This is a genomic window from Paraburkholderia sp. EG304 (assembly GCF_046543485.1).
Classification (GTDB): domain Bacteria; phylum Pseudomonadota; class Gammaproteobacteria; order Burkholderiales; family Burkholderiaceae; genus Paraburkholderia; species Paraburkholderia youngii.
Map to the genome: position 1 here is coordinate 1 of NZ_JBKGUA010000053.1, position 43882 is coordinate 43882.

General features: G+C 61.6%; 43 protein-coding genes and 5 pseudogenes. 27 read left to right on the forward strand and 21 right to left on the reverse strand.

Annotated elements, in window-relative coordinates; all coding sequences use genetic code 11:
- Positions 1-604: 604 nt before the first annotated feature.
- The 8 genes and pseudogenes from ACLFKU_RS35525 to ACLFKU_RS35560 all read left to right on the forward strand — a co-directional run.
- A pseudogene (locus tag ACLFKU_RS35525) lies at positions 605-899 on the forward strand (LemA family protein); the annotation flags it as partial.
- 204 nt (positions 900-1103) lie between these two features.
- Positions 1104-1460 (forward strand): hypothetical protein, encoded by a 357-nt coding sequence (locus ACLFKU_RS35530; RefSeq protein WP_410852267.1) that lies wholly within the window; start codon positions 1104-1106, stop codon positions 1458-1460.
- Between the two features lie 92 nt (positions 1461-1552).
- A complete protein-coding gene (locus ACLFKU_RS35535) occupies positions 1553-2848 on the forward strand; it encodes a TolC family protein (RefSeq protein WP_410852268.1) in 1296 nt (431 codons plus the stop codon).
- A gap of 11 nt (positions 2849-2859) precedes the next feature.
- Positions 2860-4416 carry an efflux RND transporter periplasmic adaptor subunit gene (locus ACLFKU_RS35540; protein ID WP_410852269.1) on the forward strand — a complete coding sequence of 519 codons (1557 nt, stop codon included), beginning with the start codon at positions 2860-2862 and terminating at the stop codon, positions 4414-4416.
- A complete protein-coding gene (locus tag ACLFKU_RS35545; RefSeq protein ID WP_410852270.1) occupies positions 4413-7619 on the forward strand; it encodes an efflux RND transporter permease subunit in 3207 nt (1068 codons plus the stop codon). The genes ACLFKU_RS35540 and ACLFKU_RS35545 overlap by 4 nt, the downstream gene beginning before the upstream one ends.
- On the forward strand, positions 7619-7963 hold the full coding sequence (locus ACLFKU_RS35550) for a copper-binding protein (RefSeq protein ID WP_410852271.1): 345 nt from the start codon (positions 7619-7621) through the stop codon (positions 7961-7963). The genes ACLFKU_RS35545 and ACLFKU_RS35550 overlap by 1 nt, the downstream gene beginning before the upstream one ends.
- Before the next feature lie 83 nt (positions 7964-8046).
- Positions 8047-8463 (forward strand): protein-disulfide reductase DsbD domain-containing protein, encoded by a 417-nt coding sequence (locus ACLFKU_RS35555; protein ID WP_410852272.1) that lies wholly within the window; start codon positions 8047-8049, stop codon positions 8461-8463.
- Positions 8463-8648: pseudogene (locus ACLFKU_RS35560) on the forward strand (DUF6691 family protein); the annotation flags it as partial. The gene ACLFKU_RS35555 and the pseudogene ACLFKU_RS35560, both read left to right, overlap by 1 nt.
- A 20-nt stretch (positions 8649-8668) precedes the next feature.
- Here ACLFKU_RS35560 and ACLFKU_RS35565 read toward each other — a convergent pair.
- The 5 genes from ACLFKU_RS35565 to ACLFKU_RS35585 all read right to left on the reverse strand — a co-directional run bounded on the left by ACLFKU_RS35565 (position 8669) and on the right by ACLFKU_RS35585 (position 13269).
- Positions 8669-9610 carry a copper resistance D family protein gene (locus ACLFKU_RS35565; RefSeq protein WP_410852273.1) on the reverse strand — a complete coding sequence of 314 codons (942 nt, stop codon included), beginning with the start codon at positions 9608-9610 and terminating at the stop codon, positions 8669-8671.
- Positions 9610-9984: a copper homeostasis periplasmic binding protein CopC gene (gene copC / locus ACLFKU_RS35570; protein ID WP_410842389.1), complete on the reverse strand. Its 375-nt coding sequence runs from the start codon at positions 9982-9984 to the stop codon at positions 9610-9612. Before copC ends, ACLFKU_RS35565 begins: the two co-directional genes overlap by 1 nt.
- Positions 9985-10052: 68 nt before the next feature.
- Positions 10053-10400, reverse strand: a complete 348-nt coding sequence (locus ACLFKU_RS35575; RefSeq protein ID WP_368587520.1) for a copper-binding protein — start codon at positions 10398-10400, stop codon at positions 10053-10055.
- 64 nt (positions 10401-10464) lie between these two features.
- A complete protein-coding gene (locus tag ACLFKU_RS35580) occupies positions 10465-11760 on the reverse strand; it encodes a multicopper oxidase domain-containing protein (protein ID WP_410852274.1) in 1296 nt (431 codons plus the stop codon).
- A 6-nt stretch (positions 11761-11766) separates the two neighbouring features.
- The gene (locus tag ACLFKU_RS35585) at positions 11767-13269 is read right to left on the reverse strand and encodes a TolC family protein (RefSeq protein ID WP_410852275.1); all 1503 of its coding nucleotides are present in this window, start codon (positions 13267-13269) and stop codon (positions 11767-11769) included.
- A gap of 958 nt (positions 13270-14227) precedes the next feature.
- Between ACLFKU_RS35585 and ACLFKU_RS35590 the strand changes: the two genes are divergently transcribed.
- The 3 genes and pseudogenes from ACLFKU_RS35590 (at position 14228) to ACLFKU_RS35600 (ending at position 16347) form a co-directional block, all read left to right on the forward strand.
- A complete protein-coding gene (locus tag ACLFKU_RS35590; protein WP_410852276.1) occupies positions 14228-14428 on the forward strand; it encodes a heavy-metal-associated domain-containing protein in 201 nt (66 codons plus the stop codon).
- 30 nt (positions 14429-14458) lie between these two features.
- Positions 14459-15103: pseudogene (locus ACLFKU_RS35595) on the forward strand (YncE family protein).
- 23 nt (positions 15104-15126) lie between these two features.
- The gene (locus ACLFKU_RS35600; RefSeq protein WP_410852277.1) at positions 15127-16347 is read left to right on the forward strand and encodes a permease; all 1221 of its coding nucleotides are present in this window, start codon (positions 15127-15129) and stop codon (positions 16345-16347) included.
- 154 nt (positions 16348-16501) lie between these two features.
- Here the strand turns inward: ACLFKU_RS35600 and ACLFKU_RS35605 are convergent, their stop codons facing one another.
- From ACLFKU_RS35605 to ACLFKU_RS35630, 6 genes are all read right to left on the reverse strand, one after another.
- On the reverse strand, positions 16502-16876 hold the full coding sequence (locus ACLFKU_RS35605) for a phosphatase PAP2 family protein (RefSeq protein ID WP_368587515.1): 375 nt from the start codon (positions 16874-16876) through the stop codon (positions 16502-16504).
- Positions 16877-16880: 4 nt separating this feature from the next.
- Positions 16881-18095 (reverse strand): HAD-IC family P-type ATPase, encoded by a 1215-nt coding sequence (locus tag ACLFKU_RS35610; RefSeq protein WP_410852278.1) that lies wholly within the window; start codon positions 18093-18095, stop codon positions 16881-16883.
- Positions 18096-18314: 219 nt separating this feature from the next.
- Positions 18315-18962 (reverse strand): response regulator, encoded by a 648-nt coding sequence (locus ACLFKU_RS35615; protein WP_410852279.1) that lies wholly within the window; start codon positions 18960-18962, stop codon positions 18315-18317.
- Between the two features lie 326 nt (positions 18963-19288).
- Complete coding sequence (locus ACLFKU_RS35620; protein ID WP_410852280.1) at positions 19289-20116, reverse strand: universal stress protein; 828 nt, start codon at positions 20114-20116, stop codon at positions 19289-19291.
- Positions 20113-20616: a universal stress protein gene (locus tag ACLFKU_RS35625; RefSeq protein ID WP_410852281.1), complete on the reverse strand. Its 504-nt coding sequence runs from the start codon at positions 20614-20616 to the stop codon at positions 20113-20115. The genes ACLFKU_RS35620 and ACLFKU_RS35625 overlap by 4 nt, the downstream gene beginning before the upstream one ends.
- Positions 20617-20639: 23 nt before the next feature.
- Complete coding sequence (locus ACLFKU_RS35630; protein WP_410852282.1) at positions 20640-21479, reverse strand: universal stress protein; 840 nt, start codon at positions 21477-21479, stop codon at positions 20640-20642.
- A gap of 282 nt (positions 21480-21761) precedes the next feature.
- Between ACLFKU_RS35630 and ACLFKU_RS35635 the strand changes: the two genes are divergently transcribed.
- A complete protein-coding gene (locus ACLFKU_RS35635) occupies positions 21762-22289 on the forward strand; it encodes a flavodoxin family protein (protein WP_410852283.1) in 528 nt (175 codons plus the stop codon).
- 8 nt (positions 22290-22297) lie between these two features.
- Here the strand turns inward: ACLFKU_RS35635 and ACLFKU_RS35640 are convergent, their stop codons facing one another.
- The gene (locus tag ACLFKU_RS35640; protein WP_368587508.1) at positions 22298-22516 is read right to left on the reverse strand and encodes a hypothetical protein; all 219 of its coding nucleotides are present in this window, start codon (positions 22514-22516) and stop codon (positions 22298-22300) included.
- Positions 22517-22862: 346 nt separating this feature from the next.
- Here ACLFKU_RS35640 and ACLFKU_RS35645 point away from each other — a divergent pair, with 346 nt between their 5' ends.
- Positions 22863-23354, forward strand: a complete 492-nt coding sequence (locus tag ACLFKU_RS35645) for a hypothetical protein (RefSeq protein WP_410852284.1) — start codon at positions 22863-22865, stop codon at positions 23352-23354.
- 436 nt (positions 23355-23790) lie between these two features.
- Here the strand turns inward: ACLFKU_RS35645 and ACLFKU_RS35650 are convergent, their stop codons facing one another.
- The 3 genes from ACLFKU_RS35650 to acs form a co-directional block, all read right to left on the reverse strand.
- Positions 23791-24126: a c-type cytochrome gene (locus ACLFKU_RS35650; RefSeq protein ID WP_368587506.1), complete on the reverse strand. Its 336-nt coding sequence runs from the start codon at positions 24124-24126 to the stop codon at positions 23791-23793.
- 247 nt (positions 24127-24373) lie between these two features.
- The gene (locus ACLFKU_RS35655) at positions 24374-24985 is read right to left on the reverse strand and encodes an acetate uptake transporter (protein WP_368587505.1); all 612 of its coding nucleotides are present in this window, start codon (positions 24983-24985) and stop codon (positions 24374-24376) included.
- Positions 24986-25015: 30 nt separating this feature from the next.
- Positions 25016-26992, reverse strand: coding sequence for an acetate--CoA ligase (gene acs, locus ACLFKU_RS35660; protein ID WP_410852285.1), 1977 nt, complete (start codon positions 26990-26992; stop codon positions 25016-25018).
- Between the two features lie 375 nt (positions 26993-27367).
- Here acs and ACLFKU_RS35665 point away from each other — a divergent pair, with 375 nt between their 5' ends.
- From ACLFKU_RS35665 to ACLFKU_RS35675, 3 genes are all read left to right on the forward strand, one after another.
- Positions 27368-27610 carry a hypothetical protein gene (locus ACLFKU_RS35665; protein ID WP_410852286.1) on the forward strand — a complete coding sequence of 81 codons (243 nt, stop codon included), beginning with the start codon at positions 27368-27370 and terminating at the stop codon, positions 27608-27610.
- A 227-nt stretch (positions 27611-27837) separates the two neighbouring features.
- Positions 27838-28152 (forward strand): hypothetical protein, encoded by a 315-nt coding sequence (locus tag ACLFKU_RS35670; protein ID WP_410852287.1) that lies wholly within the window; start codon positions 27838-27840, stop codon positions 28150-28152.
- Positions 28153-28326: 174 nt separating this feature from the next.
- Positions 28327-28761, forward strand: a complete 435-nt coding sequence (locus tag ACLFKU_RS35675; RefSeq protein ID WP_410852288.1) for an Hsp20/alpha crystallin family protein — start codon at positions 28327-28329, stop codon at positions 28759-28761.
- Between the two features lie 77 nt (positions 28762-28838).
- Here ACLFKU_RS35675 and ACLFKU_RS35680 read toward each other — a convergent pair.
- Positions 28839-29236: pseudogene (locus ACLFKU_RS35680) on the reverse strand (nitroreductase family protein); the annotation flags it as partial.
- 327 nt (positions 29237-29563) lie between these two features.
- Between ACLFKU_RS35680 and ACLFKU_RS35685 the strand changes: the two are divergent.
- The gene (locus ACLFKU_RS35685; RefSeq protein WP_410852289.1) at positions 29564-30598 is read left to right on the forward strand and encodes a chemotaxis protein CheB; all 1035 of its coding nucleotides are present in this window, start codon (positions 29564-29566) and stop codon (positions 30596-30598) included.
- 123 nt (positions 30599-30721) lie between these two features.
- Positions 30722-31411 carry a CBS domain-containing protein gene (locus tag ACLFKU_RS35690; protein WP_410852290.1) on the forward strand — a complete coding sequence of 230 codons (690 nt, stop codon included), beginning with the start codon at positions 30722-30724 and terminating at the stop codon, positions 31409-31411.
- Between the two features lie 210 nt (positions 31412-31621).
- Here ACLFKU_RS35690 and ACLFKU_RS35695 read toward each other — a convergent pair whose 3' ends face one another.
- Positions 31622-31975 carry a hypothetical protein gene (locus tag ACLFKU_RS35695; protein ID WP_410852291.1) on the reverse strand — a complete coding sequence of 118 codons (354 nt, stop codon included), beginning with the start codon at positions 31973-31975 and terminating at the stop codon, positions 31622-31624.
- A gap of 377 nt (positions 31976-32352) precedes the next feature.
- Here ACLFKU_RS35695 and ACLFKU_RS35700 point away from each other — a divergent pair, with 377 nt between their 5' ends.
- The 4 genes from ACLFKU_RS35700 (at position 32353) to ACLFKU_RS35715 (ending at position 33734) form a co-directional block, all read left to right on the forward strand.
- The gene (locus ACLFKU_RS35700; RefSeq protein ID WP_410852292.1) at positions 32353-33003 is read left to right on the forward strand and encodes a BON domain-containing protein; all 651 of its coding nucleotides are present in this window, start codon (positions 32353-32355) and stop codon (positions 33001-33003) included.
- A 65-nt stretch (positions 33004-33068) separates the two neighbouring features.
- The gene (locus ACLFKU_RS35705; RefSeq protein ID WP_410852293.1) at positions 33069-33308 is read left to right on the forward strand and encodes a hypothetical protein; all 240 of its coding nucleotides are present in this window, start codon (positions 33069-33071) and stop codon (positions 33306-33308) included.
- Positions 33309-33358: 50 nt separating this feature from the next.
- Positions 33359-33541, forward strand: a complete 183-nt coding sequence (locus ACLFKU_RS35710) for a hypothetical protein (protein ID WP_410852302.1) — start codon at positions 33359-33361, stop codon at positions 33539-33541.
- Positions 33489-33734 carry a chaperone modulator CbpM gene (locus ACLFKU_RS35715; RefSeq protein WP_410852294.1) on the forward strand — a complete coding sequence of 82 codons (246 nt, stop codon included), beginning with the start codon at positions 33489-33491 and terminating at the stop codon, positions 33732-33734. Before ACLFKU_RS35710 ends, ACLFKU_RS35715 begins: the two co-directional genes overlap by 53 nt.
- Before the next feature lie 203 nt (positions 33735-33937).
- Here ACLFKU_RS35715 and ACLFKU_RS35720 read toward each other — a convergent pair whose 3' ends face one another.
- From ACLFKU_RS35720 to ACLFKU_RS35730, 3 genes and pseudogenes are all read right to left on the reverse strand, one after another.
- Complete coding sequence (locus ACLFKU_RS35720) at positions 33938-35413, reverse strand: PAS domain-containing protein (RefSeq protein ID WP_410852295.1); 1476 nt, start codon at positions 35411-35413, stop codon at positions 33938-33940.
- Positions 35410-35862 carry a response regulator gene (locus ACLFKU_RS35725; protein ID WP_410852296.1) on the reverse strand — a complete coding sequence of 151 codons (453 nt, stop codon included), beginning with the start codon at positions 35860-35862 and terminating at the stop codon, positions 35410-35412. Before ACLFKU_RS35725 ends, ACLFKU_RS35720 begins: the two co-directional genes overlap by 4 nt.
- Before the next feature lie 21 nt (positions 35863-35883).
- Positions 35884-36978: pseudogene (locus ACLFKU_RS35730) on the reverse strand (sensor histidine kinase); the annotation flags it as partial.
- A 366-nt stretch (positions 36979-37344) separates the two neighbouring features.
- On the opposite strand from ACLFKU_RS35730, the gene ACLFKU_RS35735 reads away from it, so the two are divergent.
- The 4 genes from ACLFKU_RS35735 to ACLFKU_RS35750 all read left to right on the forward strand — a co-directional run bounded on the left by ACLFKU_RS35735 (position 37345) and on the right by ACLFKU_RS35750 (position 41980).
- Positions 37345-37707 carry a hypothetical protein gene (locus ACLFKU_RS35735; protein ID WP_368581655.1) on the forward strand — a complete coding sequence of 121 codons (363 nt, stop codon included), beginning with the start codon at positions 37345-37347 and terminating at the stop codon, positions 37705-37707.
- A 312-nt stretch (positions 37708-38019) separates the two neighbouring features.
- Positions 38020-38493 (forward strand): hypothetical protein, encoded by a 474-nt coding sequence (locus tag ACLFKU_RS35740; protein WP_410852297.1) that lies wholly within the window; start codon positions 38020-38022, stop codon positions 38491-38493.
- A gap of 83 nt (positions 38494-38576) precedes the next feature.
- A complete protein-coding gene (gene ppsA / locus ACLFKU_RS35745) occupies positions 38577-40985 on the forward strand; it encodes a phosphoenolpyruvate synthase (RefSeq protein WP_410852298.1) in 2409 nt (802 codons plus the stop codon).
- Between the two features lie 38 nt (positions 40986-41023).
- Entirely contained in the window at positions 41024-41980 is a 957-nt protein-coding gene (locus ACLFKU_RS35750) for a 1-phosphofructokinase family hexose kinase (protein ID WP_410852299.1), read from the forward strand.
- Positions 41981-42120: 140 nt separating this feature from the next.
- Here ACLFKU_RS35750 and ACLFKU_RS35755 read toward each other — a convergent pair whose 3' ends face one another.
- A complete protein-coding gene (locus ACLFKU_RS35755) occupies positions 42121-43365 on the reverse strand; it encodes a hypothetical protein (protein ID WP_410852300.1) in 1245 nt (414 codons plus the stop codon).
- Positions 43366-43602: 237 nt separating this feature from the next.
- On the opposite strand from ACLFKU_RS35755, the gene ACLFKU_RS35760 reads away from it, so the two are divergent.
- The coding region (locus tag ACLFKU_RS35760) for a hypothetical protein (RefSeq protein ID WP_410852301.1) at positions 43603-43882 on the forward strand (280 nt) is incomplete at its 3' end.

Below are 43882 nucleotides of genomic sequence, written 5' to 3' on the forward strand. Positions count from 1 at the left end.
GGAGATGGCATTGGTTCCACCTGAATAAAAGGCATTGAGCATCAAATCGACATCACAAACCGGCGCAGCGACTCATTGAAATGAAGTGCTGCTCGCCGGCGAGGGGTATTTCAACAGCCTGTTAGAGACGGGCTTCGTGGCCGCTGGGTGGTGGGCCTGGTGTTCCACGTCGCTCGCATTGCTTTCTGCAGCGACGGCGTTGCTCACACCGCAGGCGACAGCAATCGCGGTGAGAAGGGCGAGTCTTTTAAAGAAACGCATGTTGGTCTCCGTAAGCGCGATTTGGCAGGGTCTGTTCCACAGTCTCACTTAACTGTACCTCTTGCAATGAAGCCTTCTTTGACATAGCTCAACCGTGCGATTGAAGGGACCATTGCTTTTCAATTGGCGCAGAGTTCCGCTCGCCGCAGCGTTCACCCTTTTGGCATTCCGGGCTGACTCGCTTGACCTGCGTCGATCGACTAGCTATGGCGCTCTGTAGGCTGGAATAGGTGACTTGTGTCGTCCGGCATCGCCGAACGCCGACGAGCACATACAAGGGCGAGATGATTCCGCATGCGCTAAGTACTGATACCCGCCGTCGGGGCACGGGGGGCCGGTGACAATGCTTGGAAATGTCATCCTTGTTGTGATGGCGCTGCTGCTGGCCGGGTGCGGGTACAACGCCATCCAGACCCAGGACGAGGAGGTCAAGGTTGGTCCAAAGTACTGAATCAGTATCAACACCGTGCCGACCTCGTGCCGAACCTCGTCAATACAGTTAAGGGGTACGCGAACCAGGAAAAGAGGTGCTCACGCGTGTGACCGAAGTCGCGCGCGGGTGGGTTCGATTCAGGCGACCTTGAGACTTCTGACCCCAAGCCTTCGCCAGGTTCAAGGCGGCCCAGGGGCGGCTAAGCGACCGCTAGATTTTCCTCGGGCAGAGCAGCGCCATCGACACGGCAACGGATATCAGCCTTGGGTCGATCCAGAACATCGCCTCTTTCCGATTGCTGTCGAAAAGCCTGCGTCATATTCCAAGCGCCTGTCGACGTTCAACATGAAGGGTTGCACGGACAAAATTCCGGAAAGATGGCTAAAATAACCTCGCTATAAATCTCGCTATGCAAATTTTTCGGACCCTCTTCATCCTCCTGCTTTGCGCGGTGCTGCCCATCAGTGGGCTGGCAGCCAGCGGCATGGCCGGGGAATGTCCGATGCAGCAGACAATGGCGATGGACGACGGCATGTCTGCCGCCATGCCCGGTTGTAACTCAATGAAATCGACCTCGCCGGACAAGGCAAAGGGCGGTTTCTGCAAGGTGACGGCCCAGTGCCAGTTCGGCAGTTTGTACTATCCCGTTGCAACCGCGACGATTAGCCATCCCACGTGGCTGGAAAGTCGCGTTGTCTTCCACTATGCGCAGTCGCTCACCGTTCGGGAACCGGGCGGGCTGTGGCGACCTCCTCGAGCAATCTAATCCCTTGCTGACTGGTTCACCGCGTCTGCGGTGAGGTCGTCCTGCGTCCAGGACGTGGAATCCCTTTGGGTTTCCGCCGTTGGGGTTAGAACATGCAACCAAAAACTATCGGCACGCCGCGCGGGCGTGCATCATTGCGCGCGCGCTTTTCCGTCACCGCGCTGATACTCGCGAGTGCCGCCGTGCACGCCCAGAACGCGTCCTTCACGCTTGAAGCCGCTTTGCAGTCCGCGACCGACCGCTCGGCTGCGATGCAGGCGGCGCAGGCATCGGAACGCGCCAGTTCGGAAGCCGCTGTCAAGGCAGGCCAGTTACCCGACCCGACGCTCAAAGCTGGTATCGACAATCTGCCGGTCACCGGGCCACAGAAATTCACCATCGGCCAGGACTTCATGACGATGCGCCGAATTGGTATCGAGCAGGAATGGGTCTCGGGTGAGAAGCGACAGCTGCGCTCGACATTGGCCAATCAGATGGTCGGTCGTGAACACGATGGCTATCTGCTGCAACTCGCCAACGTGCGTCAGCAGACGGCCGGTGCATGGCTGAACGCTGTCTACGCAAAAAAGGCCGTGTCGCTGCAGCAGGAACTGCAGGGCCACATGAGCCACGAACTCGCCGCGACGAAAGCCTCGTACAGGGGCGCTAAAGCGACGGCCGCCGATGTCGTGCAGGCTCAAGTGATGCTTTCGCAGACGCAGGACCAGGTGCTCAAGGCCGAGCAGACATACAAGACTTCCCTCATTGCGCTTTCGCGCTGGACCGCGACACCCGTCTCCGATGTCACGGGTGAGCCGCCAGCGCCAGAGTCGTTCGTCTCGTCACTGCCCCCAGAGGAACTGAAGCAGGTCCAACCCGCCCTGGTAGCCGCAGCGGACGATATTGCTGTCGCCGATGCCGACACGGCGGTCGCGAATAGCGAGCGCAGTCCCAACTGGACGTGGGAGGTGGCGTATCAGCAACGCGGTGGTGCGTACTCGAACATGGTGTCGGTTGGCGTCAGCATCCCGCTGCCCATTAACCGCAAGAACCGCCAGAATCGCGACGCCGCAGAGAAGGCGGAACTCGCCACCAAGGCACGTCTGCTGTACGAGGAGACACAGCGACAGGTTCAAGCGGACATCGATGCCCAGTCAGCCAGTCTCGCCAGCGGCCGCGAACGCATCGCCAATCTCAGCCAGTCGCTGCTGCCTGCGGCCGACCAGCGCGTGCAGCTTGCGAACGCTGCCTATCGGTCAGGGACAGGCTCGCTTGCCGATACGTTCGCGGCGCGTCGCGCGCAGCTTGATGTGCAGCTTCAGGTGCTCGACCTCAAGCGCGACGTTTCCCAGACCTGGGCCCAGCTCGAGTACCAGGTCGTGCCATCGACGATGGCTGCTGGCCAGTGAAGGAGTGAACGATGATGAATAGACCGCTGGCACGTGCGGCTCTACTGGTATTCGCGGGCGCGGCCCTGCTTGGCGCAGGCTACTTCGTGGGCGCACGTCACGCTGCACCTAATGGATTGACCGTATCCGTGAATGGTGCTGCTACAACGTCAGGCGACAAGGTCGACCCGAAGACAGGCCGGAAGGTGCTCTACTGGCACGACCCGATGGTGCCTGCGCAGCATTTCGACAAGCCCGGCAAGTCGCCCTTCATGGATATGCAACTGGAGCCTGTCTACGCGGACGAAGGCGGCGGTGTGGCCGGCATCAGGATTGACCCGGGGCTGCAGCAAAACCTCGGCATCCGCTATGCGACCGTGCGCCGACAGGACACCTCGGAAGGCTTCGACGCGGTTGGCACCACGCAGTTCGATGAATCCCGCGCTGATGTCGTGCAGTCACGCGTCACCGGCTACATCGACCATCTGTACGCCAGCGCCCCAATGCAGCGGATAAGCAAGGGAGCGCCGATAGTGTCCCTGTTCGTCCCCGACTGGCTTGCACCACAGGAAGAGTATCTGGCGCTCAAGCGCGGCGGTATGGACATGGGTCTGCTGGAGGCGTCGCGCGCACGGATGCGTGCGCTCTCGATTCCGGACGGGCTCATCTCGAGCCTTGAGCAGTCCGGGAAGGTTCAGACGCACGTCGTTCTCCCGTCACCCGAATCGGGTGTCGTGAGCGAACTGAATGTGCGGGACGGGGCCCAGGTGACGCCCGGTCAGACGCTCGCCAAGGTCGCGGGTCTCTCGAAGCTCTGGCTCATCGTCGAGATTCCCGAGGCCCTCGCTTTGGGCGTGCAGCCCGGCATGACGGTGGATGCCACGTTCTCCGGCGACCCGACGCAGCACTTCAGCGGGAAGATTCGTGAAATCCTGCCGGGTATCAGCACAACCAGCCGTACGCTTCAGGCAAGGCTCGAAATCGACAACGCTGCGCTGAAGCTGACGCCCGGCATGTTGATGCGTGTGCGTGTCAGCGGCGAGAAGACGGTTTCGCGGCTGCTCGTGCCATCGGAGGCGGTCATCACAACGGGCAAGCGCTCGGTGGTCATCGTTAAGAACGCAGACGGTCGCCTGCAACCCGTGGCAGTGACGGTCGGCAACGATGTTCGCAACGAGACCGAAGTGCTCAGCGGTCTGAACGATGGCGATACGGTCGTTGAATCTGGCCAGTTTCTCATCGATTCGGAAGCCAGCCTGAAATCGGTGCTGCCACGGCTCGAAGGCAGTACAGGCGCTGGGGCAAGTCCCGAGGCAGCGGCGTCCTCGCCCGCAGCAACTGCGACTGCGAGTGCGGCAGCAACCTACGAGACAACCGGCAAGGTCGAACAGGTTACGGGTAAGGACATTACTTTCTCGCATCAGCCCGTACCAGCGCTCGGTTGGCCCGCGATGACGATGACGTTCAGCAAGCCTGCGTCCGATGCATTTCCGGACGTGAAATCTGGGCAGACCGTCCACTTCGCTTTCAAACAATCGGATGACGGTTACCAGGTAACGAAGGTTGAACCGGCAGGAGGTCCGAAATGATTGCGCGCCTCATTCGCTGGTCCATCCATAACCGCTTTCTGGTGTTGCTTGCGACCTTGCTCGTCGCCGCGTGGGGCGTGTACTCGGTAACGCATACGCCTCTTGATGCGCTGCCCGACCTCTCCGATACGCAAGTCATCATCAAGGCGTCGTATCCGGGCAAAGCACCGCAGGTCATCGAGGACCAGGTGACCTATCCGCTGACAACGACCCTCCTGGGTGTACCCGGCGCGAAGACCATCCGTGCGTATTCATCGTTCGGCGATGCGTTCGTCTACGTGCTGTTCGATGACAAGACCGACCCGTACTGGGCGCGCTCACGCGTGCTCGAATACCTGAACCAGGTGCAAAGCCGTCTTCCTCAAGATGCGACAGTTTCGCTCGGACCTGACGCGACAGGTGTGGGCTGGGTGTACGAATACGCGCTCGTCGACAGGACCGGGAAACATGACCTCGGGCAACTCAGGGCGCTCAATGACTGGTTCCTGAAGTTCGAGCTCAAGGCGGTTCCGGACGTGTCGGAGGTGGCGGGCATTGGCGGGATGATGCGTCAGTATCAGGTGGTGCTCGACCCGGACAAGCTGCGCGCGTATGGCATCACCCAGGCGACGGTGGCCGACGCGCTCGGCAAGTCGAACCAGGCGTCCGGCGGCTCGGTCGTCGAACTGGCCGAATCCGAATACATGGTCCGCTCATCTGGCTATCTGCACTCGCTCGATGATTTCCGCCATGTCGTTCTTCGGACCAACGATGCGGGTACGCCAGTGCTGCTCGGTGACGTAGCGCGTATCCAGATTGGGCCCGAACCGCGTCGGGGCATCGCAGAACTCAACGGCGAAGGAGAAGTGGCCGGCGGTGTCGTCGTAATGCGCTCCGGCAAGAATGCACTGACCACCATCGAAGGTGTGAAAGCCAAACTCGCTGACCTGAAGCGTTCGCTGCCCTCAGGCGTGGAAGTCGTGACGACCTACGACCGCTCACAGCTCATCGAGAACGCGGTGGATAACCTGAAGGACAAGCTCATCGAGGAGTTCATCGTCGTCGGGATTGTCTGTGCCGTGTTCCTGTTCCACCTGCGTAGCGCCTTCGTGGCTGTCCTGTCTCTTCCGCTTGGCGTGTTGGCAGCGTTTATCGTGATGCGCTATCAGGGCGTCAATGCAAACATCATGTCGCTGGGCGGGATTGCGATAGCCATCGGCGCGATGATTGACGCAGCCATCGTCATGATTGAAAACGCCCACAAGCATCTGGAGGCGTTCGAGCACCAAAATCCGGCCACACCGATAACGGCCACGCAACGCTGGGAGCTCATCGCCTCGGCAGCCGCAGAGGTTGGGCCGGCGCTCTTCTTCTCGCTGCTCATCATCACGCTCTCGTTCATTCCGGTGTTCTCGCTGGAGGGGCAGGAAGGCAGGCTCTTCTCCCCGCTTGCGTTCACGAAGACGTACACGATTGCCGCTGCTGCTGGTCTGTCGGTAACGCTTGTGCCCGTGCTGATGGGGTATCTGATTCGCGGACGCATCCCGCATGAGACGTCCAATCCCATCAATCGAGTGTTGGTGCGCCTGTACCGGCCGCTGCTAGAAGCCACGCTGCGGCGACCCTGGTACACCATCGGACTGGCAGTCGTCGCGCTCGTGCTCACCGCGATTCCGCTGACGCGCCTAGGGGGAGAGTTCCTGCCGCCACTCGACGAGGGTGACCTGCTGTACATGCCGACGGCGCTCCCCAGCATTTCGACTGGGAAAGCGGCCGAGCTGTTGCAGCAGACCGACCGGCTCATCAAGACGGTACCCGAAGTTGCCACGGTATTCGGCAAGTCGGGGCGGGCCGAGACTGCCACGGACCCGGCACCGGGCCTCGAGATGTTCGAAACCACGATTCAGTTCAAGCCCCGCAGCCAGTGGCGTCCCGGCATGACCCCAGAGAAGCTCATGGACGAACTCGACCGGACAGTGAAGGTGCCTGGGCTGTCAAACCTCTGGGTCCCACCAATCCGGAACCGGCTGGACATGCTGTCTACAGGTATCAAATCGCCGGTCGGCGTGAAGATTTCCGGGCCCGACCTCACTCAAATCGACAAGGTGGCGGCGCAGGTCGAGGCCACAGTCAGGAACGTGCCCGGTGTCACGTCAGCCCTTGCCGAGCGGTTGAATGGCGGCAGATACATCGACGTGGACATCGACCGCCAGGCAGCCGCACGTTACGGCCTTTCGGTCAGCGATATTCAGTCCGTCGTATCGTCGGCTGTGGGGGGCGAAAACGTTGGCGAAGTGATTGCGGGGCGGGAGCGCTTTCCCATCAACATCCGCTATCCGCGCGAGGTACGCGACTCGCTCGAGAAGCTGCGCCAGTTGCCAGTGGTCACGGACCGGGGTGCACAAATCCGGCTCGGCGATGTGGCCGACATCAGGATTGCCGATGGGCCACCGTCGATTCGCAGTGAAAATGCACGCCTCTCAGGCTACGTCTACGTCGATATCCGGAATGTAGACCTCCAGTCAGCGGTGAAAGCGATGCAGCGGGCCGTGGCAGAAAGGGTCGCACTTCCGCCCGGGTACTCGATGAGCTGGTCGGGCCAGTTCGAGTACCTCGAGCGCGCCGAGGCAAAGTTGCGGACCGTCATTCCCGTGACGCTTGTGGTCATCTTCGTCCTGCTGTTTCTGACGTTCAACTCGGCTGCCGACGCACTCCTCCTGATGTCGACGGTGCCATTCGCGTTGGTCGGCGGATTCTGGTTCATCTGGATACTGGGTCATGCGGTATCGGTCGCGACGTCCGTGGGTTTCATCGCGCTCGCCGGTGTTGCGGCCGAGTTCGGCGTCGTCATGCTGCTCTATCTGAAGGGCGCGCTCAACCGGCGACTCGAACTCGGTGAACCTCTTGACGAGGCCACGTTGCTCGGCGCAATCCGCGAAGGCGCGGCGCTGCGCGTGCGGCCGAAAGCGATGACGGTTGCCGTCGTACTAGCCGGCCTTATTCCCATCATGGTCGGCCACGGAGCTGGCTCCGAAGTGATGCAGCGCATTGCCGCACCCATGGTTGGCGGAATGGTGACTGCACCTGTCCTATCGATGTTTGTCATTCCTGCAGCCTGGTTCCTGTTACAGCGCCGTCGCGTTGAGCGAAGCCAGAACAGGCGTGTTTCCCATGCAGTGCCTTCCGGCACGAGAGTGCCATCAACTGAAACAGGAGAAATTTAATGAAGAAGATGGTTTTGACGTGTTCGGCCGTCGCGGCTGTGGTCGCGGCACCGGCATTCGCAGATGATGGAATGGCCGGAATGAGCATGTCAGGAAGGCCTTCGGCAATGAAAGCACCGTCCGGCGCGGCGATGACCGATGCCGAGGTGAGGAAGGTCGATGCCGCCACGGGTATGGTCACCTTGAAACACGGCGCGCTTGAAAACGTTGGCATGCCGCCGATGACCATGGCGTTCAAGGCAAAGGATGCGGCTATGGTCAAACACGTTCACGAAGGCGACAAGGTCAAGGTGCGAGTTGAGAACATCAACGGTACGCTGACTATCGTGAAAATGGAAAAGTAGCCTTGATGCGACGGCGACAGGGCAGCCGCAGGCTGGCCGTTAACGGTTGGCCTGCGGGCCGGATTGCATGGAGGGAGCGAGAGATGCGGGACGTATCAATCAACGTTGGGCAAGGGGGTTGCCGTGCGAACGACGCGCTCAGGCGGTTGTTGTACGCCGCAATTGTCCTGTTCGTTGCGCTGACGTCTCTGGCTGCAGAGGCGGTAAGCGAAACCGACCTGCTGCCACCGGACCAGGCATTTCCGCTGGCGGTCAAGCTCAGTGCGCCCCAGCAGGTCACCCTCGATTTCAGCACGCACGCTGGCTACTACCTTTATCGGGACCGATTCGACTTCGCGGTGGACGGCGCGTCGATAAAGCCGGACCAGATGCCGCCAGTGGAAGTTAAAAACGACCCGATGTTCGGCATGGTTACGGTCTACCGCCGGCCGGTGCAAATCCAGCTTGCGTTGCCTCGTCCAGTCTCGACGAACGTGGTTCTATCCGTCACTTCCCGCTGAGGCTGGTCCTGGGGAGCGCCGCTTTCGGTATCGGCTGGGGTCTGGCCGGTCTTTGCCCGGGACCTGTGCTGGTGGCCTTGGGCGCGGGCTATCCAAAGGCCGTCGGTTTTGTAGCTGCCATGGTTGCGGGCATGGTCGTCTACGAACTCTTCGAGCGCGCGAAGTCGACCATGCAGCAAGCGTAAAGAAGTGCGACCGTGCGAGCTTACGTTGTCCCGGGAAGTGGACTGGAAACAAGGACCGCAGCGGCTACCAGCGCGCCTGCCAGGACAACCGACTCGACATGCAGGACAACGGCGAACCGCTTCAACGGCTTTGGTGTGAATTCGGTTCGCGTGTCCTTCAGAGATGAGAGTAGCCCGGGCATTTCGAAGAACCGGTTGTGCCCCCCAAGCGCGGCGGCAGTGACTACGAGAGCAAGCTTAACCAGCAGGACTTGTCCGTATGTGGACGCCCACAGGTGCTCAAGTGCATTGACTCCGCGCCAGCCGCTGTACGCACCAGTGATAATCAGGATGGCCAGCGCGAACGTCGCGGCGTCAGAAAGCGACTGAACGAATATCGCCGCTTTCGCACGCTCGGCGGTGGGCGCGATAAGTATGCGGGGCACCACGATGTACGTTGTAACAAGAACGAGGCCCACCCACACGCTGATGGCAAGCAGATGCACCCAGTCCACCCACACCGGCAAACTAAAAACGCCAGCATCCACAGGGTGTCCGCCGTGACTGCGCGCCAGTGCAACGCCGGCGATGGCCAGCCAGATAGCGGGCTTGAAATGAATCGGGCGTCGACGTTGTGCGAACGACAGAATCACCACCACGAGCATCAACCCTGCGCCTGCCAGCCAGGCATGGCCAAAGTCGGTTTCCACCAGCATTGAACGGATAGCGGGACCCGCCTCGCCGAGCGTCGATTCGCTCATCAACGCGCAATGAATCCAGAATGCGAACGCACTGGACATCAGCGTGGCAAAGGAAGTGATGCGCACGGTGACAAGCAGGCGTCCGCTGACGCTGCTCTGCCATCGCGAAGTGCTACGGGACAGCCAGCTGTCACTCAGCAGGGCACCGACAAGAACAGCTAAGCCGACGTTCTGCAACGCTACGAACGCGAGCCGCGAAATGCCGAGGAAACCGTCGTTCATTACTTCACCGCAAATGTGTAGGTGCCTTTGGTCTTGTGGGCATCGTGCGTCATGACCGCCCATTGGACCGTGTACGAGCCGGAAGCCAGCTTCGGGACCGCAACGATGAGCACGCGTGGGTTCGAAGAATCGACCTTGGCCTTGTCCTTTGTCGCAGACGCCCCCGATGCATCGACCACCTTGATTGTGCTGAACGACGACTCGAGGTCTTCATTGAAAGTCAGACGCAGCAGTTCAGGCGACGTATCGACCGCGCTGCCGGCTGCTGGCATGGCACTCTCCAGCTTGCCGTGGGCAAACGTGAGAGTGGGTGTGAGCACGACGGCGGTGGTCGCTGCTGCACTGAGCAGCAGTTTGCGCAGATTGGAATTCACGATTGTTTCCTCCGAAAATCAAATCGGGGCGTAGCCTGTGCCGCGCCGCTGACGCCCCATTGAATTGCTCACTGCTTCTGCAGCTTCGTCACGGTGAGCGCGCCGTCGATTTCTTCGGCCACGAAGTCAATCTTGTCGCCCACTTTCACCTGTGAAAGCATGGCTGGGTCTTTGACCTTGAACACCATGGTCATGGCTTCCATATCCAGGTTTTTCAGCGGTCCGTGTTTGATGGTCAGTTTTCCGGCGGAGGTATCCACCTTCTTCACCTCGCCATGCGACATGGCGTTCGTCGCTTCCGCGACCTGTTGAGCGCCGCTTGCCATGTTCATGTTGCCGGCGTCACCTGCGGCAAACGCGATCGCCGAGACGGCGACGGCGCAGCCCAAAAAAATCGAAGCAATTGCCTTCTTCATCAAATTCTCTCCCACAGTTGGATTAACAAATATCGGCCGGACCCACGTCCGGCTCGCCACGAAATCAGCTATCCGGCAGTTCGCCCGTGTACTCGTACGCCACGGTTCCCTTCGGGTGCTTAAACCAGCCCGGGTCGCGATAGTCGTTCCGGCCGAGGCCCTCGCGCACCTTGACGACGCTGAACATGCCGCCCATTTCCAGCGCGCCGAACGGTCCTGTTCCCGTCATCATTGGCAACGTGTTGTCGGGTAGCGGCATTTCCATGTCCCCCATCGAGCCGCCTGCGCTGCCCATCGCCATGTAGTCCGGTACGAGCTTGTTGATGCGCGTCGCGAGGTCTTTCTGCGGTACGCCAATGAGATTCGGTACCTGGTGGCCCATCGCATTCATCGTGTGATGCGACTTGTGGCAGTGAAACGCCCAGTCGCCGGGGCGGTTCGCGGTGAACTCGATGGCGCGCATCTGACCGACTGCAACATCGGCGGTGACTTCCGGCCAGCGTGCGGAAGGCGGAATCCATCCACCATCGGTTCCTGCGACCTCGAAGCTGTACCCATGAAGATGGATGGGGTGATTGGTCATCGTCAGGTTGCCGAAGCGGATGCGTACGCGGTCTCCTGCTCGTACCGGCAGCGGGTCGATGCCGGGAAAGACCCGTGCGTTCCACGTCCACATATTGAAGTCGGTCATTTCGTTGACACGTGGCGTGAAGCTGCCCGGGTCGATGTCGTAGGCGGACATCAGGAACACGAAGTCGCGGTCTACCGGCATGACACTTCGGTCCTTGGGATGCACGATGAACGTACCCATCATCCCCATCGCCATCTGCACCATCTCATCCGCGTGCGGGTGATACATGAACGTACCGTGCTTCTCAAGCTGGAACTCATAGACGAACGTCTTGCCCGGCGGAATGTGAGGCTGCGTCAGCCCACCAACGCCATCCATCCCTGATGGCACCAGCATCCCGTGCCAGTGAACCGTGGTGTGTTCGGGCAGTTTGTTGGTCACGAAGATGCGGACCTTGTCGCCTTCGACCGCTTCGATAGTCGGGCCAGGTGCCTGGCCGTTGTATCCCCACAGATTCGCCTTCATGCCGGGTGCCATTTCACGGACCACTGGTTCGGCAATGAGGTGGAATTCCTTCCAGCCGTTCTTCATGCGCCACGGCAGCGTCCAGCCGTTCAGTGTCGCCACGGGTGTATAGGGGCGGCCATTGGGCGGAACCAGCGGTGGCTGTGTTGCGGTCTTTTCCATCGTGGGTGCTTCTGGAAGTGACGCTGCGCCAGCCTTGCTGACCAACGCTGCGCCGAGCAGCGCTGCGCCCGAACCGCCGAGAAAACTTCGACGTGAAACCATCTTCATTCACCTTTTTGAATTCGTCGGCGACGCCGGTTGCATGGTGGTGGCCGACAATGGCGACTCCTGCGCCGGGGCCAATGGCGTTTGTGCGGCAGGGGTAGCTGTTGCGTCGCTATGCGGGGCATCCGGTGTCCGTGTCATGGCGAGCGGCGGAAGACGGCCCCCAAGCGACTGCTGCAGGTCCGTTTCCGCGAGCCAGAAGTCTTTCAGCGCGTCGATGTACCCGTTGACGGCGGCGACCTGTTCGCGTGAGTCGGCAAGCAGCTCGAACACGCTGGCGAGCATGCCGTTGTAACGCAGCAGCATTTCGTCCGAGATGGTTTTGCGCACGGGCACCACCTCGTCGCGGTAGTGCTTCGCGACGTCATAGCTCGTCACGTAGGCGGAGTACGACTCGCGTACTTCGGAGCGCGCATCGATCGCCGTCTGGGCGAGGCGGTTTGCGGACTGCATGTAGATGGCCTCAGCACGCGCGACCTTTGCGCTGCCCCAATCGAAGATTGGAATCTCAACGCTGATTTCGTAGCCGCGCTCATGTCCCTTGTCGGTCTCGAAATTGTTGAGATAGCCGACGTCGAGCGCATTGATAAACCGGGTTGCCTTGCTAAGCCCCAGCGAGCTGGCGACGCTTTGCGTGCGCTGCTTCGCCGCCTGAATGTCCAGGCGGTTCTGCATCGCGAAGCTCTCGAGGTCGTTGAGTTGCGGCCTGTCGTCTGGCAGGTCGGGCAGGCGCTCCGGCAACCTGAACTGGGTTCCTGAACCCCAAAGGCCCATCATGCGGGTCAGCTTCTCGCGAGCGACGACTGACTGCTGCCTCGCCTTTGCCACCTCCGCGACCGACTCCGCGTAGAAGGCCTGCTCGCGCGCATAGTCGAGCTTGCTGAAGTTTCCTGCCTGGCGCATCCGTAAGGCGAGTTCTGCCCCAGCTTCGGCGGAGTCCTTGACCTGAGCGGAGTAGAGGGCTGCCTGCTCCGCAGCCACAGCACTCACGTAGGCCTTTCTGGTGTCGGCGGCGACGGCGAGCATCGCGTTGGCAGTTTCGAGCCTGGTCTCTTCAAACCGTTGGCTCTCGATGTGTGTCGCTACCGGCAGCGCGAGTATCCCCAGGACGCCCATGGAAAAGGTCCGGCTGATGCCGAAGCCATCGCTCCAGTGTGTCCGGCTGAACGTAAAGCCCGGGTTGGGCAGGCGGCCCGCCTGAACAAGGTCGGCCTCGGAAATGCCGAGCTCGCCGTACGATGCCTGAAGTCCCCGGTTGTTCAGCAACGCGACCTGGACGGCATCATCCATCCCGAGCGGCTTCGACAGCAGTTCCTGTGTCCGCCTGAAGACCGCCTCACGGTCTTCGTCGGTTTTCACGTAGACGACCTCTTTGCCAAGGCGCTCCGACGCTGTCGACGATACGGTGTTAAAGCCACCGTCCTTCGAGAAGGTCGTGCAGCCGGCCATGAACAGCGTCGCGAGGGCGATAGAGGTCGCGCGGCGGTGCGCGAGTAGTCGCATCATTCCGACTCGCCCCCATGTTCGTGTTTCTTCGCGGCGGAAGCATCACCTGATTGCTGACCTTGTTTCATTCCAGCCGTGCGGTGACCGGGTGTAACTGCGCGGTTTAATGACTGCCAGCTCGGTGCTTCGCCGTCCCGGTACGACCGGTAGCCGTCAAAGGCGGAGTGCACGGTGACGGCCGGCACCGATACCGCCGCATCAGTCGGGTCGGAAAGAGCCGTCGCGTGCGCGAGCAACGGCAGTACTGCGCTTGCGCCGAATAGCGCCGCAGAAATTGTTCGCATGAATTGCTCTCGTCGTAAATCATCCGGCGTCCGTGAAAGACGCCAGAAGAGCTTGCTGGTCGCAGCGAATCGCCGCGAGTGCGAGGATTAGACGAGAATCAGGCGGGGAGGGCGTTCAATGCCGCCGGTCAGGAACGACGCGACACGCGCAGCCGGAGGCAGGGGGACGGGAAAATTAGACAGGTCAGCCGAAGCGGAAACCGCAGGCACGACCGGTATTGCTGCACCGACACAGCAGGAGGCGCAGGTCAAACATCCATGAGGATGATGTACGCCGCTGTGGTCGTGACCATGATGGCCATCAGCGTCGGATACCAGCGCATGTCCGTCGACTGAGTCGCCTCGATGGACATGGTGGGCGGTCGTGTCATCGCCGACCGCTTCAGAAGCAGCACAAATCATCGAGACGGCCGCAAACGACTGAACCGGAAGGCTCAGTGCCAACAGCACGACGAGAATAATTTTGCGCCAGTAGGACATAGCCGCGAAGTTTAGCACGGGCTTACGACCTGGTTAAGCGTGCGAAGGCGTCATTTCGTAACTGAAGGCTGGCCTCGGGCGGACTCAACGCTCTCGGCTAGGGACATTTCCGGTGTGGCCGTTGCGACTCTACTTGACATTCCCATTGTGGGAATGTTCATGCTGTAAAGGTGACTTATTACGTGGGGATGAAAATGGAATTCAAGGTTTCGGACATGTCGTGCGGTGGATGTGCAAGCGCAATCAGCAAGGCAATTGCACAGCTGGACCCGGCGGCAAAGGTTCAGATTGACGTCGCAGCCAAGACAGTGAAAGTGGAATCTGCGTTGAATCAGGGCCAGATTTCCCACGCAATCGAGCAGGCTAACTTCCATCCAGTGGTCATAGCGCCGTAAAGACCAGTGAGAGTCTCGGATGCGCCCCTTCTGTTAGCGCTGGGTCTGGTTGCGTCCGTTCCGTCGGCCGCCGCGGCTGAAAACGTCATCGTTCTCGATTCGGCGGACGCGAATGTCAGCTTGATAGACGAGGCCATTCTAAAGGTTGTCGATACCGTGGCCGTCGGAAACGAGCCGCACCATTTGACGGCGACGCCCGACAACCAATCGTTGATAGTGGCGAACGCGGTCGGGATTAGGCTCGTCTAGGCCCATGCGGGCCTGTGGCTGATTCCCAGCGACAAATTTCTTCTAGCAGGCATGACGGGTGCTGACTACGTCCCTGTTATCGACCGGCGCGCCCGGTAAATTGTGAAGGCCATCCACATCGACAAGGGGGCTCACAATTTCCGTTCGCTCGCTGATAGTCAGCACGTGCTCGTCACGAATCGCCTCGGCAATGCCATTAGCATCCTCGACGAGAACTCGCTCACAAACGTCGGCACCATCAAGGGCTTGCTGCCTGCGCCGGACGATATGGAACTGACACCTGACCGGCGATACCTGTGGGTTACGTTCCGCTTTAGCCGCTACGTCGGTGTCGTTGACATGAAGACGCTGAAGTTGGTGAGCACCATCAAGGTCGCCATGTCACCTCATCGCATCAATTTTTTCAATCGCGCACCATTGTCATAGGAGCGCAACTCACGGAGTTCGTGATGCACATTCTCAGCGCACTGGGTCATGCCCTGTGGATGTCCTTCACCATGTTATGGCAGATTTTCTGGGGGCTCAGCCTCGGCTTCCTGTTTTCCGCCGTGATTGAGGTGACGGTCTCGAAGTCCGAGATGTCGAAGCTGCTTCCGGACGCCTCCTTGCGTTCGCTCACGCGTGCGAGCCTGTTCGGTGCAGCGTCGTCATCGTGCTCTTATGCGGCCGTCGCCATGGCGCGCTCCACGGTGCGTAAAGGAGCCGACTTTACCGCTGCCATGGCATTCCAGTTCGCTGCGACCAATTTAGTGCTTGAGCTGGGCGTGCTGATGTGGGTACTGATTGCCTGGCAGTTCGCCGCCGCCGAGTTCGTCGGTGGCACCGTCATGATTGGTGTGCTCGTCCTGCTGTTTCGATTCTTCCTGCGCGATTCCCTGCGAAAGCAGGCTATCGACCAGGCGAACAAAGGTGTCGCCGGCAGCATGGAAGGGCATGCTGCCATGTCGATGGGTGAACAGAAGGGGACCTGGAAAGAGCGGCTCTCATCGAAGGATGGCTGGAGGGCAATCAGTCATAGCTATGTGATGAACTGGACCATGCTATGGCGTGACATTGGCATCGGGCTACTTGTTGCCGGTGCCATAGCCGCCTGGGTGCCGGACAGTTTCTGGCAGAAGTCTTTTCTGGTAAGTCATCCGGCAGTCGCAATGATTTGGGGCGCTTTCATCGGCCCGCTCATCGCAGTTGCCTCGTTCACCTGTTCCGTCGGAAACGTACCGTTGGCAGCGGTTCTATGGAAAGGGGGCATCAGCTTTGGTGGCGTCGCCTCGTTCATATTCGGTGACCTCATCATCCTTCCCATCCTGAACATCTACCGGAAGTACTACGGCGGCAAAATGACCGTGTTCATGGCGGTCACCTTTTATATCGCCATGGTCGTGGCAGCGCTTATCGTGGAGGCGGTGTTCCAGTTGGCTGGCTTGATTCCGCGCGAACACCGGACAGCGATGGTCGATGCGACTATTTCCTTCAACTACACCACGATACTCAACATCGGTTTCGGTGTCGTGTTCATGGTATTGACGTTTGTGTTCTTCAGGACAGGTGGTCCCGAAATGATGCGGATGATGGAGCGCGGCGAACATGACCATCACGGGGCCGGACATCGAGCAGGTTCCCACGAACATCATCCGCCTGGGCATGGCCACGGCACTCACCAGCAACATTGAATTGCAAACGAGGTTGCATACCCAAGTACTCCAGAACCTTTCACACTTTAAGGATGCGTCGCGGGATGCTTACCACGAACCCGGGCAATTTTCGCAGAAGCTGCATCCAAATGGAGAGGATATGAACCGAAATCGGATAGCGGTCGCAGCCGAGCTACCTCGGTGCATACCGAATTAGGTCGGCGCTGTGTTGCATGAAGACGTATGTGCCCGCGGTGAGCAAGAGGGCGACCATTGCCGAAACACCCAAGGCGAGCGTCTTGCTTCTGCCGCCGTCGCCAATATGGTGAAGTAAGGCCACCGAGGCGATACACGCGATACCAAAACTGATGCCAGCGAGGACGTCCGAGAACCAGTGGGCTCCGAGGTAGAGGCGCGAAAATGAGATGAGCGCAATGAGAAGGCCCGCTGCTATGGCAATACGCTGGCGCCATACGCCGCGATAGGTACGTGCGACGAAGTAAGCAAGAAGACCGTAGGTGACGACGCTCAGTGTCGCGTGGTTACTAGGGAACGAGAAACTGTGCACACTCTCATATCAACGTCGGCCTCGGCCGCTGAATAACGAACTTCACCGTCTCGACGAAGACTTCAGCCAACCCGATTGCTGCTACCCAGTAAAGGCCACTTCGCAATTCGCGCTGCCAGACGAACCAGCCAAGCACGACGAACATCACAGGGACGGTGACCGCCGCATCGCCGAGTTCCGACGCAGCGACCATCACCGAATCGAGGGCGGGAAAGCGAAGGGGCTGCATGGCGACGTGAATAGCAACGTCCACGTCTACCAGCGGGTCATGACTGACGACATCCTCGAGCACGCCAAAGAAGAGCCACACGCCACCAATCACCAGTACCGTTGCAACAAGCAGGTTGCGGACGCCGATGCGCTCGTAAATCAGATGCCAGGTAATCCTCTGTCCGCCGGACATACCAAACTCGCTTCCGGGCGCAAATGTCGCGGCCGAAAGTTTATAGACGACCCGCGTGAGTGCAAAGCTGGCTACCAGCACCACGATAGCCGATGTGAGCGGCATCATCGGTGACGGCAGCGAGAGGTTGAAGAACGTTCGGAGCGGCCGCAATGCGACGACCAGGACGAAGCATGCAGTCATTGCGCCAATCGATAACGCGCGAAAAAGATTCACCGGCCTGGACAACAGGTATAGAGTCCACAATGCGACGCAGAACAATGCGATGGCGACCATTGTCCGCGCGCTTTCGAGGCCTCCATTTTCATATTGAAACACGGTGAAATAGGCTGCGAATGTGCCGATGGCGGCCACAAGACCTGCCGGAATGGCGAATCGCATCACTCGCCCAATGAAGCCGGGCTTGACGCGGTCGCCACCGGCCTCCATGGATAGCAGGAAGGCAGGTATCCCGATACTCAATGTGCCTACAAGAGTGAGGTGGCGCGGAAGGAAAGGGAACGGCAGGTCGGCAATACCCACTGCAATTGCGAGCAGCATCGCATAGACCGTTTTGGTCACGAAGAGGTTTGCCAGACGCTCAACGTTGCGGATGATTCGCCGCCCCTCGCCGACAATAGCCGGTAGCGACGCAAGACGGTCATCGACCAGTACAAGTTGCGCGACCGTGCGGGCGGCCCCTGAACTACTCCCCATCGCGATACCAATGTCTGCCTGTTTCAGCGCAAGCACATCGTTGACTCCGTCACCTATCATGGCGACGGTATGACCGTTTGCCTGCAACGCGGCGACCATTGCTTTCTTGTGTTGAGGCATCGGGGCCGGCGCTCAGACTCGGGTGAGTCCTTCCGCGTCTTCGATATGGATCGTTTTGCCTTTCGCCCGCACGAGGCGATCGCGCCGAAACCTTGATTGGCGACGTCATCGCAAATATGCATCAGCGGCGCTTTAACCGAGACCAGGAATCGAGGTAGCCGGCGTTGGAATATTCCTGACGACAGGAGGTCGCTCTCTGAGCACGGAGGTGGAAGGGTGCTACAGGTCGGTTTCGTCGTCGAACAGCTTGTGACGGATCGCATAGCGAACCAGCCCGTTCTCGTTCGGCATCTGCATTTTTTCGAGGATGCGCGTCTTGTGTGTGCTGATCGTCTTGACGCTGACGCAAAGTTCGTTGGCGATCTCGCTGATGCTCTGGCCTTCGACGAGGCGCCGGAACACGTCAAATTCGCGATCGGACAACCGCTGGTGCGGCAGCGTGTCGACAGGCTCGTTCAGATTCTGCGCGAAGCGTTCGGCCATCGCGAGACTCACATACACGCCCCCTGACGCAGCTTTCGTCACCGCGCCGACCAGTTCCGCGCTCGCGCTTTCCTTGGTCAGATAGCCCGACGCACCCGCCTTGAACGCGCGCACCGCGTATTGCTGCTCAGCGTGCATCGTCAGTACCAGAATCCGCAGATCGGGTTTTTCCTCCTTGATCTGCTTGATCAGTTCGATGCCATTGCGCCCGGGCATCGACAGATCGAGCACGAGCACGTGTGCCTGGGTCGTGCGGATCAGCGCGATCGTCGTGGCGCTGTCACACGCTTCACCGGCTACTTCAAAGCCGTTTGCCTGCTGGAGGATATGGCGCAGCCCCTCGCGCACGAGCGTGTGGTCGTCGGCTAGCAACACTTTGATCATGAGGCGATCTCTATCTGTTGCATCGATTGCAAGGGAAACATATCCACAGTTGCCTTCGACTGTCTACCGATTGGAGGACACGACTATTATCCGCCTCCCACAGCAAGCAGTACGCGCCATTTGTGGACGGCGTCGGTCCAAGCGTGCTCCCATCGCAGGGTGGGCAGTGTTATTCAGCGTCTCCTGAAGGACGTGGCCTCGCGCCACCGCCCCATGCCGTGAATAATCCGTAGTAAGCGGTTCGCGGGGACGGCGCGCGCATTGGCCCGGTGGCCCTTTATCCACACCTGCGCCGTCCCGCAGCGCTCATTTAGCTCGGGCGCCGCTCAATGCGCCATCAACACCGGCACCGTCATCGATTCGAGCATCGTCCGCGTGACGCCGCCCCACACCCGTTCACGCGCACGCGAATGGCCATACGCACCCATCACCAGCAGATCGGCGTGCAGGTCCGAGACCCGGTTGAGCAGCGTCGCGCCCGTGCCCGCGACGCGAAGGCGCGGCGTCGTCGAGAACGACGCGCGCACGCCGTGCGCCTCGAGCCATGCTGCGACGTCGATCGCGCTGGGTCCTGTTTCACGGTCATGCGTGGGCCCGACGACGTCGACGCTGACAAAGCGCGCGCGTTGAAGCAGCGGCATCGCGTCGGCGATCGCTCGTGAGGCTTCGCGGCTGCCGTCCCACGCGATCAACACGTTCTCGCCAAGCGTCGGCACCGCACCCGCGTGCGGGATCACGAGCGCGGGTCGCCCCGCGCCCAGCACGACCTCGCCGACGAAATGCCGATCGACGTAAGTCGCGGGATCGTGCGGGTCGGGTTGGCCGAGCACCAGCAGGTCGGCGTGGCGCGCATGAAGTGTGGTCACATCGACCGGCGAGCCCTCCGGCGTGCGCCATTCCGCTGTGCGGCCGGCGCGCTCGGCCGCGGCTAGAAATGCCTGCTGAGCCGTCTCACGGCGATCGGCCGACAGTGCGGCGAGCTGGGCGACGAAACCGTCGTCGGTGCCGAACAGCGGTTTCGCGAAGTCCTCGCACACGACATGCAAACCGATCAGGTGTGCGTCCCAACGCTGCGCAAGATCGAGCGCGAGCGCGACGCGCGCGTCGCAGCGACGGCTGTCGTCGATATGAACGAGCAGGGTCTTGTAGCTCATGTCAGCTCCTTTTCGGCGGACGCGGTGACGGACTGATCGTCGGGTTCAACGACCGCACGAGCCGGAATCAACAGGACCGGGCAGCGGGCGCTACGCAGCACGCGCTCGGCGACGCTGCCGAGCATGACGCGCCGAAAGCCGCGGCGGCCGTGCGTACCCATCACGATGGCATCGGCGTTCCATTCGAGCGCCGCCGCGATGATGCGCTTCGCGACGCCTTCGCCGGGGATCGAGGCTTCCACGGTGCGTGGCGTGCCCTTGACGCCGTGCGCTGCCAGCCGGCTCTTCGCGTCGGTCGCGATCCGCTGGCCTTCTTCGATGAAGGCGTCCTCGATCACGGACGGATCGAAACCCGGCGTGTCGTACGCCATGATGGGCATATCGATCACATACAGCGGCATCAATTCGGCACCGGACTCGGCGGCGAGGGTCAATGCGGCATCGAAGGCTCGAGAGACGGTATCGCTGCCGTCGAGCGCGACCAGTAGGCGGTGAAACATAATGGTCTCCTTAAGCGCGATCTTCAGTGCGACAACAGCACTGGCACGGTCATCGACTCGAGCATCGTGCGCGTTGCGCGTCCCAGTACGACTTCATGCAGCCGGGAGTGTGCGTACGCGCCCATCACGATCAGGTCGCAGCCGAGCTCCGACGCCTGCGACAGCAAAGCATCGCCGACCGGCGTGTCGTTTTCGATGGTCAGCTCTCGCACGTCGATCTTTACGCCGTGACGCGCGATGGTCAGCGCGATGTCCGCGCCGGGAATCCGATCGCGCGGCGGTCGATCGCTGGGCGAATGAACCGTCAGCAGCGACACCTTCGCGGCATGCGCGAGGAACGGCAGCGCGTCGTGGATCGCGCGGGTGGCTTCACGGCTGCCGTCCCACGCGATCAGCACGTGCCGGCCCGGCGGCGTGACGCGCCCGCTCGACGGCACCAGCAATACCGGCCGTCCCGTCGACAGCACGACGTGCTCGACGAACTGTTCGGCGACGAACGCCTCGGGGTCGACCGGATCAGTCTGTCCGAGCACGATCAGATCGGCGAGACGGGCGTACGGCGGCACAACGTCGTTCGCATAGCCGTCTGCGGTGATCCACTGACCTTCGACCTTTGCACGCGCGAGTTCGGCATGAAAGAGCCGCTCGAGCGAGCCAGCCCTTTCGTGGCGCTGGCGCTCGTGCTCCGCGTAGTACTCGGCAGTGCCAGCCATGACGAAGAACGCGTGGCGCGGTGGCACATAGGTCGAAAACAGACCGGTCAGCCCCGCGTGAAACCGGTGTGCAAGCTGCAATGCGATCTCGAGACGCGGATGCGCGCGAACGCTCGTATCGAGGTGAACGAGAATGCTTTTGTAGCTCATCGTCAAGGCTCCCTGACAGACCGCGTGGAAACGGGCGCAACCCGTGGTGACATTTAGTCTATGGTCCAGCCCGGCGCGACTGTTGACGCAGATCAAGCACGCGGATGCCGCACGCCAGTTGACGTGGGTCAATCGCTGCCGGCCGAGCTCAATTACTCTGACACCACCGCCCGCGAGTCGAATCTTGATCGAAGCGGCATCGCATCGCGAGCCGGCACGTTCGCAGCGCATGACGCTCAATTGGCGGATGAGGTGCCCAATGTCCGCTGTCGGAGAAAGCATATGTCCGAGCGTTGCAGGATTCTCATCGTCTATTACTCGCGAACCGGCACAACGCGGCGTGATGCCGAGCTGCTCGCGTCCAGGCTGGACGCCGACATCGAACCGATCCGCGAACCCGGCGGTCCCGAGCCGCGTAACGGTGCACGCGGTTTCGTCAGATCGTTGATGGATGCGCTGTGTCATCGACACGCCGAGGTCATGCCGGCGTTGCTCGACGTCGCAGCGTATGACCTCGTCGTCGTTGGCGCGCCCGTCTGGGCACGCGGCGCATGCGCGCCAGCTCGGGCGTGGTTGGAATTGCACGGCCCGCAGGTTCGCCGGCTCGCGCTGTTTTGCTGCGAGGGCGCGTTCGGCGGCAAAGAGGCGCTGAAGCAGATGTCTGAGGCGGCGGGCAAGGTGCCGCTTGCGACCTGCGTGTTTACCGGCAGTGACCTGTATCGACGCAAAGACGGCGTCAAGCGCGACACGTTCGCGCAGAAGATCAGGTCGAGAATGGCGGCACGCCGCGAGATGGAGTGGCTGGTGTAGCGGGGTGTTCAGGCTCGCGGTCGAAAACGCTGCGACTCGACGCGCAGCGAGCCGCGCAACGCGTCGAAGTCGGTGCGCGGATGACGATGCACAGGCGTTCCGTCCGGAGCCGTGAGAGCGGGTGCTTGCGCGCGAGCAAGACCCTCCGTCAGTTCGAGTCGTTCGTTGTAGAGATCCAGCACGTCGGCAAAGGCCACAGCGACTTCGCGATCGGCAACCGGCACCATGTCGCCCCCGCATCCTGACATGCAGAGCAGCGTGAACAGAAACGAAACGATCAGGGCGGGTCTCAGTCGTCCTCGCCGGGTAGTGTGGATGTGGCCGGGGCGGTATTCATCGCAAGCGTAGACGCGTGGCAGTGGCACCGCTTGATCGCCGTCAATGGGATGTTTGATCAGGATCAGTCTTCATACGCGACGAGCCGCTATGTTTGGAGACACCCGGGAAGCGATCGTCACGGGACGCGACGCGATCGTCGATGTCGAGTTCGCTGCACACGAGCTGCGGTTGGCCGGGTTCAGACGCGACAAAGACTGGAAACCCGATGAACAGCAAACTCAGCGAGATCCATAAATGCATTGGTTCGGCGGCCACACCGACACCGGCGCGGTCATAAAGCGCGCCGCGTATCGGATCTGGGTGTCGATCCTATCTGTGGTGCTCGTTGCCGGATGCGCGAGCACCGCGCGCGAGGCGGCCTTCCGCCGCGAGGAAGTCGCGCTGTTCGAGGCGCGTCAACAAGCGTCTGTGCGTTGCGAACCGACGGTCGATTGCGAGTCGGCATGGGTACGCACGCGCGCGTTCGTCGCGACGCATTCGGCGAGCCGCATCGTCCGCGCTGACGATACGCTGATCGAAACCGCGTTGCCGCATTCGTTCGGCTTCGTGTATCTCGCGGCGCAGAAGGGACGGCTCGACGAAGATCACGCGCTAATTCAGCTGAAAGCGATGTGCCGCGGCATGTACCGCACCGACGGTAACGCGAGCGTGATGTATTGGACCTGTGCGAATGCGATCGTCGCGGTCGAGGACGAGTTTCGCGCGTTTATGAGCGAAGCGAAATGACGAGCTTCAGCGAGCTCGAATGCGTATCAGTGCACGGGATCACTCCGCCGAATCAGTCCGCAAAGCGCATGACCACACTACGTTGACCTGCATCAAATAGGTGGCCGGTCGTATGCGTATCTTGAGCTTGAGGTCGCAGCGGGTAAATGCTCTCCAGGACGGCAAAACCATGTTCCGCGATGCGCCCGACAAGAGCGACGGGGCGCAGCAAATGCGCGGAATAATCAATTACATGACCGATCCGAATGTCGGCACAGGAATAAACAGCGCGGATCCCCGGCTGGTCTGATATCGATCGAACCTCGGGAGCGAAAGAACCTTTATGCGGGCCTTGCCATGTGTCTTTCTCGAGCCACAGAGCGAACGCGCCGCGCAACGTGAGCGACTGACGGGGTGATCGCCGCGATCGTATGTCGCTGGCCGGCTCGACGAGTCCTTATTGGCTAAGCACCCACTGCACTAAGGTGTGCGCGTCCTGTGCCGACAGCGGGCCACCGCGTTCGGCCGCGGGCGGCATCGGCGTATCGCCCCAGTGTGCCTTGCCGCCGAGCCGCAGCTTGTGCTCAAGCATCGGCTGCGCATCGGGCATGTTGCGATAGTGGTCGGCGATCTGCTGGAACGACGGCGCGAGAAATGGCGCATCGCGCGTGTGGCAGAACATGCAGTGCTGCTGATCGACGAGCGCGGTCGGCTCGGATTCGCCATAGGCGGTGCCGGCCGTCAGCGCGGACGCCGCGCACACCAGCAGACAGTTTCGAATTCGCGCAATCACGGCAGTGCTCCCGCATAAGGAATAAGACCAGTGTATGGGCGGCGAAACTGCCCTTATTGACCTCGGTCAAATGATCTGCGGTGCACGCCGGCGGGTTCCCGGTTCGCCCGTGCGCCGTGGCATTGGGTAAAGCTTTCGCCCGCCAGTCAGCCGCAAGTTTCGCGCGTGCGGGAGCGTATCCAGATGACGAAGGCCGCCGCGCATCTGATATGCACGGCGGCCCGAGTGCAGCGGCGGATGAGCGTAATCAATCCGCAAAACGCGTCACCACCGCGGCGCTGAGCGATTCCATTTCGACGACCGGGGGTTTCGCGCCGATCGGCAGGACCGTGCGCCCCAGCGACTCGTTGATGATCTCCGCCGCGGACAGATAGAACGCGAGCAGCGCCGTCAGCAGGCCGCCATAGCCACCCGCGTGCCGAAGTGCCGCCGAGCCGAGCCATTCGCCGGCCGCAAGCAGAAAGAAGGTCGCCCACAGCGCGACGAACACGCACTGCAGCGCGCGCGACGAGCGGAACGTCGCGATCCACATGTAGAACGTGAAGACGCCCCACAACAGCAAATACCAGCCGACGAACGCGGCCGGCACCTGTTCGTGCAGGAACAGCGCAAACAGCGCGAACGACCACCAGAACGCGCCATAGCTCAGGAACGCGGTGGCGCCAAATGTGTTGCCGCGCGGAATCTCCATGAGTCCGGCGACGATCTGCATGCTGCCGCCGAACGCAAACGCAACGGCGAGCACGAGACCGAGCGAGCCGCCGCTGAACCAGCCGGCGTTGATCATGCTCAGGAGCCACGTGGTCAGCGCGAAGGCGGCAAGACCGAGCGATGCGGGGTTGGGAGCGGTGGGTTTCATGGTGAAGTCTCCTGAATGGAACTGGGGGGCTTACTCGTGATGTCCGAACTGCAGCAGCACGGCGGGGTTTTCCACGGTGGACATGTCCTGCTCGACCGTTTCTCCCTTCGCGACCGAGCGCAGCAGACGCCGCACGACCTTGCCGGAGCGCGTCTTCGGCATGCTGTCGCCGAAGCGGATTTCCTTCGGCTTGGCGATCGGCCCGATTTCCTTGCCCACCCACGCACGCAACTGCTCCGCGACCTTTTTCGCTTCGGCGCCTTCTGGGCGCGGCCCCTTGAGCACGACGAATGCGACGATCGCTTCGCCGATCGTCTCGTCGGGCCGGCCGACGACCGCGGCCTCCGCCACCAGCGAATGCGCGGCGAGCGCCGATTCGATTTCCATCGTGCCCATGCGGTGGCCCGAAACGTTCAGCACATCGTCGATGCGGCCGGTGATCGTGAAATAGCCGGTCTGCGGATCGCGAATCGCCCCGTCGCCCGCCAGATAAAGTTTGCCGCCCAGGTCCGCGGGGTAGTAGCCACTGCGGAAGCGCTGCGGATTGCCCCAGATGGTGCGCAGCATCGACGGCCATGGCTCCTTGATGACCAGCAGGCCGCCCTGACCGTTCGGCAGGTCGCAGCCGGTTTCGTCGACGATCGCGGCCTCGATGCCGGGCAGCGGCAACGTGCACGATCCGGCGACGAGCGGTGTCGCGCCCGGCAGCGGCGTGATCATGTGGCCGCCCGTTTCGGTTTGCCAGAAGGTGTCGAGCACCGGACAGCGTCCGCCGCCGACTTCGCGCGCAAACCACTCCCACGCGCTCGGATTGATCGGCTCGCCGACGGTGCCGAGCAAACGTAACGAGCCGAGGTCGAAGCGACGCGGATGCACACTGCTGTTCGTCTCGGCGGCCTTGATGAGCGAGCGGATCGCAGTGGGCGCCGTATAGAAGATGCTGACCTTGTGCCGCGCGATCATCTCCCAGAACCGTCCCGCGTCGGGCCACGTCGGCACGCCCTCGAAAATCACCTGGGTCGCGCCGACCGCGGTCGGGCCATAGCAGATGTAGCTGTGACCGGTGATCCAGCCGATGTCGGCCGTGCACCAGTACACGTCGCCGGCGCGCAGGTCGAACGTCCACTTCATCGTGACGGCGGCCCACAGCAGATAGCCCGCCGTGCTGTGCTGCACGCCCTTGGGCGTGCCGGTCGAACCGGACGTGTACAGAACGAACAGCGGATGTTCGGCACCGACCCATTCGGGTTCGCAGGTGTCGGGCTGGGTCGCTTCGAGTTCGTGCAGCCAGCAATCGCGCGGTTCGTCCCACAGGATCGAGCCGCCCGTGCGCCGATAGACGATCACGGTATGGATCGCGTCGGTGCCTGCCATGTTTAGCGCTTCGTCGACGACGGATTTCAAGGGCAGATTCTTGCCGCCGCGCATCTGCTCGTCGGCGGTAATGACGGCGACGGCGCCGACGTCGACCATGCGTTCGTGCAGCGACTTCGCCGAGAAGCCGCCGAACACGACCGAATGAAGCGCACCAATGCGCGCGCAGGCCTGCATCGCGACGACACCTTCGATCGACATCGGCAGATAGATCATCACGCGGTCTCCACACGCGATGCCGCGCGCGCGCAGCCCATTCGCCAGGCGGCACACGCGCGCATGCAGTTGCCGGTACGTGATGGTCGTCACGGTGCCGTCGTCGGCCTCGAAAATGATCGCGGTCTTGTTGGCGTTGCCGTCGTGCAGATGGCGGTCCAGGCAGTTGTACGACGCGTTCAGCAGACCGTCGTCGAACCACTTGAAGAACGGTGCGTTCGATTCGTCGAGCACCTTCGTGAAGGGCCGGTGCCAGCTCAGATGCTCGCGCGCGAGCCGTGCCCAGAAGCCGCTCCGGTCGGTGCGGGCTTCGTTGACGAGCGCTTCGTAGGCGGCCATGCCGTCGATGGCGGTGTCTTTAAGAAGCGGCGGGGCGGCCGTTTCCGGCGTTTGATCGTTGATGGCGACAGTGGACATAGTCTTCTCGCTGACGTGAATGAGTGAACTCGGACAGGTACACCGCGACTGCCGATATCCGACGACCGGCGGCGCGGTGGCGTGCATGACTCGAACAGTGCTTCGGATGTCGCAACCAGTGTGTTGCGCAAAGCAAGGGGCACGATTGACTCAGATCAATCGCGGGTGCGTGACGCGAATTTGTGCGTCTGCGAAGGAGCACGAATCGTGTCGTCCGATGGTCCGACGAGGGTCAGCCGATTCCTACGACCGGTCTCCACGGACTACCCGCGTTTCCGCCGTCGCTGATTTAGATAACGAGCACGGTTGCCAATAATAGATTCGACGGCACGCCGTTTCCACGGCGTCAGAGTCGGCGAAATCGAGGAGGCGGTCATGAAAGACACCATCATTCCCCTGCGGGCACTGGTCGAAAAATGGCTTGCGCCCACCGGCGCGATCCCCGCGCATGTGGTGCGCACCGGCCGCATGGCGATCACTCGCGCGCGTTACGTCAGGCTTGAAGGCGCGATTTCTTCGCGGCCCCTGACGATAGTGTTTTTCCGGCACGGCAATGGTTCGTGGGACGTGTTTCCGCCCGTTGAATGCCTGCCGGCGATGAGCGCGGGGTGTGTTTAAGCGCTGAGCCCTCTCACAGCGGCACCGCTGGCTACGGGAGCGGCATCGCGTCGTGAGATGCTTGGGCACATCAAGAAAATGACCTTTATCCCCCGTCCTTCGTCGCGGTTGACGCAGGTCAATGACTCCGCTTCACGGAGGAACACGATAGGCCTGCGGCGAACGACGCTGTCCACGGACGGTGCCGCGCTCGGTGTCCGGACAATACTCGGAGCGGGAGGGGGAGGATGGGCATCGGGATGCAGATTGTCTATCTCGGCTTCGCTGGCACCGCGCAGCTCGAAGCAGAGGCGGGTGTGCAGCTGGTGCGTCTTGCGCGGTTCGGGGCGCTCGTGTCGAACTGCCATCTGGCGGTTGAGGCGTTGCGCCCGGATCGCGCCAGTCCGCATTTCGACGTGCGTCTCGATTTGGCCACTCCCGCGCACCAACTCAGGTCCATCGCGCATTGCGTCGGCGACAACGCCGAGGCGGCGATCCGCGGCGCGTTCGATCTCGCGGAACAAGAACTCGAAGCGATCGCAGCGCGAGCGCGCAACCACTGACCGACGATGGCTCGACACACGATGTTTCACGCGCCATGCGCTTGATGACGGACGGTGCTGGATCACGAACTGCTGCAAAGGCGAGCGAAGCCGTCGGTGCACTGGACCTGGCTTGACGTGGATCAACGACACAATTGGGCCATTTGATGGTCTGTTTATATGAAGGAGAGCGCAATGAGCAATCTGACGCGTTTTGATCCGTTTTCGACGGATCCTGTTTCGGATCTGTTCCAGGGATTTTTCCGGCCGATGCGCTCGATGCTGACGACACAGGGCACCGAACTCGCATCGATGAAGATCGACGTGACGGAAAACGACGGTGCATATTCGGTGAAAGCCGAACTGCCGGGCGTCGACAAGAAGGATATCGACGTTCAGATCGACGGGCGCGTCGTTTCGATCAACGCGAAGGTCGAGCGCAACAAGGAGGAAAAGGAGGGCGAACACGTGATCCGTCGCGAGCGTTACTCCGGCACGTTCAGCCGCTCGTTCTCGCTCGGCGGCGAGGTCGACGAGGCCAATGCGAAAGCCGAATACAAGGACGGTGTGCTGTCGTTGAGCCTGCCGAAAAAAGCCTCGAGCGAGCACAAGCGCCTGACGGTCAACTAGAAGCCAGCAACCCAGCCTGGACGACGAAGTACGGCGCGCCGTCACTGGCGCGCCTTTTGTTTTGCCGATCAAGAGCCTCAATCCGCGAGAAAGCTGAACTCCGTGCCGAGTGGGCCAACGGTCTGCGCGAGAATCGGCAGTTCGTCTTCGTTCAACCTGAGCGCGTCGGCAAGCTGGCGGTGATTGATCCAGCCCGCACCACGTTGCCGAGCCCAGCGGACGCGCAATACAGCGCGACGTTTTGCGCCATCGCGCCGGCCGCGACGGCGGAAAAGATATCGCGTTGCTGCAACGGCATCTGCAGCAGACGCGACGTGTTGACCACATACACGAGGTCGAGCGGTGCGTCGCCGACGAAGTCCTGATAGCCGGTCAGATTGCGCGCGTCGCTCGCATGCTTGAGCACGAGCCGGTGCGACGCCGGGTCATAGCGATAAACGCCGTTGGGCAGCACCGCGTAGAGCTCGATTTCGTGGGGCGATGCGTTCCCTCGCATGTCGATGCATCGTCTCGAACATTCCGGCGCGTACGCGCCTGCCGTTTGACTTCAGTCAACGCGTCGTGACGCGGCTTGCGCGACGTCCGGCGCATCGCCCGTTACCCCCAGGCAGGTCAAGAGCGCGTGACCGGAGCAATTGGCCGGTGCGGAGCAGTGAAAAACGGACAGCTCTGTGCCCTCAGCGCAGATCGCGATAGTCGTGGGACATCAGCATGAGCGCCGCCACTGCCGGCTTGACGCAAATCAACAACGGTCTGGCATCACGCAGCGATCATGGGGTTCTATTCGAACCGAAGGCTAATCATGAGCGGCCGGATCTTTGTGATAGGCGCATCACACGGCGGAATCGACGCGTTGCAACAACTGGTGAGACAGTTACCCGCCAGCTTCCCGGCGCCAGTGTTCATCGTCCAGCACATCGGCGCCGCTAGCCCGAGCATGCTGCCGGTCATTCTGGGCAAGGCAGCACGCCTGCCGGTGACCCAGCCGCACAATCTCGAAATCTTTGAGAAGGGGCGCATTTATGTCGCTCCTCCCGATCACCATATGCTTGTCCGGCAAGGCTATCTTCGCCTGTCGCAAGGACCACGGGAAAATCACTGCCGCCCGGCGATCGACCCGCTGTTTCGCTCCGCCTCCAACGTGTATGGGCCGGCCGTCGTCGGCGTGGTGTTGACCGGACATCTCGACGATGGCACGGCCGGTTTGATGGCCATCAAGGATCGGGGTGGAATCGCGGTCGTGCAGGAGCCATCGGAGGCGCTTGCGCCGTCGATGCCGCGAAGCGGGCTCGCACATGTCTGCATCGATCACTGCTGCAAGCTCGGGGAGATGGGAGAGCTGTTCGTGAGGCTCGCCAACGACGATCCGGACACGCCCGTGTCGGGCGACTATGACGAGCTCATCCGGATCGAGACTCGCATCGCGGAGGGCATCCTCGACACCGCGGACTGGGCGCTCTTCGAGCGCATGAGCGCGCCGTCCGGCCTGAACTGTCCTGAGTGCACGAGCGCGCTATTCGAACTGCGCGATCGACGGATGATGCGGTTCAGGTGCCGTGCGGGCCACGCATTTTCCGCGCTTTGTCTTCTTGGCGAACAGCAGCGATCGCGCGACAACCATCTGGCCGCGCTGTTCGGTTTGCTCAACGAAGAAGCCGCGCTCGCACGACGCCTGCTGAACGCTCCGTTGGCGCAACGCATTGACACCGACGTAGCGCTGCACGAACGAATCGGCGGAGCGGAACGGGAAGCCACGCAGGTGTGGCAATGGCTTTGCGCATCTGAGCGCGGCGCTTCTCCGCCTGACGGCCAACCCGGGTCCGCGTCGGCACGCTAACGCAAGACCGTCCAGAGCGCTGCTCAACGCACGGTCGCTTGATTTCGGTCAACTCCTGCAAGCCGAATCGGACCAAACATTGTCCCGTCTTGCCCCAACTCGCCACTCGATATGGAGATCACCATGCAAGCCTCGGACATCATGACGACCCAGGTCGTTTCAATTGCACCGGACAGCTCGGTCTATGACGCGGCCAAGCTGCTTGCCGACAACAGGATCAGCGGCCTGCCGGTCGTCGATGACGCGGGCAGCGTGATTGGCATCGTCAGCGAGGGCGATCTGCTCCGGCGTGTCGAAATGGGCACCGAAACGCCGCGTCGGTCATGGCTCGCGGAGTTCCTCGCGCCCACGCGTCAGCTTGCGGTCGAGTATCTGAAAGAGCGTTCGATTCAGGTGAGCGACGTGATGAGCGCGCCCGCTGTCACAGTCGAAGAATCCGCGCCGCTTACCGAGGTCGCCGCATTGCTCGGGCGCAAGCACATCAAGCGGCTACCGGTGTTACGCAAAGGCAAGCTCGTCGGCATCGTCAGCAGGGCCAGTCTGGTGCGCGCGCTAGCGAGCTGTGCGCCCGCGCAGCTCGATGCACAACCGTCGGACGAGCAGATCCGCGGCGCGATTACGAAAGAACTCGATGGGCACCGCTGGGCGATCGCAGCCGACAACCTGATAGTCATGGAAGGGGTCGCTCATTGCTGGGGAGTGGTGCGATCCGAGGAAGAGCGTCAGGCGATCCTCGCCGCCGCAGCCCGCGCGCCAGGCGTGAAAGCCGTGAAGGATCATCTGGAGTATCCCGACGCCTTTGCGCCGATGTGACAGGGGCGGTGCAAAAAACCGTTGCGCACCGTATCTCGAGCCGACGCGCCGCATGCGTGTGTTGGCAAGAGCGCCCGGTTCTTCTGACGCTGGAGCGTCGCTGGCGCGCCGATCGCCGGGACGGACAGGGCGGCCGAGACAGAAGTCCGTCGTCGCACGCAGGCAGCCGACGTATGAGCTGCTGCTGTCGGCGATGGCGGGCTGGCCCGCTCAACCGATCCGCTCGCGACGCTGCAAGCGGGCGCCGCGGCCCATGCCGCGCAACGGATAATGGGCCAGGGCTTGCGCTTGTAGCTCACCGGACGGACTGTTTTTGAGGGAGGGGGCCATCATCCGCGCGGACCTGCCGCGTACCGGGCCGAGCGTCGTGTTACGCCGCGGGCCGCGCACCCGCGGCGCCGGCGCGTTGACGCGCAGCTTCGCTGCAGCAGGGTGCCACGGTAGCTGCAGCTGAGCGTCGCAAAGCAGGCGACCTGGTTCCGACTGGTGATCGGCAGCGTGGCGGAGCAGATTATGCGCTTCGCGCGGTGTCCAGTGTTGCTGATTCGCGAAGAGGACAAGCACGAAACCGTCGCCGGATAGTTTGGCAGGGCGGGCGCGCAACAGCAGTTAGCGCCACGCGCACGACGATCACGTTGCGCCTTTCCGGGGCCAGCCGTGATCTTTTCGGGTTCGGGAAGCGCGTTGACGGCGTTGTCAGGCCGGATCAGGCGCATCGAGCAGGAAGGCCGGCGCATTCAGTGCGATCAATTGGAGCGTCATGCTTCGGCGAGCTTGCAGGAAAGGAGCACAGCAGTGGAAAGGTTTCGGATCAGATTTCGACGACGAACTCGCGCACCGTTGATCTGCGTCAGAATCCTTACGCTGCCGCAGGACGAACCTGTGTCATGACAACGTGAGCCACGTTGCGTCGAAGACTATGCACCCCGAAGAGACTCGTGATGAAAACCGACAGCCAACTGAAGCGTGAAGTCGAGGACGAACTCGATTGGGATCCAGCCGTCACTGCGACAGATATCGGTGTCGAAGTGACAAACCGTGTCGTGACGCTTTCCGGTCATCCACCGAGCTTCGCAGAGAAACTCGCGGCCGAGAAAGCCGCGCAACGCGTCGCCGGTGTCAAGGCCGTGGTCGTCGAAATGCAGGTCCGGTTGCCGAAGCACCACGAACACGGCGACGAAGAACTGGCCAACGCCGTCCGCGCGATTCTGCACTGGAGCGTCGTCGTGCCTGACGATTCGGTAAAGGTCCAGGTGGAAAAGGGCTGGGTCACGTTGACTGGCTCGGTGGATTGGGCCTATCAGCGCCAGATCGTCGCGCGTGCAGTTGGTCATATGCGTGGCCTGCGCGGCATGACCAACGCTATCGAAGTGCGCAGCCGGGCCGTGTCCGAGGACATCGTCGGCAAGATCGCCGCAGCGATGCAGCGTCACGCGCAGCGCGAAGTCAAGCACATCGGCATCCACGTCAAGGATGGTACGGTCACGCTGACCGGCAAAGTTGGATCGTGCGCGGAACGCGCGGTCGCGCGTGGTGTGGCATGGAGCGCGCCCGGCGTGCGCGCGGTCGTCGACGATCTGGTTGTCGAATGACCTGTGGCCAGTCGCGGCGCGCTCGCGTGATCAGGATTCGCTCGTCAAAACTCAAGGAGTCTTCGATGACCCTATCGGCAAACGAGCAGCAAGGCACTTGGTCCGTGAGCGTCCAGACGGATGCGGCGCACGACGGCGGCTTCCAATCGACCATCCATGTACGGCATGCGTCGCCGGACGGCGACTTCGAACATAGCTTCCACCACGCGAAAATCTTCGCCAGTGAGCGCGAAGCGGTGCTCGAAGGGCTGCGCGAAGGCATGACCTGGATCGCGTTGAAGACCACGCGGACGATCGCCGTGTAGCGCATGGGTCGACGGCCAGACCGGTGCGCCGCGCGCCGCGCAAAGCGTTTATGCACATCAACCGCAAACGCGGTTCACGAGTGATGGGGGTACGGTTCGCGCTGAATTTCTTCCTCGTCCGTGCGCTGTTCATCCTGTCCGGCTTTGCAGTGATTTCCTTCCCGATTCACGCTGATCGACATGAGTCGGATAACTGGCGCATCGGCAGCAGAAATCAGCCTTTGGGTTGCTGAAGGCGTTTTCGAGCCGAAAGGCGCCGGCCCACGGGATTGGCGGTTCAGCGGCGCTTCGCTGTGTCGTGCGCGAACGGCTTTCCGGCTGGCTCGAGATCTTCAGATCAACGCTCCGGGCATCGCGCTCGCGCTCGATCTGCTCGACGAAATCAAGGCGCTGAAGACAAACCCTAAACATTCGACAGGCGATTGAACTGGGCCTGTCAGTCAGCGCTGTCCGCAATCTGCCTCGATGCGCGCTGCGCTGATATCGGGAATGCTCGCGAGTTTCTCGATTCGCGTTCATCACGTCGCGGATGCTGTCCGACGCGAATTGTTCTGTCGTCGTGTGAGCATGCGACGCGCCACAATTGCGTCCCTAAGCCATGCAGAGACTCTGTTCGAACACGACGTCCGTCAATTTCTTCCACTGCGGGCTTCAATGGTGTCGAGCGGCAACGAGACCGTGATCGCAAAGCCCTGATCCGGCGCCGTGCGGATCTGCAGGTCACCGCGAAGGGCCCACGCGCGCTCGCGGATTCCCAGCAGGCCGAACGAGTCCGCTGCGGGCCGTTGGTCCGGCGCGCTGCCGCAGCCGTTGTCTGCAATGTGAACGACGCAATGCGGTTCCTTGCGCAGGATTTCAAGCACCACTTCGGTCGCTCGCGCATGCCGGGCGACGTTCGTCAGTGCTTCCTGAACGATCCGGAACACGGCTGTGGCGCTGTCGTCGTTGAAAGCGATGTTGTCGGCAATGCGACGCGAGACGCGCACGCCATGCCGCTCCGAAAACCGGTTGACGAGCCATTCGAGGGCTGGGATCAGGCCCAGATCGTCGAGCATCGCCGGCCGCAGATCGGTGGCGATGCGCCTTACTGACACGACCAGCTGATCGATGAGTCTATAGACGTTGGCGAGGTCGGCCGCGCCTGCCGGGCTATCGCTACGCGTGATCGACGCATCGAGCCTCGCGCACGCAATCTTCAGCGCGACGAGCTGCTGGCCGAAATCGTCATGCAATTCGCGCGCGATCCGGGCTTTTTCGTCCTCGCGCGCCTGCTGGATGCCTGCCGACAGTCGCTGGAGTTCTTCGCGGGAGGCACGCAGGGCCTCCTCGGCGAGCCTGCGTTCCGTGACATCGATGATCCAGCCCAGCATGCGATAGGGTTGCCCGAACTGATTCCACAACGCCTGCCCGCGCGCATGGACCCAGCAGTATTCACCGGACTTTGTCCGCATGCGATATTCGACGTCGTAGGGGCGCATCTGTTCGAGATGCGCGGCGAGGCAGGTGTTGACGCGTCCGCGGTCGGCAGGATGAATGGCGTCGAGAACCGTCCCGGAATCGTCGGGAAACTCATCTGGCTCATAGCCGAGGATTTTCTTGAAATAGGGGGAAAGCCAGGTTGCACCGGATTGCGGATCCCAGTCCCATAGCCCCGCGCTTGCACCGCTGACGGCCAACTGAAAGCGCTCTTCGCTCTCCTCCAGCGCATGCGCGATGCGATGGCGCTCGATCGCGTAGCGGATCGCGCGGCTCAGTGCCGACGGGTCGATGTCACGCTTGGCCAGATAGTCTTGCGCGCCGTACTGGATTGCCAGAAGGCCAACCGACTTGTCGTCGAGGCCGGTGAATACCAGCACGGGCAACTCCGGCACCCGATCGCGAAAGGTCCTGAACGTGGAGATTCCGTGCGCGTCGGGCAAACCCAGATCGAGAAGTACGATGTCGAAGCGAATGGCCACACAGCGAGAAATGGCGTCCGCAAGACGTTCCACATGCACGAGGTCGTGCTGGAAATCGTCCACATCGGCAAGCGCCTCCCCGATCAAAAGGGCATCGGTCGGACTATCTTCGACAAGAAGAATTCGCAGATGCTGGGGCGTATTCATGGCTTGGCCGGCGGCAATGTCACGACGCTGAACCAGAAGTCGTTGATTCGGCGCAGGACATCGACGAACATCGTAAAGTCGACTGGCTTGGTGACGTAGCAATTGGCATGTAATCCGTACGTTTTTGCAACGTCTTCCTCCGATCTCGACGTGGTGAGCACGATGACGGGAATACTCATCAGATCGGGATCGGCTTTCAGTTCCTCAAGGACTTCCCGGCCGCTCTTTTTCGGCAGATTGAGATCGAGAATGATCAGGCCGGGACGGGGCGCGTCGTGATGCCGACCGCTGCGGTGCAGGAAATCCATGGCTTCGGCGCCGTCCTGCACGACGTGCAACGGATTGAGCACCTCCTGGTCCTCGAGCGCTTCGCGCGTCATCAACACGTCGGTAGGACTGTCTTCGACCAGAAGGATGTGTACGGGATTGCTCGTAACCTGTGACTGCATTGGCGTCTCCTCGGGCGGACATTACGTTCGAGCGCCGCCATCCAACTTCGCATTCAGCGTGAAAAAGAAGGTCGATCCGCCGTCTGGCCCGGATTCCACCCAGATGCGGCCGCCATGCTGTTCGACGATACGCTTGCATAGCGCGAGGCCGATTCCCGTGCCGGGGTATTCGGCACGCGAATGCAGGCGCTGGAAAATCATGAAAATGCGTTCGAAGTATTGCGACTCGATACCTATTCCGTTGTCCTTGACCGAGACGATCCATTCGTCTCCTTCACGGCGGGCGCCGATGTCGATCCGTACCGGTTGATCGAGTCGCCGGAATTTGATCGCGTTGCCGATGAGGTTCTGGAACAGCAGAGCGAGTTGCGTCGGAATGCCCATGACCACGGGGAGCGCATCGCGATTGATCTGCGCGTGAGATTCCTGCAGCACGACGCTCAGACTTTTGAGCGCCTGGTCGAGAGCCGTTGTGCAGTTGACCAGTTCCTGGGTGGCGCCTGACCTTCCGACGCGCGAGTACGCAAGCAGATCCTCGATGAGCTTCTGCATGCGCGTCGCACCATCTACCGCATGTGCGATGAATTCGTCCGCGCGGGCATCCAGTTGCCCGTGATAGCGGCGCTGTAGCAGCTGAAGAGGCCCGGCGACGGCGCGCAACGGCTCCTGAAGGTCGTGCGACGCGACGTAGGCGAATTGCTCGAGATCATGGTTGGAACGCGCGAGTTCTTCGGTACGCCTGATAAGTTCCTGCTCGGCGCGCTTGCGTTCCGTAATATCGACGATCGCGGCCAGCACAAAGACTTCCTCCGGGGTCGTGACCGGATTGAGTCCGATCTCCACAAGGACTTCGGAGCCGTCCTTTCTGAGCGCGAAAAGATCGCGTCCGGTGCCCATCGGCCTGCTGCTGAGGTTGCCGTAGAACATGCGGCGATACTGAGGATGCGCCGAACGAAAACGCTCGGGCACGAGCATATCGACGCTATGGCCGACCAGTTCGTCTCGCAGATAACCAAACATCTTCTCCGCCTGCGCGTTGACGAGCACAATCCGGCCGTCCCGGTCCGCCATCACCATCGCGTTGGGGGCCGCTTCGACGACCTGGCGGAATAGCTCGTGCGTGGGGCTGTTCAATTGCTTGGACGATTCCATTCGATCTCCGGCTGTGCGAAGAGTACCGCCGACGAGCAACAAAGCTCATTCACTTTATAGCATCTATTACCCGCCTGGACGGGCAGGGAATGCAATTCTTGCGCCCGAATCGCAACATTGAATTAACCGTTCAGGTAGTACTGGTAAATCGCCGATCAGCTTGCACGAAAGCACCGGCTCGTTGACGTGATCCGGTTGACGTGCGTCAACGGGGCCCGGAGCGAGACGTCTAAATTGCTTCATATCGCGACACACTTTATGTGCGCCCAGCGCTCTTTGCGCGGAAGGGGTTTGTTGCGACGAGCCGCAAAAAGATGGGGGAGCACTGCCATGGCGAAGAAACTTGAACGACGTGACAAGCGCCGGCTTGCCGGTTGTGATTCGAACTGCGAGGCCGAGTCGGCGTGTAGCGGCAGGAACAGGCGCTGTCATCGTATCAACGCCCGCTCGCGCAACGCGTCGCTCGCGCGGAGCGGCGCCGCGCTCACGGATGTGCCCCGCGTCGAAGTCGTGTTCTACAAGGAGATCCTCGACCACCGCGGCTTTCCACATCACTGCGAGGTCATGCGCGTCTGCTATGACGGCGCCGCGCAGGAGGCTGCGATTTCCGGCGCCATTCATCGTTTCGAAAGACTGCAACGCGTGACGACGTGGAAGGTCGCGGCCGACGGCTATGAAGTCGTTACACACTGACACGTTGCGGTTTGCCGGAATGGACTTCTGCGGTCTTGATCTCGCGTGCGGTTCGAAATCAGGCAGCGGTCAGCGGCATCGGAACAGTCCTGCTCGAATCTCTGATGTGCGGGCACACCGCGTCGAGTTGTGTAGCGTGGGTCATCACGATGGCTCGTTGCGCGTCGTTCCGCCTTGCGCGATTGACCCACATCAATGAGCCATGCGCGGGACCGCCTACAGTGAGCCTGAATGGATGCAGCGATGCGACCGACAGCTGCATGACATAGCTTCCGATTGTCGGAGATCGATACGGTCGCGTTGGAGAATCGCATGAACTGGCTTGCAGGGTTTTTTTCGCAGAAAACAGCATCGTTGGCTCTGTCGATGTGGGCCTACCCGCCACTGATTCTCGGACCGGAAGGGCCGGCCCCTCAGCAGATACACACTCTTCCGTATCCCGGCGCGACGCTCGTGTTCACGCCAGGTGAGCGGGTCGAACGGGGCGGTCTCGAGTACGAGATTCCCGCGCGGTTCGATTTGGGCCGCGCCTCCGGAGCGCGTGGGATCGACCTCGACCGCCCGTTCCAGACGTCGCAGTTCTTTCGCTCCGTGACGATCTTCGCGCCATCTCGCTACAACCGCGATTTTCTGATCACGGTGAACGATGAGTTCGCTTTCGTGCCGGTCTTCTCGTCGGATGGCGCCCCAGGGTTCTCGGGCACGTGCTTCGAATGCGGCGGCGAATCGGCGAGGCAGGCGCAAATGCAGCTGCCGTGGACTTTCCAGGGCTATATCAGCATCTAGTAAGAGCCCTGCTGCGGCCGGGACGTCGCGCCGCGCACGCGCGCGCCCACGGCGCGGCAAATGGTCGGGGCAAGGAGCACAACATGGATCAAGCTGTCGCGCAGGTGATCTGGTTCGAGGACTTGCGACGCGAGGACGTCGCAAGCGTTGGAGGCAAGAACGCGTCGCTTGGGGAACTATTGTCCCAGCTGGACGGGCATGGCGTTCGGGTTCCGCCGGGATTCGCGACCACGGCGCAGGCCTATTGGCGCTTTATCGACGCCAATCGTCTGCGTGAGCAAATTTCGGCGCGTCTCGAGGACCTCGCGCAAGGGCGCCTCACGCTCGCCGAAGCCGGGGAGGCGATCCGCGCGGCCATCGTGCATGGCGACTGGCCGACCGAACTCGCGCAGGCCGTCTGTGCCGCATATCGAACGCTCGGCGAGCGCAGCGGCGGCGCTGACGCTGACGTCGCGGTACGTTCGAGCGCCACAGCCGAGGATCTTCCCGACGCGAGCTTTGCCGGCCAGCAGGAAACTTTTCTCAACGTGCGCGGCGAGCGGGCGCTGCTCGATGCCTGCCGGCGCTGCTACGCGTCGCTGTTTACCGACCGGGCCATCGCGTATCGAACGGCGAAGGGCTTCGACCATTTGCAGGTTGCACTGTCGATCGGCGTGCAACGGATGGTGCGCTCGGATCTCGGCGGCGCGGGCGTGATGTTTACGATCGACACAGAGACCGGGTTCGACAAGATTGTGCTGATCAATGCGGCCTGGGGCCTTGGCGAGAACGTCGTGCAGGGCGCGGTCGATCCGGACGAGTACGAGGTGTTCAAGCCGCTGCTGGCTGAACGCGGGTATTCACCGATCGTCGGCAAAAAGCGCGGGGAGAAGGCCCGCAAGATGATCTACGCGAAAAACGGACCTCATCCGACGAAGAACGTGCCGACCTCCAAAGCCGAGCGCGCCGCATTCGTGCTTGACGATGCCGAGATCCTGTCCCTGTCGCGCTCGGCCTGCGCGATCGAGGCTCACTACGGGCGGCCGATGGACATCGAATGGGCGAAAGACGGCGCGACCGGTGAGATGTTCATCGTGCAGGCGCGTCCCGAAACGGTGCAGTCGCGCCGGGAAGCGAGTTCGGTCAGGAACTACCGGCTGCGCGAGGCGGGGCGCCGTCTTTTGCGCGGCGTCAGCGTGGGTGAAGCGATCGCGGCCGGCGCGGTTTGCGTGATCGAGCATCCGAGCGACATGCACCGTTTCGTCGACGGCGCGGTTCTCGTGACGCCCACCACCGACCCCGACTGGGTGCCGGTGATGCGTCGCGCCGCCGCGATCATCACGGACCACGGCGGGCGCACTTCGCACGCGGCCATCGTGAGCCGGGAACTGGGGCTGCCCGCGATCGTCGGTACCGGCAACGCCACGCATCTGCTGCACGACGAACAGGAAGTGACGGTGTCGTGCGCGGAAGGCGACGAAGGTTTCGTATACGAGGGCACGGCCGCGTTCGACGTGGAGGAGATCGATTTCCGATCGATCCCGCAAACGCGCACCCACGTGATGCTCAATCTGGCCAATCCCGCGGCCGCCTTCCGTTGGTGGCGCTTGCCGGCTGACGGCGTCGGTCTCGTGCGCATGGAGTTCGTCGTAAGCAACGACATCAAGATTCATCCGATGGCGCTCGTGCGATTTGATGAGCTCGCGGACGCGACCGCGAAGCAGCGCATCGAGGAACTGACGGCAGGGTACCCGGACAAGGCGGAGTATTTCGTGGATCGGCTTGCGCGTGGACTCGGCCGCATTGCCGCGGTCCAGTACCCGCGGCCGGCGATCATACGCATGAGCGACTTCAAGACCAACGAATACGCGCATCTGATCGGCGGCCAGGCGTTCGAGCCGCACGAGGAAAATCCGATGCTGGGGTTCCGTGGCGCTTCGCGCTATTACTCGCCAAGCTATCGCGAAGGTTTTGCATTGGAGTGCAGGGCGATCCGGCGGCTGCGTGAAGAAATGGGGCTGCGTAACGTCGTGGTGATGATTCCGTTCTGTCGCACGGTTTGCGAAGCCGATCAGGTGCTCGAAGTCATGGCGCAGAATGGCTTGCGGCGCGGGCAGGACGGACTGCAGGTATACGTGATGTGCGAGGTTCCGTCGAACGTGATTCTTGCGCGCCAATTCGCGCAGCGTTTCGACGGCTTTTCGATCGGCAGCAACGATCTCACGCAATTGACGCTCGGTGTCGATCGTGACTCGGCGGAGCTGGCGCCACTGTTCGACGAGCAGGACGAAGCCGTCGAATGGATGATCCGTCGGGTGATCGACGACGCGCATCGGGCAGGCGCGAAGGTTGGTCTGTGCGGTCAGGCGCCGAGCGATCACCCGGAATTCGCGGTGTTTCTCGTCGACTGTGCGATCGATTCGATGTCGGTGAGCCCGGACAGCTTCATTGCGGTCAAGCGCGCAGTGGCAAGTGCGGAAGCTCGCGTGGCTTCGCCGGCGGCGACGGCCTGAACGGGTTGAAGACGCCCCGGCGCGACCGGAGATGCCAGATGCCCGAGATCCTCACTCTGACACTGAACCCAGCGGTCGACGTCGCGACCTCGGTCGATAGAATCGTCGACACGCGCAAGCTTCGTTGCAGCGCGGCGCGGCGAGATCCTGGCGGCGGTGGGATCAACGTCGCGCGCGTGATACATCGGCTAGGTGGCGACTGCGAGGCGCTCTATATGGCGGGCGGTCCGCCTGGCCTGACGCTGAGCGCGATGATCGAAGCGGAAGGGGTGCACGCCACTTGTATCGGCATCGCCGGCGAGACCCGTGAAAGCTTCTGCGTCCGGGAGACCTCGTCCGGGCGCGAGTTCCGCTTCGTGTTACCCGGGCCCGTGCTCGCCGAGGCGGAATGGCAGGCCTGCCTGCGGCACATCGGTGAGCTCGCCGTAGTGCCACGCTACCTCGTACTCAGCGGCAGCGTGCCGCCGGGCGTCCCCGACGACATCTACGCCCGCGTCGCAAGGATTGCACGGGAACACGACACCCGCGTCGTGCTCGACACCTCCGGGGCGCCGCTTGCCGCGGCGCTGGCGGCTGGGGTTTTTCTGGTCAAACCGAGCCTGTCGGAACTTTGCACGTTGGCAGGCCGCGAGCTCGAAGACGATGGGCAGCGGCTCGCCGCCGCACGCAAGGTCGTGCGTGACGGCGGCGCGGCGATCGTCGCGCTCACGCTCGGCGAACACGGGGCACTCGTCGTCACTGCGGATCGTGCGCTGCGCGTGCCTGGAGTTGCGGTACCGGTTTCGAGTTCGATCGGCGCGGGAGATAGCTTCCTCGCCGCAATGGTTTGGTCACTCAATCGCGGCATGACGTTTGACGAAACCTTGCGCTATGCGGTGGCGGCCGCTTCGGCGTCGTTGCTCACTGAGGGAACCCGCCTGTGCGAGCGGGAGCAGTTGGGGCGGATTTACCGCGAGCTCGAGCTCGCGGGTGCGGATATCGTCTCCTTGGCTTGACGCCCGATTCCCGCGGACGAACGACGGACGCTTGGACCGCGATTCGTTTGACGCGAATCGATCAGACTGCGTGGCGACTCCCGGGTTTCCAGTTGGCTCTGCAGGATCTTTGGCGGTCATTGCGCAAAGCAGGGCAACTTCTAGAACACCAGGCCGAACAGTCTTTTCACCAGATCTTCCAACGACATCATCGTCAGGGCCAACGGCACGATCGGCACAAGTACCGCGGCTGCGAGGCGAAGGATGGCTTCCTTGGTAATGGGAGCGATACGCATGGTTCGGACCACGTCGAAACTGTTGGCGAGGTCCGCAAGCGATTGAATGTCACCGCTGCCCACCAACGCCTCACCGCCAGACGAGCCGCCCCGCAGCCACTTGGCGTCGAATTCACGCACGTACTGTTCGGCCAGAGCACCGTATTCACTCAGGCCTGTTCGCTTCGCCTGGGCCAGTTGAGGCGCGAACACCAGTAAGGGACCGAAGACCAGACACAACAGGAAGAGAACCATCGATGCAGTCTCGACCTTGAATTCCGTGAGGGCGGCCCCGGCGAAGAAAATGCGGTTCGCGAACTGGGCCGCAAGCATCGCGCCGTGCGCGGCCAGCAGGGCCATGAACGCATAGACGGTGTTGGCGAGAAATCCCAGACCGCCGACGCGATCAGGATGAGTGGGAACAAGGCTCAGTTCGATGCGCGACACCTGCCAGAGAAACCGTGCCCAGATAAAGATCCGGAAATACCAGCGGATCAACAGGAACTGAAACAGTGGGACGCTCACAAAGGCATACCAGAATCCAGCGAGCGAAAGCGTCAAGCCATTGGCAGTGGGTACTGCGTACCACGTCGACGTCGTTTGCAATGCGATGTATTGGCGCCACACCACAAGGACACCCACACCGTACACAAGAGCGATCAGCATCAGTTCGGCGGCCACAGAATTGCGCAGACGGAATGCCGACCTGACAGCTTCATCGAACCGCGCGACGGACGCTTCCGGAATGATCTTGCGTTCGAGGAAGGCCTGCGCGATCGGGCGCAGCCGCCGATGCACAACCAGCTCGGCGATGATCAAAAGGGGCACTGCGACGAGGAAGCGGATGTGAACTTCCAGGTCCAGCAGGAACGGTAGCGCCACACGGTTGCCTAGCAAATGCCCGCCCACAGCAGCGAGCATCAGTAGCGGCAGCCAGGCCAACAGCGAGATGACGAGAACCCGCTGGCGCACCAACGCCAGCGCATCGTCGGCCATGTGCGTGCGGCGCAAAAGCTGATAGAGCGGGCCGCCCAGAACCAGTGAGAAACTCTGCGTGTCCTGCAGGATTTCCTCGGCGGTCGGCGCATTACGTTCCGTTCTTTCAGGCCCAAGATGCAGGTAGCGATTCATGATTTGGCGCCTCATCCACGTTGTCGCGTACTCTCTCTCGACTTGGGATTCATCGTAGAACCGCACGGCCCGCGCATATTGATCCAGGTCATGCTTGCATGTTCGCGCACCGGTGCTAGCTGGGCGCACTGAAATTCATTCCCGTCCGAGAGAGGGTACGCGACAGCTTGTATGACCCAGATCAAATGACGACGGGATGCGTGGCGTACGGTAGGCGAAAGACCGCCGGAGCGCATGATGTACTCGATCAAACCTTTCTTCGTTGAGATTTTTCCCGAACGTGTAGATGGATGGACGGCGGAGGCGCGCTTTTCTCGTCAAGGCGACTACGCGAAACCAATCAAAGTGCCGAAGGTCCGTTTCTTTCTCCGGGCGGTCAAGCCAACCAAGGGCTACGCTGAACAAGCAGCTGAATTTGCGACGTGTCGGCGATGTAGAGGTGTTCAGGTCGTGAAGCCGACCGTCATCCTTTGGTTTTTGGCCCTTGCGGGCATTGCACGCGGGCGTTTTGCCCGCT

Bases quoted from the DNA above. Each gene is read 5' to 3' on its own strand.
- ACLFKU_RS35750 (WP_410852299.1), top strand. From the start codon at position 41,024: ATGCCCGAGATCCTCACTCTGACACTGAACCCAGCGGTCGACGTCGCG.
- ACLFKU_RS35755 (WP_410852300.1), bottom strand. From the start codon at position 43,365: ATGAATCGCTACCTGCATCTTGGGCCTGAAAGAACGGAACGTAATGCG.
- ACLFKU_RS35575 (WP_368587520.1), bottom strand. From the start codon at position 10,400: ATGAAGAAGGCAATTGCTTCGATTTTTTTGGGCTGCGCCGTCGCCGTC.
- acs (WP_410852285.1), bottom strand. From the start codon at position 26,992: ATGTCCACTGTCGCCATCAACGATCAAACGCCGGAAACGGCCGCCCCG.
- ACLFKU_RS35665 (WP_410852286.1), top strand. From the start codon at position 27,368: ATGAAAGACACCATCATTCCCCTGCGGGCACTGGTCGAAAAATGGCTT.
- ACLFKU_RS35675 (WP_410852288.1), top strand. From the start codon at position 28,327: ATGAGCAATCTGACGCGTTTTGATCCGTTTTCGACGGATCCTGTTTCG.
- ACLFKU_RS35700 (WP_410852292.1), top strand. From the start codon at position 32,353: ATGAAAACCGACAGCCAACTGAAGCGTGAAGTCGAGGACGAACTCGAT.
- ACLFKU_RS35725 (WP_410852296.1), bottom strand. From the start codon at position 35,862: ATGCAGTCACAGGTTACGAGCAATCCCGTACACATCCTTCTGGTCGAA.
- ACLFKU_RS35635 (WP_410852283.1), top strand. From the start codon at position 21,762: ATGTCCGAGCGTTGCAGGATTCTCATCGTCTATTACTCGCGAACCGGC.
- ACLFKU_RS35670 (WP_410852287.1), top strand. From the start codon at position 27,838: ATGGGCATCGGGATGCAGATTGTCTATCTCGGCTTCGCTGGCACCGCG.
- ACLFKU_RS35610 (WP_410852278.1), bottom strand. From the start codon at position 18,095: ATGCCTCAACACAAGAAAGCAATGGTCGCCGCGTTGCAGGCAAACGGT.
- ACLFKU_RS35585 (WP_410852275.1), bottom strand. From the start codon at position 13,269: ATGATGCGACTACTCGCGCACCGCCGCGCGACCTCTATCGCCCTCGCG.
- ACLFKU_RS35735 (WP_368581655.1), top strand. From the start codon at position 37,345: ATGGCGAAGAAACTTGAACGACGTGACAAGCGCCGGCTTGCCGGTTGT.
- ACLFKU_RS35690 (WP_410852290.1), top strand. From the start codon at position 30,722: ATGCAAGCCTCGGACATCATGACGACCCAGGTCGTTTCAATTGCACCG.
- ACLFKU_RS35540 (WP_410852269.1), top strand. From the start codon at position 2,860: ATGATGAATAGACCGCTGGCACGTGCGGCTCTACTGGTATTCGCGGGC.
- ACLFKU_RS35685 (WP_410852289.1), top strand. From the start codon at position 29,564: ATGAGCGGCCGGATCTTTGTGATAGGCGCATCACACGGCGGAATCGAC.
- ACLFKU_RS35640 (WP_368587508.1), bottom strand. From the start codon at position 22,516: ATGGTGCCGGTTGCCGATCGCGAAGTCGCTGTGGCCTTTGCCGACGTG.
- ACLFKU_RS35645 (WP_410852284.1), top strand. From the start codon at position 22,863: ATGCATTGGTTCGGCGGCCACACCGACACCGGCGCGGTCATAAAGCGC.
- ACLFKU_RS35720 (WP_410852295.1), bottom strand. From the start codon at position 35,413: ATGAATACGCCCCAGCATCTGCGAATTCTTCTTGTCGAAGATAGTCCG.
- ACLFKU_RS35615 (WP_410852279.1), bottom strand. From the start codon at position 18,962: ATGATCAAAGTGTTGCTAGCCGACGACCACACGCTCGTGCGCGAGGGG.
- ACLFKU_RS35600 (WP_410852277.1), top strand. From the start codon at position 15,127: ATGCACATTCTCAGCGCACTGGGTCATGCCCTGTGGATGTCCTTCACC.
- ACLFKU_RS35535 (WP_410852268.1), top strand. From the start codon at position 1,553: ATGCAACCAAAAACTATCGGCACGCCGCGCGGGCGTGCATCATTGCGC.
- ACLFKU_RS35630 (WP_410852282.1), bottom strand. From the start codon at position 21,479: ATGAGCTACAAAAGCATTCTCGTTCACCTCGATACGAGCGTTCGCGCG.
- ACLFKU_RS35550 (WP_410852271.1), top strand. From the start codon at position 7,619: ATGAAGAAGATGGTTTTGACGTGTTCGGCCGTCGCGGCTGTGGTCGCG.
- ppsA (WP_410852298.1), top strand. From the start codon at position 38,577: ATGGATCAAGCTGTCGCGCAGGTGATCTGGTTCGAGGACTTGCGACGC.
- ACLFKU_RS35545 (WP_410852270.1), top strand. From the start codon at position 4,413: ATGATTGCGCGCCTCATTCGCTGGTCCATCCATAACCGCTTTCTGGTG.
- ACLFKU_RS35740 (WP_410852297.1), top strand. From the start codon at position 38,020: ATGAACTGGCTTGCAGGGTTTTTTTCGCAGAAAACAGCATCGTTGGCT.
- ACLFKU_RS35590 (WP_410852276.1), top strand. From the start codon at position 14,228: ATGGAATTCAAGGTTTCGGACATGTCGTGCGGTGGATGTGCAAGCGCA.
- ACLFKU_RS35625 (WP_410852281.1), bottom strand. From the start codon at position 20,616: ATGTTTCACCGCCTACTGGTCGCGCTCGACGGCAGCGATACCGTCTCT.
- ACLFKU_RS35705 (WP_410852293.1), top strand. From the start codon at position 33,069: ATGACCCTATCGGCAAACGAGCAGCAAGGCACTTGGTCCGTGAGCGTC.
- ACLFKU_RS35715 (WP_410852294.1), top strand. From the start codon at position 33,489: ATGAGTCGGATAACTGGCGCATCGGCAGCAGAAATCAGCCTTTGGGTT.
- ACLFKU_RS35530 (WP_410852267.1), top strand. From the start codon at position 1,104: ATGCAAATTTTTCGGACCCTCTTCATCCTCCTGCTTTGCGCGGTGCTG.
- ACLFKU_RS35580 (WP_410852274.1), bottom strand. From the start codon at position 11,760: ATGGTTTCACGTCGAAGTTTTCTCGGCGGTTCGGGCGCAGCGCTGCTC.
- ACLFKU_RS35620 (WP_410852280.1), bottom strand. From the start codon at position 20,116: ATGAGCTACAAGACCCTGCTCGTTCATATCGACGACAGCCGTCGCTGC.
- ACLFKU_RS35710 (WP_410852302.1), top strand. From the start codon at position 33,359: ATGCACATCAACCGCAAACGCGGTTCACGAGTGATGGGGGTACGGTTC.
- ACLFKU_RS35655 (WP_368587505.1), bottom strand. From the start codon at position 24,985: ATGAAACCCACCGCTCCCAACCCCGCATCGCTCGGTCTTGCCGCCTTC.
- ACLFKU_RS35565 (WP_410852273.1), bottom strand. From the start codon at position 9,610: ATGAACGACGGTTTCCTCGGCATTTCGCGGCTCGCGTTCGTAGCGTTG.
- ACLFKU_RS35555 (WP_410852272.1), top strand. From the start codon at position 8,047: ATGCGGGACGTATCAATCAACGTTGGGCAAGGGGGTTGCCGTGCGAAC.